At 43.2% G+C, this 48,841-nt stretch carries 38 protein-coding genes; 22 read left to right on the top strand and 16 right to left on the bottom strand.

Going from position 1 to position 48,841, the window contains the following annotated elements; genetic code table 11:
- Nucleotides 1–210: 210 nt before the first annotated feature.
- The gene (locus AB6D58_RS18790; protein ID WP_372158043.1) at nucleotides 211–1,116 is read left to right on the top strand and encodes a LysR family transcriptional regulator; all 906 of its coding nucleotides are present in this window, start codon (nucleotides 211–213) and stop codon (nucleotides 1,114–1,116) included.
- Between the two features lie 261 nt (nucleotides 1,117–1,377).
- Nucleotides 1,378–2,529 carry a BamA/TamA family outer membrane protein gene (locus tag AB6D58_RS18785; protein WP_017069662.1) on the top strand — a complete coding sequence of 384 codons (1,152 nt, stop codon included), beginning with the start codon at nucleotides 1,378–1,380 and terminating at the stop codon, nucleotides 2,527–2,529.
- 83 nt (nucleotides 2,530–2,612) lie between these two features.
- Here the strand turns inward: AB6D58_RS18785 and AB6D58_RS18780 are convergent, their stop codons facing one another.
- The 3 genes from AB6D58_RS18780 to AB6D58_RS18770 form a co-directional block, all read right to left on the bottom strand.
- Nucleotides 2,613–3,170, bottom strand: a complete 558-nt coding sequence (locus tag AB6D58_RS18780) for a PhnA domain-containing protein (protein ID WP_017060062.1) — start codon at nucleotides 3,168–3,170, stop codon at nucleotides 2,613–2,615.
- Between the two features lie 228 nt (nucleotides 3,171–3,398).
- On the bottom strand, nucleotides 3,399–5,903 hold the full coding sequence (locus AB6D58_RS18775; protein ID WP_372158041.1) for a VolA/Pla-1 family phospholipase: 2,505 nt from the start codon (nucleotides 5,901–5,903) through the stop codon (nucleotides 3,399–3,401).
- 18 nt (nucleotides 5,904–5,921) lie between these two features.
- On the bottom strand, nucleotides 5,922–7,175 hold the full coding sequence (locus AB6D58_RS18770; RefSeq protein ID WP_102394482.1) for an outer membrane protein transport protein: 1,254 nt from the start codon (nucleotides 7,173–7,175) through the stop codon (nucleotides 5,922–5,924).
- A gap of 358 nt (nucleotides 7,176–7,533) precedes the next feature.
- On the opposite strand from AB6D58_RS18770, the gene AB6D58_RS18765 reads away from it, so the two are divergent.
- On the top strand, nucleotides 7,534–8,616 hold the full coding sequence (locus AB6D58_RS18765; protein WP_017060065.1) for a site-2 protease family protein: 1,083 nt from the start codon (nucleotides 7,534–7,536) through the stop codon (nucleotides 8,614–8,616).
- 137 nt (nucleotides 8,617–8,753) lie between these two features.
- Here AB6D58_RS18765 and AB6D58_RS18760 read toward each other — a convergent pair whose 3' ends face one another.
- Nucleotides 8,754–9,542 carry a M48 family metallopeptidase gene (locus AB6D58_RS18760; protein WP_102320824.1) on the bottom strand — a complete coding sequence of 263 codons (789 nt, stop codon included), beginning with the start codon at nucleotides 9,540–9,542 and terminating at the stop codon, nucleotides 8,754–8,756.
- Between the two features lie 139 nt (nucleotides 9,543–9,681).
- Here AB6D58_RS18760 and AB6D58_RS18755 point away from each other — a divergent pair, with 139 nt between their 5' ends.
- The 5 genes from AB6D58_RS18755 (at nucleotide 9,682) to AB6D58_RS18735 (ending at nucleotide 13,508) form a co-directional block, all read left to right on the top strand.
- Nucleotides 9,682–10,107, top strand: a complete 426-nt coding sequence (locus tag AB6D58_RS18755) for a hotdog fold thioesterase (protein ID WP_017060067.1) — start codon at nucleotides 9,682–9,684, stop codon at nucleotides 10,105–10,107.
- Nucleotides 10,108–10,202: 95 nt separating this feature from the next.
- Nucleotides 10,203–10,436 (top strand): DUF3389 domain-containing protein, encoded by a 234-nt coding sequence (locus tag AB6D58_RS18750; protein WP_017064605.1) that lies wholly within the window; start codon nucleotides 10,203–10,205, stop codon nucleotides 10,434–10,436.
- Nucleotides 10,437–10,589: 153 nt separating this feature from the next.
- A complete protein-coding gene (locus tag AB6D58_RS18745; RefSeq protein ID WP_136981855.1) occupies nucleotides 10,590–12,281 on the top strand; it encodes an SgrR family transcriptional regulator in 1,692 nt (563 codons plus the stop codon).
- Between the two features lie 48 nt (nucleotides 12,282–12,329).
- Nucleotides 12,330–13,235, top strand: a complete 906-nt coding sequence (locus tag AB6D58_RS18740; RefSeq protein WP_372158038.1) for a DMT family transporter — start codon at nucleotides 12,330–12,332, stop codon at nucleotides 13,233–13,235.
- Nucleotides 13,236–13,256: 21 nt separating this feature from the next.
- Nucleotides 13,257–13,508: a hypothetical protein gene (locus AB6D58_RS18735; protein WP_372158035.1), complete on the top strand. Its 252-nt coding sequence runs from the start codon at nucleotides 13,257–13,259 to the stop codon at nucleotides 13,506–13,508.
- 124 nt (nucleotides 13,509–13,632) lie between these two features.
- On the opposite strand, the gene AB6D58_RS18730 is transcribed toward AB6D58_RS18735, so the two are convergent.
- Nucleotides 13,633–14,241: a DUF2238 domain-containing protein gene (locus tag AB6D58_RS18730; protein ID WP_017069655.1), complete on the bottom strand. Its 609-nt coding sequence runs from the start codon at nucleotides 14,239–14,241 to the stop codon at nucleotides 13,633–13,635.
- Between the two features lie 199 nt (nucleotides 14,242–14,440).
- Between AB6D58_RS18730 and AB6D58_RS18725 the strand changes: the two genes are divergently transcribed.
- Nucleotides 14,441–15,280 (top strand): isopenicillin N synthase family oxygenase, encoded by an 840-nt coding sequence (locus AB6D58_RS18725; RefSeq protein WP_017060073.1) that lies wholly within the window; start codon nucleotides 14,441–14,443, stop codon nucleotides 15,278–15,280.
- A gap of 575 nt (nucleotides 15,281–15,855) precedes the next feature.
- A complete protein-coding gene (locus AB6D58_RS18720) occupies nucleotides 15,856–16,476 on the top strand; it encodes a DNA-J related domain-containing protein (RefSeq protein ID WP_372158033.1) in 621 nt (206 codons plus the stop codon).
- A gap of 145 nt (nucleotides 16,477–16,621) precedes the next feature.
- On the opposite strand, the gene mrdA is transcribed toward AB6D58_RS18720, so the two are convergent.
- From mrdA to AB6D58_RS18695, 5 genes are all read right to left on the bottom strand, one after another.
- Complete coding sequence (gene mrdA, locus AB6D58_RS18715) at nucleotides 16,622–18,520, bottom strand: penicillin-binding protein 2 (protein ID WP_102478747.1); 1,899 nt, start codon at nucleotides 18,518–18,520, stop codon at nucleotides 16,622–16,624.
- Between the two features lie 376 nt (nucleotides 18,521–18,896).
- Nucleotides 18,897–20,552, bottom strand: a complete 1,656-nt coding sequence (locus AB6D58_RS18710; RefSeq protein WP_017060076.1) for an ABC-ATPase domain-containing protein — start codon at nucleotides 20,550–20,552, stop codon at nucleotides 18,897–18,899.
- Nucleotides 20,553–20,672: 120 nt separating this feature from the next.
- Nucleotides 20,673–22,580 carry a GGDEF and EAL domain-containing protein gene (locus AB6D58_RS18705; RefSeq protein ID WP_017060077.1) on the bottom strand — a complete coding sequence of 636 codons (1,908 nt, stop codon included), beginning with the start codon at nucleotides 22,578–22,580 and terminating at the stop codon, nucleotides 20,673–20,675.
- A 179-nt stretch (nucleotides 22,581–22,759) separates the two neighbouring features.
- Nucleotides 22,760–23,959 carry an enoyl-ACP reductase FabV gene (gene fabV / locus AB6D58_RS18700; RefSeq protein WP_372158031.1) on the bottom strand — a complete coding sequence of 400 codons (1,200 nt, stop codon included), beginning with the start codon at nucleotides 23,957–23,959 and terminating at the stop codon, nucleotides 22,760–22,762.
- Nucleotides 23,960–24,040: 81 nt separating this feature from the next.
- Nucleotides 24,041–24,658, bottom strand: coding sequence for an arylesterase (locus AB6D58_RS18695; RefSeq protein ID WP_017060079.1), 618 nt, complete (start codon nucleotides 24,656–24,658; stop codon nucleotides 24,041–24,043).
- On the opposite strand from AB6D58_RS18695, the gene AB6D58_RS18690 reads away from it, so the two are divergent.
- The 3 genes from AB6D58_RS18690 to AB6D58_RS18680 all read left to right on the top strand — a co-directional run bounded on the left by AB6D58_RS18690 (nucleotide 24,657) and on the right by AB6D58_RS18680 (nucleotide 29,758).
- The gene (locus tag AB6D58_RS18690) at nucleotides 24,657–25,331 is read left to right on the top strand and encodes an ABC transporter ATP-binding protein (protein ID WP_017067780.1); all 675 of its coding nucleotides are present in this window, start codon (nucleotides 24,657–24,659) and stop codon (nucleotides 25,329–25,331) included. The two genes, AB6D58_RS18695 and AB6D58_RS18690, sit on opposite strands and share 2 nt — an antisense overlap.
- A 1-nt stretch (nucleotide 25,332) precedes the next feature.
- Nucleotides 25,333–27,771, top strand: a complete 2,439-nt coding sequence (locus AB6D58_RS18685; RefSeq protein ID WP_136978589.1) for an ABC transporter permease — start codon at nucleotides 25,333–25,335, stop codon at nucleotides 27,769–27,771.
- Between the two features lie 532 nt (nucleotides 27,772–28,303).
- Nucleotides 28,304–29,758: an FAD-dependent oxidoreductase gene (locus tag AB6D58_RS18680; RefSeq protein WP_372126397.1), complete on the top strand. Its 1,455-nt coding sequence runs from the start codon at nucleotides 28,304–28,306 to the stop codon at nucleotides 29,756–29,758.
- A 147-nt stretch (nucleotides 29,759–29,905) separates the two neighbouring features.
- Here AB6D58_RS18680 and AB6D58_RS18675 read toward each other — a convergent pair whose 3' ends face one another.
- From AB6D58_RS18675 to AB6D58_RS18665, 3 genes are all read right to left on the bottom strand, one after another.
- On the bottom strand, nucleotides 29,906–30,856 hold the full coding sequence (locus AB6D58_RS18675) for a biotin-dependent carboxyltransferase family protein (RefSeq protein WP_372158028.1): 951 nt from the start codon (nucleotides 30,854–30,856) through the stop codon (nucleotides 29,906–29,908).
- Nucleotides 30,849–31,601 (bottom strand): allophanate hydrolase subunit 1, encoded by a 753-nt coding sequence (locus AB6D58_RS18670; RefSeq protein WP_017060083.1) that lies wholly within the window; start codon nucleotides 31,599–31,601, stop codon nucleotides 30,849–30,851. The genes AB6D58_RS18675 and AB6D58_RS18670 overlap by 8 nt, the downstream gene beginning before the upstream one ends.
- A 134-nt stretch (nucleotides 31,602–31,735) precedes the next feature.
- Nucleotides 31,736–32,479, bottom strand: coding sequence for a 5-oxoprolinase subunit PxpA (locus tag AB6D58_RS18665; RefSeq protein WP_017060084.1), 744 nt, complete (start codon nucleotides 32,477–32,479; stop codon nucleotides 31,736–31,738).
- A 170-nt stretch (nucleotides 32,480–32,649) separates the two neighbouring features.
- On the opposite strand from AB6D58_RS18665, the gene AB6D58_RS18660 reads away from it, so the two are divergent.
- From AB6D58_RS18660 to galE, 4 genes are all read left to right on the top strand, one after another.
- A complete protein-coding gene (locus tag AB6D58_RS18660) occupies nucleotides 32,650–34,713 on the top strand; it encodes a TonB-dependent receptor plug domain-containing protein (RefSeq protein WP_372158026.1) in 2,064 nt (687 codons plus the stop codon).
- Nucleotides 34,703–35,239: a YfiR family protein gene (locus AB6D58_RS18655; protein WP_372158025.1), complete on the top strand. Its 537-nt coding sequence runs from the start codon at nucleotides 34,703–34,705 to the stop codon at nucleotides 35,237–35,239. Before AB6D58_RS18660 ends, AB6D58_RS18655 begins: the two co-directional genes overlap by 11 nt.
- Nucleotides 35,239–37,215 (top strand): diguanylate cyclase domain-containing protein, encoded by a 1,977-nt coding sequence (locus tag AB6D58_RS18650; RefSeq protein ID WP_372158022.1) that lies wholly within the window; start codon nucleotides 35,239–35,241, stop codon nucleotides 37,213–37,215. Before AB6D58_RS18655 ends, AB6D58_RS18650 begins: the two co-directional genes overlap by 1 nt.
- 82 nt (nucleotides 37,216–37,297) lie before the next feature.
- Entirely contained in the window at nucleotides 37,298–38,311 is a 1,014-nt protein-coding gene (gene galE / locus AB6D58_RS18645) for a UDP-glucose 4-epimerase GalE (protein WP_017060088.1), read from the top strand.
- Between the two features lie 358 nt (nucleotides 38,312–38,669).
- Here the strand turns inward: galE and AB6D58_RS18640 are convergent, their stop codons facing one another.
- The gene (locus AB6D58_RS18640) at nucleotides 38,670–40,817 is read right to left on the bottom strand and encodes a TonB-dependent hemoglobin/transferrin/lactoferrin family receptor (RefSeq protein ID WP_010429656.1); all 2,148 of its coding nucleotides are present in this window, start codon (nucleotides 40,815–40,817) and stop codon (nucleotides 38,670–38,672) included.
- A 222-nt stretch (nucleotides 40,818–41,039) separates the two neighbouring features.
- Here AB6D58_RS18640 and AB6D58_RS18635 point away from each other — a divergent pair, with 222 nt between their 5' ends.
- Nucleotides 41,040–41,927 (top strand): LysR family transcriptional regulator, encoded by an 888-nt coding sequence (locus AB6D58_RS18635; RefSeq protein ID WP_372158020.1) that lies wholly within the window; start codon nucleotides 41,040–41,042, stop codon nucleotides 41,925–41,927.
- Here AB6D58_RS18635 and AB6D58_RS18630 read toward each other — a convergent pair.
- On the bottom strand, nucleotides 41,919–44,600 hold the full coding sequence (locus tag AB6D58_RS18630; protein WP_372158017.1) for a GNAT family N-acetyltransferase: 2,682 nt from the start codon (nucleotides 44,598–44,600) through the stop codon (nucleotides 41,919–41,921). The genes AB6D58_RS18635 and AB6D58_RS18630 overlap by 9 nt on opposite strands.
- Before the next feature lie 216 nt (nucleotides 44,601–44,816).
- On the opposite strand from AB6D58_RS18630, the gene AB6D58_RS18625 reads away from it, so the two are divergent.
- On the top strand, nucleotides 44,817–45,380 hold the full coding sequence (locus tag AB6D58_RS18625; RefSeq protein ID WP_017064585.1) for an SPOR domain-containing protein: 564 nt from the start codon (nucleotides 44,817–44,819) through the stop codon (nucleotides 45,378–45,380).
- 179 nt (nucleotides 45,381–45,559) lie between these two features.
- Entirely contained in the window at nucleotides 45,560–46,555 is a 996-nt protein-coding gene (locus tag AB6D58_RS18620; RefSeq protein ID WP_372131564.1) for a D-alanine--D-alanine ligase, read from the top strand.
- Between the two features lie 143 nt (nucleotides 46,556–46,698).
- Here the strand turns inward: AB6D58_RS18620 and AB6D58_RS18615 are convergent, their stop codons facing one another.
- Nucleotides 46,699–47,667, bottom strand: coding sequence for a tyrosine-type recombinase/integrase (locus AB6D58_RS18615; RefSeq protein ID WP_102320805.1), 969 nt, complete (start codon nucleotides 47,665–47,667; stop codon nucleotides 46,699–46,701).
- A 100-nt stretch (nucleotides 47,668–47,767) separates the two neighbouring features.
- On the opposite strand from AB6D58_RS18615, the gene AB6D58_RS18610 reads away from it, so the two are divergent.
- Complete coding sequence (locus AB6D58_RS18610) at nucleotides 47,768–48,136, top strand: DUF3319 domain-containing protein (protein ID WP_017060095.1); 369 nt, start codon at nucleotides 47,768–47,770, stop codon at nucleotides 48,134–48,136.
- Nucleotides 48,137–48,139: 3 nt separating this feature from the next.
- Nucleotides 48,140–48,451, top strand: a complete 312-nt coding sequence (gene yciH / locus AB6D58_RS18605) for a stress response translation initiation inhibitor YciH (RefSeq protein ID WP_008221404.1) — start codon at nucleotides 48,140–48,142, stop codon at nucleotides 48,449–48,451.
- The last annotated feature ends 390 nt before the right edge of the window (nucleotides 48,452–48,841 follow it).

Here is a 48,841-nt window from a genome sequence, read left to right as displayed (position 1 = left end):
ACGGTGATTCTGGGGACTTTAACTATCTAGCTCGAGTTATCGAATACATTTAAGTCATTCGTTTGACATCAACGATAAAACCTACTATCTTAAGTGGTTTTTTTGTTTCAAATTGACGAGTTATTTTCACTAATATTATTCTGACAAAGTAGATATTTCGCCAACCTGTGATAATTTAAATACATAACGATTAAAAGTAAGCACAACAAAATGAATTTCAGCATTGAACAACTTCTCGCGTTCGTTACCGTTTATGACCAACTCTCTTTCAGCAAAGCCGCCGTTAAACTCAATAAACACAGAACGACAATCGGGCAGGTTATTACTAACCTTGAAGACCAACTCGCGGTAAGCCTATTTGAAAGGGTTGGGCGCTCTGTAAAGCCGACAGAAGACGGGCATCTTCTTTACCATTACGCTAAACAAACCATTGAACAAGCTCGTACCTTCGATAAGGTAGCATTGAGCCTCTCTTATGGCGGGTTGGAAAACATCACCTTTGCTTATTCTGGTGTGATACCTCATCAAATGCTTTTGGATATTCGAAAGAAACTGCGTCGTGATTTCCCGATGATGCGAGTGAACTTTTTAATCCGAAACAAAAAGGATATTAAGAAGGGCCTTCAAAGTGGCGAGTACCACTTTGGATTAGTCAATGTGCATGACAGCCGGGGTATACACAGCTTTGATGCGACTTTTCTAGGTCACATTGAGTTTTCCCCATTCGTTCAAAAAAATGGTGAGTTCTCATCTTTGGCGCAAGAGGGTGTACTTTTAGCGTTAAGAAATTCAAAGCAGTTTATCTTGAGATCGTTTATTGAAGAGGGAATGTCAGAAAAAGTAACCATCAGCTCCGATAACGAAGAAGTCGATCAATTGGCGTTAGTTATTAAAATGGTTGAAGCCGGTTTAGGGTGGGCACTGTTACCAAAAACGTTTGCTCATTCTGAATTTTCCCATTACGACATTGAACCTATACAGTCGTCTGAAATGCACCAAGGATTCAAATTCGGTTTTGCGCTTTGGTGCAATCATTCTAAGCAAGTGAAGGATGTAAAATTATCGGTTTTATCTGTTATACAAGAACATGTTGATCGAGTATTGAGTCAATATTAGCAAAGGAAGAATGTAGGTAACTTATTAATAGAGGCTCATTTATATGAGCCTTTTGCGTTTCTGTCATCTCGAAAGCTCTTTAATTTTGTAGGGCGACATCCTCTATATAGGAGTAGGGCAACACCATTATTTGGCCTATTCTATGCCCGTCGATTAAGGACCCCCTTTATTGGCAATAAGTGTTTAATTTCTATGTTTATTGCAAGGAAGCAAACTTTCGGCCGGGTTTCGTCACCCGGTCTTTTTTATGAGGCAAATTTTATGACTCGCTGCGGCGGCATTGTTCTTCTTTCCTGCTTTTTATTTACAACATCTTCTTTCGCATCGTTTTATGATCCTGTTGATGGTCAATTTGATATGGGGCATCACCTTGCGGAAAACGCATATGGCTTTTTGCCTATCCCAATTTTGATTACCGAGCCTGCGGTGGGGTACGGCGGCGGTGTGGCTGGTTTGTTTTTACATGAGACGGATGAGGAAAAGCGACAAAGAAAGCAAGCTGCTCTTTCTGCCATAGATGGTGGTGCGCAGTTAGTACCCTCAGCAATGTCAGTAGTGGGCGCAGTAGGGACAGAGAACGAAACTTGGTTTGTATTTGGTGGCCATAGACGATCTTGGATGAATGATTCCATTCGTTACACAGGAGGCGGCGGCTTTGGTGTTGCGAATTTGGATTTGTACACATCAATCAACTGGGGCCCCATAGATCATGACCTTAGAATAGGCACGTCAACTTCGGTAGCCGTACTTTCACAAAAGGTGCAGTTCCGGATTGGGCATACGCCTTGGATGTTGGGAATAAAGCAGTTATTAGCTAAGTCTGAGATTGAATTTGATAACATGGTTTTAGACCGAATTTTGGGTAACGAATCGGTTACTTCTGGTTTAGGGTTGGAGGCTGAATATGACACAAGAGATAATTTATTTTATCCAACCAAAGGTTACAAATTGTCTGCAGATTACATGGTGTACGACGATGCGATTGGCAGTGATTACAATTACCGAAATTTGAACATAGATGGCGAAGCCTATATCCCAATTGCCAATAAATGGACGTTAGGCTTGGCTGCAAATTATCAAAGCTTCGAACAGCAAGACCTGTTTGTATCACCCACAGCGAAACCGTACGTGTCGTTACGCGGGGTGTCATCTTATCGGTACCAAGGAGATGAGATTGAAACAATTCAAGGCCAATTGACGTATAGCATCACTCATCGTTGGAAGGTGTCTGGGTTTTACGGTTCAGGGGTTGCAAAGCAAGATAACGGCATAAGCCACGACAGTACCGTCAATGCCGGAGGTGTCGGCTTTCGATACCAAATCGCGAGACGTTACGGTTTGCACCTTGGGATGGATTATGCGCAAAGCCATGAAGAACGCGCTATCTACTTTAACGTAGGCAGTGGTTTCTAGAACAACGGAATAGGTTAAATTTTTCCAAGAAAAAAGGCGCTAATTAGCGCCTTTTCGTTTTCTATCACTTTCTTACAGTAAGATTACTTCTTACGGCAGAACTCAGCGATTACGTACATTGATTGACCGCCGTTTGTTTTACCAGAAACAAGCTTAGGATCGTCACCAACGCTGATACCACGAATAACAGTACCTTGCTTAATCACTTGGTTAGTACCTTTGATTGGCAGGTCTTTGATTACTGTTACGTCGTCACCTTTCTTAAGTTCAACGCCATTCACATCAAGAGGCTTGTCATCAGCAGACATGCCGATTTGTGCCCAAACTGATGTTTCTTCTTCAAGGTACATCATGTCTAGCGCGTCCTGAGCCCAGCTTTCTGTGTTCAGACGAGTAAGTTGACGCCATGCCGTTACTTGAACTGGCGCTTCCTGGCTCCACATGCTGTCAGTCAGACAACGCCAGTGGTTGATATCTTTAGGATCGTCAATCTCACCAAGACATTTGTCACATACCATGATGCCGTGATCCACTGTTACGTGGCTGTGTGGCGGCACTGCGTATGCAGTAAGAGAAGAATCAGAACCACATAGTTCACATTTAGATTGGCAGCGTTCTAGCATAGTAGCTTCAGAAGACATAATGGACTCACATTTATTAGGTATTAAATTACGGGGCTATTATCCACTTTATTTACAATAAAGAAAGAGGTCGTACGGTATTCTGTCTTGATTAATTTTAGCTGAGATCAACCATTTGTGTTTTAAAGTTTTATGCAAACGGTTAACTAGGGAAATTGTTCGAACGGCAGATACAAAAATGCCAGCGGTTAGGCTGGCATTTGGTTAAATTAAATTTTGCTCATGCGCTTACTTACTCGCATCTAACAAGCCATCGGTTACGCTTGCAATGCCAGTACCTTGCGACAAGGTAAATTGTACAATTTGTGAGGTCATTTCTGCGTTGGCTGCTGCATCACCAGCATTTTGCTGAGAAATTACAGTGGAGTGGTCTGCTTCTGAAGATGCTTTGTCAAAATACGAAGCCAGCTTGTCTCCCGAAGAGTCCAGTGCAGTATTAACCAAGGATAACTTTTTAAACAGGGGTTCGGTACCTGCTGTTGGAAACTCAGCGACCGAGTTTGGTATCGTTTCGTCACCATTCGCTTGAATACCAAGCACAGGTCCCGTAGTTGTAGATGCAATATTATATGGGTCAACGTTATCTAGAACTGTTTGCGCAGCATAAGTGAATGAAGTAAGGATCGAGTCGATTGTCGCTTTGACTGCTTTGTCTGAGGCTGAAGCACTATCATTACTTAGGGCTGTGTAGTATTCATTAAAGCAATCACCACCTGACTTACTGACTGGCACACAGTTACTTACATAATGTGCTTGGTACTCGGTTACACTTGATAGGCTCACGGTGTGCTTAATCTCAGGAGAAAACGAGCCTGACTTAAGCAAGAAAGGGGCAATGCCACCACCTGGGTTAGCAAGTGTTGCACTTGTATAACTAAACATAGAATCAATAGCAGGGTTCAACGAACTGTTACCAACGGTATAAGAGCTGATACCTGTAATCGCCCCGATAGAATGCCCAAATAGAGACACATTCGTTTTGTCGAGGCGACTAAATGCTGCATCAGTAGCAGAATTTAACGCAAAACGAACTCCAAGACCATCAATGGCGCTCTGACGGATGTTATCTCGTGCAACAGGTAAATACTCAAGATTCATGTATACAGTAGGTGTTGTTGGTGTCGTAACAATATCTGCACTTAGTGCGCGTTGACCGTGAAGTGGTTGGTCGATAGCAATAATTGCATAGGGTTTGTATGGTGCAGATCCAGTAAGTGCGCCGCCAATATGCTGCATCGCAAAAGCATAAGCACTCTCTTTGATGCTAGTGATACCGTGTTGGTACTGTAAAATTGGTAAACTGCTGTCGATAGCTGCTCCTTCAGGTACAAACATAACGAACGGCACTGACTTTGCTGCTCGAATTTGCGGTACAGCGCTGTATTTCGTCATAACTCTAGCGCTATCCAATTGCTCTCCGCTTGCAAGAGTTAACTTTTCTCCAATGAGTAATTGTTGGTACTCTGCTTGATAGAGTTGAGCAGCAGGCTCTGTGATCCCTAAACCTGCCAGCTGTGTAGCAATAGCTGTTTTGTCCGAGTCACTTCCTGAGCTGAGTACATTCAAGATAGTTAAAACACTAGGCATCGCACTGCGCCAAGGCGTTGTTTTCCACGCATTGTTAGTTAACGAATCTGACAGGAAGTACGGTAATTTAACTGTTCCTCGATACACTTGAATAGAAGCTGCTGCTGGTGTTGAAAAGTTAGTGTTATAACCCGCAGCTAATTGTGTTGCAGCATCGTCACCAAATGCACTCTTAAACATCGCGTCAGCTTGTACAGCTGTAGCAAAATCCTGTTTCTTTCCATCAACTGTAAATGTATACAGATTATCAAGATCAGCTTCCGAAATACTATTTGGATTCGCTAGGTTCTTCCATATATCAGACGGGGTAACTGCGGGGCTAACTGTTTGTGCAATTGCAGCTTTGGTCCCGTTCATAACGTTACCTGCCGACGCAGTAGTAAACCAAGATGAGTATATGATTTCATCTGAGCTTGATACAGAACCATAGCCAGCGAACAACGCTTCAACTTGATGGATGATTTTCTGTGGTAAATCGAGCGAGCCTGCTTGGTCAATATCTGTCGTTTTTAAAGATGCGTAAGAGCTTGATGTTCCAAGTGGTTCATCTGCGCTATCAACAATTGAGTCAGTTAATGCATAGATGTAGTCAGAGCTAGGATCTAAACCTTTAAGAGGCAACACTTGTATGGTCTTAAAATCACTAGATGCCACTAAGTAGTCAACGCCAGCAGTTAGCGCAGTAAAGTTAGACATTACACCAGTGCTCAGGTCAACATCCACTTTAGCAACTTTTACACCGGCATTTAGGTGCGCGCTAAACGGTGTCGTACCCATTATCACGACATCATTCTTCAGCGTCCTATCACTTGGAAGATTCACATTGATAGTGAACGGCATGATAGTACTCCAACCATCAGCTTCCCCCATGGCTACTTTTGGATCATTCAAGAGCCCCGTTGAATTTGCATCTAACGGAATATTTAGAGTGTGATCGTTGGTATCGAACAAGAAAAACGAAGGAAGAGGAACATCCGCTTCATTACCTAGAAGAGTGAAGCTAATTTTTGAACTTCTAGCTAATGATTGGTTGATTGCATCTGAATAAGGTGCCGCTGTTGAATCACCAGAGCTTTCACTATTGTCGCCACAGCCCGCAAGTAGTAATGCTGAGCATACGAGAGATAAAGAAAATTTGTTGTTCATGTAATTATTCCCGTACGGTTAGTTGAAGATGTAGTTAAGTTGTATCGCTGAAAGGTAAGCAACGCCTTCAGCATCAAATGTAAGCTTTTGTCCTGCCGCATCAGTTTCGGTAAACGAACCGCTTTCACTTTGTACGAGTGCAAATGCAGCATCGACAGTCATATTCTCTGAAATAGCGTAGGTGAGACCTGCTGAATACCACATACGATCGCTGTCTGGGATGCTTAATGTCGCTTCACCAGCTTGCTCGTCATACGCTAGGCCCGCTCGTACCGTCCAATTTTGATTAACCATGTAAGTTCCACCTACAGACCATCTCTGATTGTCTTCGTAATGTTCGGTTTTCAAGAAACATTCATTGTTTTTACAATCTGAACTAGTGGCTTTTAACTCTTTGAACTTACTCCACTTAGTTAACTGCCAACCATAGTGTATTGCCCAAGCATCGTTAAGTTGATGAAAAGCAGATAATTCGAAGATATCGGGCAGTTCAATTTCTAGACGCCCTGTGGTTTTACCAGGAGCGCCGTTTTCCATTTTTAGACCTGTGTAATCAGTGAACTCACCGTCATCAAAGTCGAGTTCAACGGATGAGCGGTAACCAAACCCAAAACGGTTGTACTCGTTCAGTTCATATAACGCACCTACATTCCAACTAAAAGCAAAAGTCTCACCAGTCATCGAGATTAGTTTGTCACTTGGTGAGCCACCAACAGGAAGGCTGCCTTTGTGTCTGTTGAGCTCGGCCTCTGCATAAACAAAGTTAACTCCAGCTCCAACACTAAAACTATCGTTAACTCTGTACGCGATATTTGGATTTAAGTTGACTGAAATTAGTGATGTGTCACCGGCCAAATCACCAGCATAAATATCATCTGGGTAATCAGTGGCTACTCCGTAAGTCGTGAACATGCCAATTCCCCAAGCCCATTTGTCGTTGATAGGACTAATGTAATAAGCAGCAGGGACAATTTGTAAAGGAGCTACATCTGATGATTTTTGGTTGAAGTCGTTGTCATTGATTTTGGTTTGAGTAACGTCTACCTCGGGATCAACGATAGAAACCGCGCCTGAAAATTGGGCTGTATCAAATAGGGTCATTGCGGCGGGGTTTCTCGCTAGTACACTCGCGTTATCAGCTACTGCACCTTCACCTGAAAAGGCACGACCAAGACCTGAGGCAGAATGCTCAGCAACTTGGAAGCCAGCCGCAAGTGAATTGCATGCAAATAGCACAGAAAGCGAAACGAGAGAGCGTTGTATTGTTTTCATCCTTGACCCTCCTAGGGCATCGAATTTCGTTATTATGGTTTGAAAACACACTGAGCATTTTTGGTGTTGAAGCTCTAATGTAAATGGCATGTTAAATTCATGTTTTATATAAAGTCAAAGAAAGAGTTGTTATTTTGTGAGGTTATGTTTTAAAGGGGCGGCACTTTAACATCAATAATATAAGTATAATCAATAATTTATTCGTGGTTGGAGGTGTGACCAGAGTGTTTATGCATCGTTGCGGTATAAATAGTGTTCAATAGCTCAATATGTAACAACTTTGTTTCTGTTTACCACCATTCGCTAAATCGGCATAATATCGACACTCGTTAGAAGTCATTAAATTGGAATTTTAAGTTTGGAATTACTCGCGATAGAGTTTCTTGGAAAACCGCTTCGTTTAGAAGGATCAATGGCAGGGTGGCAACAGTTGTATTGGGATAACACTTTGGTATCTCAATTAGATGCGACCACAGACCAAGAAGACGCCCGAAAACACGAATTTACACTACGCGCTGGCGAAGAAACGTTGCAGTGTCACGTTGAATCGACCGTTCAGTGGCAACCGTTTGAGATGACGTATAAAGCGTCGGTGAATGGGCAAACCATTACCGAAGGCAATCGAAACACCAAAGATATTGAACAACAAACTCCTGTTGTCGCTCCTAAACCAGAGAAGCGTTTTAGCTTAATTGGGTTGGTGTCGCTTGGTATGAAAGCGCTTAAAAGCGCCAAGCTAATCAAGGTCGTACTTGCCTCTGCGAGTTTAGCGGCCTATTCATGGTTGTTTTCAATTCAGTTCGCTTTGGCCTTAATCGCCTGTTTAATGTTCCATGAGTACGGTCATATTAGAGCGATGAAATACTTCGGCATGAAAACCAAAGGGATCTATTTGATACCATTTCTTGGTGGCTTGGCGTTATCCGATGAAAAGATTAATACGCGTTGGCAAGATGTGGTTATCTCAATCATGGGGCCATTGTTCGGCCTGATATTGTCGTTAGTATTTATGGTGCTGTATTGGGCGACTGGCGAAATGTTCTTTGCCGGCCTTGCAGTATTTAATGCTCTATTAAACCTGTTCAATCTATTGCCGATTTTGCCTCTCGATGGCGGACATGTTCTTAAAAGTATCAGTTTCTCGATGAACAGTGTGCTTGGCATTGTACTTTGTGTCGCGGCTGCCGTTGCTGGTGTGGTATTGAGTTATCAGTTGAATTTAACCCTGTTTGGTTTCTTATTGATCATGGGCAGTGTTGAAATACTGTTTGAATGGAAAGGACGTCATCACAGTCACTTGTTACCGTTAGACAAATACGGGCAAGTCGTGTCGTTCGTTTGGTATGTAGGTTTAGTGAGCAGTTTGATTGGTGTTATCTGGTATTTTGCATCTACTGGTGATCAGCTATTAAGCCTACCATTACAAATTCTTGGTACTTAACGAGTGAGTTTCTGTTGTTGGAATTATCCAGCTGCTTAGTACACTTGAACTGTTAGCAAGCAAGAAACTGAAAATGCCCTAACCAATATGGATAGGGCATTTTTGTATTTACACCAGCTAGGCGATTCTTACTTAGATTACGCTTTGCAATTTGGTCTTGGTGAACCTGATTGAGGAAGCGTTTTTATCGTTGCTTGTAGATCTTTAATACGCGTACTGTGGGAAGGGTGCGTAGAAAGCAACTCTGGCGGTTGATTACCCCCTGATGCTTTCGCCATGTTTTGCCACAAGTTGACACTTTGGTTTGGATCGAAACCTGCTTGAGCCATATACTCTAAACCAACAACATCGGCTTCAGACTCTTGAGTTCGCCCATACGGTAGAATAACGCCATATTGAACGCCTAATCCTAACGCGGCCATCGTCATACCTTGATATTGTTTGTACTCTGATGCACCTAACGCGACATTAGTAATAGACAAGCCAGTATTAGCGATTTGAGACTGAGACAGGCGCTCATTACTGTGGTCTGCAAGAACGTGTGCCACTTCGTGACCGATAACCGTCGCGAGTTGGTCTTGGTTTACTGCAACATTGAGTAAACCCGTGTAGACGCCAATTTTTCCGCCTGGCAGAGCGAACGCGTTCACTTGGTCACTATCAAACACAACAACTTCCCATTCACTAAAACCTTGTTTAGGAATATATTGAGTGATGCTGTTCGCTACGCACTGTACATAAGCGTTAGTTTTGGCATCTTTACTGATGGGTTGTTCTTTCTTCATTTGTTCAAAAGATTGTGCTCCGAGCTGAGACATGTCTTTATCTGAAAAAAGCAGCAATTGGTTTCTGCCTGTCGGAGAAGCGCTACACGCGGTTAGGCCTGCAAGTGTGAGAAGCGAGGCAAACTTCATCCATGACGTCATACAATATCCTCTGTGTATTCAGTTTTTATGCATGTTAACATCAACTTGCGTAATAACTAAGAGCTGTAAGATAACTAACAGCGGTAATATAGAAAAAAGCTATGTACGCGATAACAAGATCAATAATTAAGGAACCCACATGAGTATTTGGAAAAAGCCCGTTGACCTAGATACCTTCAACGCGACCTCAAAAAACACCTTAATTGAACACCTCAACATTGTTTACACCGAAGTAAATGACAACTCTTTGGTGGCAACCATGCCGGTTTGTCATTTTACGCACCAACCACTGGGTATGCTTCATGGCGGCGCATCGGTTGTGCTAGCAGAAACGCTTGGCTCATTGGCTGCAAACTTCTGCGTACCAGAAGGCTATTATTGCGTTGGGCTCGATATCAATGCGAACCACGTAAGGTCAATGCGTGAAGGACACGTCATCGGTACTGCTGAGCCTATTCACTTGGGCGTCTCTACTCAAGTATGGCAGATCAATATCACTGATGATCGTCAACGCTTAGTTTGTACCAGCCGCTTAACTATTGCCGTGAAGAAACATAAAAGATAACAGACTAGGTAGTCGTACGCTGGTTTTGTCTTTAGAAGAAGTAATCAGTACTTAGAACAAGCAATTCGTATTTAAAGAAGTAACCCGAGAAGCCCATGGTCATAACGTTTAAAAGTGGAAAAGTCATCGCAACCGCACATGAATTGGTTGTTCGTTTAGATGGGGAGCATAGAGTCACGCTGCAAGCCCAAGTTGATGCAATTCAATTGATCGGAAAAGGGGCAAATGTTATTTCAGCTAACGGTTCTGAGTGTAAATGGTCGATAAAATTAGACGATGAACAGCAGCTCCGTGAAATCGCTAATGAAATTGGCTGCGATGTAATGTAATCCTTTACGGTAAAGGCACTTAACCCTTAAGATTGAATAACATCTTAGGATGTCGTACTCATAATTCACAATAAAATTGTGTCAGTAATATTGATTTTACGCCATAAAATAGGGAAACTGAATTCAATGTCCTTTGAATAAGTTTTCCTCTTTATGAGCAGCCCAAGACTTCGCGTTCAATTTGAAACCCTGTTTGAATACTTCGATGGTAAAGATTCTGATGTTCAACTCGACGACATCACGGATGTGCTTTGTTGTACCCGTCGTAATGCCCGAATGGTACTCAACAAGCTTGAAGAAGAAGGGTGGGTAGAATGGTTACCTGCAGCAGGTCGAGGAAAGTTATCTCAACTTATCTTTAAACAGAATCGTTGTGATGTCAGCGAGAACTTAGCAAGACGCTACTTGCAGGAAGGAAAAATTGGACAGGCGCTGTCAGTGCTTGATCACAATGCTGCCAAACTCACGCAAGTTATTCAAAACTACTTGGGCGTACAGTATCAAGAAGGCGAACAAGTTATTCGTTTGCCTTATTACCGGCCGCTTTCAATGCTTAACCCAACCAAATCGATGCGTCGTTCAGAGCAACATATCGCTTGTCAGGTATTCAGTGGGTTGACTCGTCTAGATGAGAATGACCAACTTCAACCCGATCTTGCTCATTCATGGCAAAAAATCAGCGATTACCAATGGCGATTCTTCTTGAGACCCGGTGTTCGTTTCCATAACGGGGAACCTCTGTTAACCAATCATGTTGTGGATACACTGCTTGCACTCGAACCTCTCAACATGTTTTCGCATATCAAAGATGTCTCTTCACCAGCAAATTGTGTAGTAGATGTTTTTCTCACACGTCCAGACAAGTATTTTCCCCTCGCACTAACGGAATCGGTCGCTAAAGTCACATTACCGATCACTTTACGTGGTGAAGACTACGATATTCGACCGATTGGAACGGGACCTTATCGCATTGAAAAGAACGACGAGAAACAACTCGTGTTAACCGCTTTCAATGGGTACTTTGGTTTCAGACCGTTAATTGATCGCGTTGAAGTTTGGGTGGTGGATGAGGCTTATTCTTCAATGGTTTACCCAAGCCTATCTAAGCCTGTTATGGCCGACCGTGGCGATAGCGATGAAGTAGAACTCGATCCTGGTTGCACGTATTTACTGCTCAATAGAAAGAAGGGTATTGCACAAGATCCCGCATGGGCACAGTTTTTATCTAACGCGTTGAATGCGGCGGATCTGTTTGTTCATATTCCAAAAGAGACCGTTATCGATTTGGGCGTGTTACACGCTTATGGGATAAAACCCGGTTGGTATGACATAAAGTTAAAAGTGCCCGTTTGTCCACCAGCAGATTCGAAGCCTACCATAAGATTAGCGTATCAATGCCAACACCCAATGTTCCCAACGCTTGCAAAGGCGATTGTCACGGTGCTGAAGCAATACAACGTCGATGTTGATCTTTACGGTTACGAAACCGATCCTCCACACGCTGATGATGTCGATATTTGGATTAACCCTATGGGTATCGCTAATAACAGAGACGACGCTTTAGCCGGTTGGCTAATGGACTACAGTTTTCTTGATGAATCTAGCCCGGCAGAAGACTTCGACCAATGGTGTCACATGATTGACCGTTGGCGTTCTGGTGAATTCGAGCAATTCCCAGCACGACAGTTAGGTAAACAACTGGTCCAAAGCAATCAATTGATCCCGATGTTCCATTGCTGGTTAGGCGTTAATAAAGATCAATGTGGTACGTTGCAAAACGCGAAATGTAATGCATTAGGTTGGTTCGACTTTAGCCAAGTTTGGGTGAAACCTGACGTTGATTGAAATCCAAGAAAACTCAATTAGGACCAAATAACTCATTTAGGAAAAACGATGCAAACTCTGATGGTTACATTTATTACGCTGGTGGCATTTGCTGCGAATTCAGTTTTGTGTCGCTGGGCCTTAATGGATCAAACGATCGATCCTTTGAGCTTTTCGATCGTTCGCATCTTATCTGGTGCGCTTACGCTTCTGATTTTATTAACTTTGTCTTCCCAATCTAAAGCTAGACGTGTGTTAACAAACAACACATCGCTATACACAAGGCTAAAATCACAGTTTCAATTCACGTCAATACTGTCACTGCTCGTGTATATGTTTGGTTTCTCGTTTGCTTACTTAGAGCTTGGCGCAGGTCTTGGTGCGCTGGTGTTGTTTGTCGCAGTGCAATTTACGATGATTGCCGCGCACTTGCTTTCTGGCAACAGAATGTCACTTATTGAGTGGTGCGGGTGTTTGTTGTCTGTGGCAGGGCTTGTTTACTTGTTAATGCCAACGGAATCGGCACAGGCACCCGACTTAGTTTCTATCATCTTGATGTCTCTGGCCGGAATTGGGTGGGGCATTTACACATTGGCAGGAAAGAAATCGTCAAACGCACTGCAATCGACCACCGCTAACTTTGGATTCAGTTCGCTAGTTATCCTTGTGGCATTGAGCTTATTAGTTTTGATACCTAATGCGTTAACGCAAGTGTCTATCACTGAGAAAGGTTTGATTTACGCGGTTATATCGGGCTCTGTGGCTTCTAGTATCGGTTATAGTTTGTGGTATTACGTAGTGAAAAAACTGAATACCGTGGTTGCGTCTATTGCACAGCTTTCTGTTCCAGTTATCGCGACACTTGGTGGCGTATTACTGTTATCTGAACCTGTCACTATGCAATTTATAGTCTCATCAACCGTTATACTTCTTGGGATAAGCTTGGTTCTTGTCGCACCTAAACTTAAGAAATAAAGAGTTCAATCATTAACTTCTATGGCTAAACCAAACAAGAAACAACCGACCAAGACGGTTCAGATTTTCTGTGCCAAATGCAAAACGCAGCTTTTTAAGTATCGGAAAGGTGGCAAAGGTGCACTCGTGAAATGTTTTAAGGAGCGTATCGTTGAAGATTTCACGACAAAACCATGTGTGTGCCCTGAATGCGGGATTGAATTTGCGCGAGACACTTTGGTTCGAGGTACGCCATCCTACAAGTTTGTTGGTGGCAAGGTAACGATGAAATAACCCGTCACGATGAAACGACCAATCATTATAAACGAGAAAATAATGTTGAAACTAAAAATGCCACAGCACAGTTTGTGTGTGGCATTTCAACATTGCTTTTGATACTCAGAGTAAAGAATTGAGCTCAGTAAGCTCTGACACGCCCTTGAAGCTTAAGAAGTAATAGCGAGACAATTGCGCCCGTGGTGTCACACAGCATATCTTTCTGTGCATCCCAAATATCACCTTGTGAGCCAAGGAACGCGATACCTTCATCACCACCTGCAATCTCCGCGTACCACCACTCGATAATTTCATAACCTGCAGCCACACTCATGATCGCAAATAGCGCAAAGAAACATGCCAGCACCGGTTGAGCCAGTTTTTTACGAATCAAGTACTCAGCGAGTGGGTAAGCATAAAGGCCAATTGAGAAATGCGCGACACGATCAAAGTTATTACGCTCAGAACCTATCATGTTGTTGAACCAATCAAATGGCACTTCTGCGAAGGTATATTTCGCGCCTATCGTATGCAAAATTAGCCAGATAAACATTAAAACGTAAGCTGTCTTAGTGAAGGTGAGCTTTGTTGATAACCACCAGATTCCCACCAATATCGCAAGCGCTGGGACAATTTCGGCAATCCATACCGCTCTTGAAGAGGGAGCAAACGCTGAAAATAGAAACACAATCAGATACAGCGTCGTCAATGACAGTAATGGTCTATTTTGAGCAAGTGGCGTAATTGTCATCATCAGATCCTGTATTAGTTTCATGTATAGTTACACAATAATGAACAGTGTTCAATTGTGCTCTAATCACCATATTTGTTGAAAACCGGCGTTATCGCCCAGTATCTAGACAAACGGTTGCTAGAGTTTCACAAAAGTTTGATTTACAACAAAGCGATCCTTAAAATCGCTCTATTACTACATAACAAGAAAGAAAGTCATGAAACTGGAAACTGTCGATTACCTTGCTGACGACGCAGCAGAACAATTTGTTCGCTCTCTACGTGAAACTGGTTTTGGTGTTCTTAAGAACCACCCAATCCCGAAAGAGCTTGTTGAGTCAATTTACGAAAACTGGTACCAATTCTTCATCTCTGAAGAAAAAGAGAACTTCCACTTTAATGTTGAAACACAAGATGGATATTTTCCACCTTCAGTGTCTGAAGTTGCTAAAGGCCACACTGTAAAAGACATCAAAGAGTACTTTCACGTATACCCTTGGGGCCAAATCCCTGAACAGCTGAAAGAACAGATTCTAGATTACTACCAACGTGCGAATGCTTTTGCTCAAGAGCTGCTAGGTTGGGTTGAAGCTCATGCTCCTAAAGAAGTACAAGAGAAATTCTCTATTGCGTTATCAGAAATGATCAACGGCAGTGAACAGACTCTGCTTCGTGTTCTTCACTACCCACCAATGCAAGGTGATGAAGAGCCAGGTGCAATCCGCGCTGCGGCACACGAAGACATCAACTTACTGACGGTTCTTCCTGCTGCAAGCGAGCCGGGCCTTCAAGTTAAAGCTCAAAATGACGAGTGGCTAGATGTTCCATGTGACTTCGGTAACATGATCATCAACATCGGTGACATGCTTCAAGAAGCATCTGGTGGTTACTTCCCATCGACAACTCACCGTGTAATCAACCCATCAGGTGAACGCCAAGAGAAGTCTCGTATCTCTTTGCCTCTATTCCTTCACCCGAAACCAGAAGTAGTGCTATCTGAAAAGTACACAGCAAACGAATACCTAATGGAACGTCTAAGAGAGCTTGGCGTTATCTAGTCAGTTCAATGCTTCGTCCCTAAAATTGGGATAGATGTGAAAGGTCAGCTAAGTCGCTGACCTTTTTTGTATCCGTACCAAAGAATTGCGGCTTTATTACTAGGGCGTGTTGATCTTTCGAGCTGATTTTTGCAGCGAGTTGCTGGGTATTTATACAAGGCAGAGGCATCGATGTGTAGCTAGCCTACATGAGATGCCGATAACGTAGTAGAAATGACCAGCAAACGCTGCCCGAAGGGTTCGGCTAAAAGCGTTTTACTCTTTGTTGAGGGAGATTTGCTTAGAATGACTAGGCTACTTCTCCCTCGCCGCGATTAAAACGCTTTTATCTCGAACAAAATTTAACCGCGAAAGGTCAACACGCCCTAATGGTTGCATTCAACGAAATGGTACTCAGTTTTTACGATAAAAGGTGCCTTTAAGCCAAACGTTAGAAAGTTGTTTGTCCTTAAGCTCGACAAATCTTAGAAAATCGCTTTCAATTAAAGAAGATACGCAACGGATGCGAAACAGGTTACTTATAGTATCCACAGTTCTAGAAATCCATTAATTCAGAGAAGCTAACTGAGTCAACTATGTCGAATTATCAAGATGTGAGAGCAAACTTTCATTGCCATATGGAAAACCCATTGCTTTGGCCGATAATGGAAGTGCTTAAGCAAAAGCCAAGCGGATGGAAAGTACACACATTGGCAGCTCATCTGAACGATCTTGGGTTTGTGCCAGTGTTGGATGCTGTGCCTGAGAAAGAGTTGTTTAAAAATAACTTCCTTATCATGAATGCGCTTTATCAGCTTCAAGAAACCTTACACCCAGATGGTTGGCTCCAAGTCCAAGCGATGGACATCGAATTGATGAATGGTCGTTATCACGGAAGCAGTCACAGCATCGATCATCAAGACCCACTTCGAGAATACTACATTAATTGGGTTAACTATGAAGCGGATGAAGGTGAAGTCAAAAGGCTGTTGAACGAATTTTGGACTCGGTATAGAAAGTATGTGGGTGGTGATGAACTCGATATGGATCGAAGTCGAGCATTGAACCTGTTTGAGTTACCTTTAGGCGCGACACACCATGAAATTAGAAAACGTTGGCGACAACTGGCATTGAGATGGCATCCGGACAGAGACGAAGGCAACACCGCAAAATTTCAGACGCTCTGTGAAGCATGGCATGTATTAAGAAGCTCATAATCGAGAGGCATTTCTAGCTGTCTAATTGCTCAGAACCCTAAAACGGAAAGCCCCACATTGTGAGTGATACAAGTGGGGCTTTGTCGTCATTACGTTATGTTTTGGGTAACTACGTTATGTGCTGTAGCGACTTAAGTTATTGGTGTTAGGAGTGATCTTTGCTCTCGCCACTTTTATGTTCAAAGGCATAGTCGAGTACTTTACGGATATAAGGCGCACCGACTTTTGAACCGCCGTTACCGTGTTCAATGACCACAGTTGCGACATATTCAGGGTGTTCATACGGTGCGAAAGCCGTGTAAAGCGCGTGGTCAAGTAAATGCCTAGCGAGTTTCTTCGAGTTGTAGACCTGATCTTTCGCAAGATCAAAGACTTGTGCAGTTCCTGATTTTCCGCCGCTCGTATAGTCAGTTCCCTTAAATGCACGTCTGCCGCTGCCTCTACTTCCGTGGTTCACGAGTCGCATCGCGTTGATTGGTACATCCCAAATTCTATCCGGCACTTCGGTGATTGAGGGCATTGGCTCCGGTTCGACAAGTTGTTGTGTACTGAAATCTTCACCATGATCTAAGGTGGCTCTTAAGATATGAGGTGGCATCACCTTACCATGATTAACCAATACTGACGTTGCTTTAGCAAGTTGCATAGGTGTCGATGTCCAATAACCTTGGCCAATACCAATCGGAACTGTGTCACCCTGATACCAAGGGGTGCGATAACGCATCATCTTCCATTCTCGAGTCGGCATGTTGGCGGTACTTTCTTCATAGATATCAATGCCTGTCGGTTCACCAAATCCAAATCGGTTCATCCAACTTGAAATTCGGTCAATACCCAAATCGAAAGCGGTTTGATAGAAGAATGAATCTACCGACTCTTCAATGGCTTGAGTGACATCGACAGGTCCGTGACCCCAACGTTTCCAGTCACGCCACGATTTAGAGTTTCGTTTAGAGCCAGGAATTCTCCAAACGCCATGGTCGTTACGGATGGTATCTTCAGAGATGACATGTTCTTGCAGTCCTGCCACAGCCATAAATGGTTTAACGGTTGAGGCAGGAGGATAAACGCCTAGAGTGGTGCGGTTAACCAACGGGTGAGCCGGATCATTCAATAAACGTTGGTAGTTCTTACTCGAAATGCCGTCGACAAATAGGTTAGGGTCGTAACTCGGGCTTGATGCCATCGCCAACACGCTGTTGTCTTTCGGATCGAGAATAACCGCGCTTCCAGTTCGGTGATCAAGTTGCTCAAAGACGTATTTTTGCAGCTCAAGGTCAATATTTAACACGATATCTTTACCAGCTACTGGCGGCACGTACTCAATGGTTCGGACTATTCGCCCACGGCTGTTTACTTCGACTTCTTGATAACCTTTGGTGCCGTGCAGAATATCTTCGTAATAACGTTCAACACCCAGTTTTCCTATGATTGTTGTAGCTTGATAATTCGCTTCTATCCCTTGTTCTTCAAGCTTTCTGAGATCGCTATCATTGATGTGCGCCACGTAACCAAGAACATGGGTAAGCACCTCACCATTCGGGTAAAAACGCTTTAAGCTGGTATCGATAGATAAGCCGGGGAACTGGTACTGGTGCACGGAGAACTTGGCGATCTCTTCCTCCGTTAAGTTCTCTAGAATAGTCACAGATTTAAAACGGCGGGTGTTATGATAGCGTTTTTTGAAACGAGCGATCTGCTCTGCATCACGGGGGACATATTTGTCTAGCTTGGTGAGCATTGCATCGACATCATCGGTTTGCTCAGGAATCATGGTTAGATCAAAGACAAGCTTGTTCTCTGCAAGCAACACGCCGTTACGGTCGTAAATAAGTCCACGAGTAGGGGCGATAGGTAATACTTTGATTCTGTTGCCATCGGCACGAGTTTGATAGCTTTTAAAATTTTCAACTTGAAGTCGGTATAGATTGCCGACTAAGACAAGAGTGAACATCAAGATCCCACAAAACGCGACGATTACGCGGTTTTTGAATAGGTTCACTTCGATTTTATGGTCACGCATCTTAACGCGTTTATGATTCATTGAAGCCTCAAGGGTCTGTTACATTTGGTTACACTTGTCGAATCGGGACTTTATCTGAATATCACTAGGGTTTTGTAAAAGCTGTGTCATGTTTTGAGGGATCGACAGCATTAGATGGCGGTAAACAGTGCCTTTAATTTTCTCATTACAAAAGATGATAAGTAATTGATGTAAAGATTGGTTTTATGAATTTATAAAGTTCAAGAGTTTTGACGACACTAGAGGTTAGGTCAAAAGAGGTTAGATAAATTTACGGCCCTCAGAATGAGAGCCGTAGAAGGTTAATTTGCTTATTTAGTGGCTTAGAAGCTTTAGTAAATTAGAAGATTAAAACTTCAAAAACCTAGAAGCACAATAAATCCGATATTTAACGAAATCAGTTCGAAGGCTTGAACTGAGATTTACGCATACGGTTCAGAGCAGCCATCACATCTAACGTTCTTGGTTTCGCTAGGTCACCGTAGTTAGGCATGTTAGCGTGCCATTCGTTTTCTAAAATAGCGTTAAACTCTTTAGCAGGGTTGTTTGACCAACCTGGAGTTTGTGCGAATTGGAACCAAGCCCAACCGATCGCATTCACTTCAGACGGTGATTCTAATTGCTCAAGCGCAGAAAGGTCTGCAAACTCTTTACCAAAACGCAGTGACTCTTTGCCTTTAGCATTAACACGGAATTTACCGTCAGTCAGAATGTTCATCAGTGAAGCACGGTTCAATGAACGCGGTACAAACGTTTCTAAAGCAGTTTCACATTCGTTAGTACGCTGAGTAGGGTGCTGAGCAATCACGTCTTTTGCTTTTTCAGTCACATCTACCGCTTGGTAGTCGTGCATTTGAATCACAGTGTTCGCGACATCTAGGTAATCACCAGAGCCACCCATTACAACAATGGTAGAGATATCCATCTCTTCACGAAGCTGACCAATGCGGTCGACAAGTGGTGTGATTGGCTCATCACCTTTTGACACTAGCGCTTGCATACGCTCGTCACGAATCATGAAGTTAGTCGCTGACGTATCTTCATCGATAAGTAGAGTTTGAACGCCGGCTTCAATCGATTCTTGTAACCAAGCCGCTTGAGACGTAGAACCTGACGCATCTTGTGTGCTGAAGTCAGATGTGTCTTTCTGCATTGGTAAATGGTTGATGTAGTTTGACAGGTTCAAGCTGTGCACACATCGACCATCTTCAGCGCGGATCTTCATCGTATCAATCGCAGTTACAATGCCTTCGCGACCGTCACCAGGAATATGGTTGTAGATAGAACGTTCAACGGCGTTCAACAGTGTCGATTTACCATGGAAACCACCACCAACGATCAGCGTAATGCCTTTTGGAATGCCTAGGCCGGTCACGTCACCTTGGTTTGGAGTATTTAACGTAACACTCAATGATTCTGGAGCCGCGAAAGGTACCGCGTCTTTCATTGGAAGGTCGCAGTTACCCGCGATACGAGGTAACACACTGCCGTTTGCAACGAAAGCGGCTAGGTTGTTTTCATCCAATTGAGCACGCAGCGCTTCTTGGTCTTCAATCGTTTCACAATGTTTGATCATTGCATCGATGTTTAACTCACGCTCAAGCGTCGCGCGACGAATAAACTTCGGTAAGTAGAAAGTGATGATGTTGTTCGCTTTCTTAGCAAGAATGCTACGACCATCAGCTGGTAAATTAATACGGAAACGAATTTCGATGCCGTGGTCTGTGAATACAACAGCTGTGTTGTCTAATACGGTTTGACCCGTCAGCGCGATAGAAACGGTCGACTCTTGTTTCGCGAACTCAGAGAAGCTACGTGCGATAAAGTCACGAGCGGCTACTTGGTATTCGTAAGATTTTTCTTTCAGCCAATCTAACCCTGTTAACGACCAGGCGCGTGTTGCGCGAAAACGAGAAGCTGACGCGTATGGGTCACCTTGGATGTGGTCGATGTGTAATTCAAAATCAGCAAAGTCGTATTGACCTTTAATTTGTTGATATGCACGGTAGTTTTGTTTTTCGAGCTTTTTAAGCTTTGCAGTCAACTGATCCATAACGAGGAATGCCTATATAAGGGGAAAGATAAAAACAGAAAGGCGGCGATTATAAAAATCACCACCTTTAGAGTAAAGAGAAAGTAGGCCTAAATCCAAAACTAACTGCTCTTTTTCGCTTTAAGCGTAACGAGTTGTCCCCAAATAGTTTTGATTGATTAAGCTGTGTTCGAATTCTTGGCTCGGCATTGGTCTTCCGTAAAGGTAACCTTGGCCCACATCGCAGCCTTCGTTAATAATAAATTGCTCCTGAACCTCCGTTTCTATGCCTTCAATCGTCACTTTTAAGTCGAGCTTTTTGGCAATTTGGACAATAGAACGAACAATTTCCGAGTCTTCGTGTGAGTTGAGCATTTGGTCGATAAAGCTCTTATCAATCTTAATGGTGTCGAATGGGAACTTCTTCAGATAACTGAAGGAGGCGTAGCCCGTACCGAAGTCATCTAGTGACAATGTAACGCCAATATCGTGCAAAGATCCCAAGGTATTCTTGGCAACCACTTCATCTGCTATCAGTCCACTCTCCGTAACTTCAAGTTCTAAGAAACGAGGCTCTAAATGATAGGTTTCGAGTAGGTGAACCACTTGTTCCGCAAAGTGTACGTTCTTGAGTTGAATTGCAGACACATTCACAGCCATCTTGAAATCTTCAACGTATTCGGACCACTCTTTGGCTTTTTCAATCGCATTGCGTAAAACAAAGCTGCCCACTTCGAAAATCAAACCGTTTTGTTCAGCCATGTGGATCAGGGTTTCGTTAGAGATATCACCCAAAACAGGATGTCGCCAACGAAGCAAAGCTTCAGCACCGACCCAGCGATGCGTCAACGGGCTAACTTTGGGTTGAAAGTAGAGCATAAGGTCATCATTACGAACGGCTTGAAGCAAATAGCCTTCGATCTTATTAATGTGAGTTTGTTCTTCGGTATGGGATTGAGAGTAGTAAGCGAACTTTTGTCCTGAATCTTTGCAGGCTAACATCGCTTCAGAAGATTTCTGCAGAATGCTTTCCGCGTCATCTTCGTCGTTCGTAATTGCAATCCCAATAAACGCGTGCAAATGCACTTTGTCACTTTCGATGTCGAATTCTGAATGACCAACTTTAACGAGCGTCTGGCAAAGTTCTTCAAGGCGATGGTGTAAATCTTTAACGCTAAACGCCAATACGAGGTCAACCGAAGTAGGGCGTGCAGTTAATACATCGATATCAGAAATACAGTCGATGCGTTTTCGGTATTCAACAAGCACTTGGTCTAACGCGTTATAGCCGTAGCGTGCTTGTATGCGTCTACCGTTGGTAAAACCAATATGAACGACTGCAAATGAGCTGTCTGTCAGCCTTCTCTGTGACAGTAGCTTGTGGTTTAAGCGAGATTCAAATGCGTTTCGGTTTAAAAAGCCGGTGCCGAGGTCGTGATTCTTTTGGAAGTTAATCTTCTGTTCAGCCGCTTTTCGTTTATCAATTTCTTGATTCAACGAGTAATTAAGGCTCGCGAGATCTTTAGTGCGATTGTAAACGCGGTTTTTTAGGTCGCGATTCATTTGGGTAAGCTTGGCGTGTTGGAATAGGGTTTTAAGCTGAGATTCAATCGAAGTCCGAAAGCTCTCTAACAGTTTGATATAAGTAGGGGTGTAGTGATTCTCTTTCGAGTCCAAGATACAAATGGTGCCAAACAGTTCACCGTTAGGCCAAAGTAATGGAATACCACAATAGGAGACTAAGCCGAGTTTGATGTCTGGGTTGTTGTCCCACTTAGGATCGGCAAGCGCGTTAGGCACAAGAAGCTGTCGTTGAGTTTCCATCACTGTTTCGCAGTACAGCCCATTCCCCAGCGTTTCAGAATCACCTTTGTTGTATGGGTTGTTCTCGCTACGACTGGTTGAAAAAACTTCAATGTAATTGGCGTGAACACGCATGATTAGTGCTGCGGGCACTTGAGTAATTTGAGCTAAGAGGTCGACAATATTCTGCCAACCGTGCTCCATATCGTCTGGGATATCTAAATCGAGAGTTTTTATTTTCTTCATATGACTCCGAGTCAATTATGCTAAATGCATCAACACATCCTGTGTTAATTATGATGAACCAAAGAAAACTGTGAATCTTACGTTAACTAAGTATAAGAAATGTTGCACGAAAAAACCTCCGCAATTATGCAGAGGTTTTCAAATGTGAATCCGGGTCTCAGTAATGAGATAATTTTAGATTAAGGCTTTAACTTTATAAAATCTTCTGTATTAAGTTTCTGGCTATAATCTACCGATGGTTGAGCAAACCCATTTAATTGTAGAAATTCTTCTTTAAACCCTTGGTAATCCCCTAAGGTTTGGAAGTTATTTTCGTCCATCTTTTCTAGCAGTTCAGTTACGTGCGCTTGGGTTTCTGGGTCTAATTCCCAATCATCCATACGGATCAATCGCTCACCATCAAGTGGTACTTTGGATTGACCATAAAGTTTACTGCCAAACAGACGCTGCATTTGTTGGATACAACCTTCGTGGGTCTCTTTCTCTTTCATCACCTTATACAAAGCAAGTAAGTAAGGGCTTAATCCAGGGATGAAAACGCTCGCTTTAGTGACTAGGGCTTTACATACTGCCGCGTAAGCGTTGCCGTCGAAGTTAGCTAGTTCGAGGTTTAATGCATGACTGATTTGATGAAGGTCGATCTTAGCGCGACCTAAAGTACCGTCTAAGTAGATAGGGTGCGTCACTTCAGGGCCAACATAGGAGAAGGCGATCGTCTTACAACCCGGAGCAATAGACTCAGCGTTGATCAGTTCGTCTATCCAGTTTTCCCAATCTTCACCACCCATCACTTTGAGTGTACTTTCAGCTTCTTCTTCTGTTGCAGCGTCGAGCGTGTTGGTCACCCAGTCGTCGTGCTCAAGGGAAATCGTCGCGCCAGTAACGCTTTCGCCAATCGGTTTAATAGCTGAGCGCCAAAATTCATCGGAGTCTGGTTTTGGTCTCACACCTGCGGCTAAGCTGTAAATGATGAGATCGACTTCACCTTCGAAGTAGGTTTCAATGGCTTCGACAACTTGTGAGCGTGTTTCTTGCGAAAATGCGTCGCCAACGATGTTGATAGCAGTGCGTTGCTCTCGTTCGGCTTCTTTTTTGAAGTAGATGTTGTTGTACCAACCAGCACTACCTAGGGATTTTTCGTTTGGACCGCGCTCGAATGAGACGCCGATAGTGTCAGCTTTTGCGCCGCCAAAGGTAAGGGCAATACGAGCGGCAAGGCCAAAGCCTGAGGAAGCGCCGATAATCAGTACTCGTTTAGGGCCATCTTTGATTTGCGGCGCACTCTTAACAAACTTGATTTGTTGCTTTACGGCTTCTTGACAGCCAAGAGGGTGAGCGCTTTTGGCTACCACACCCTTGATAACAGGTTCGATCAGCATAAATAACCTTACAGTTAACGGTGATATGCACTCAGGCTAACGTAAAGCTGTGTAAAATTTATTGAGCTAGACCATTAAAACTTAAAGATACTGATATAATTCTTCGGCGACGAATTCAGCAATCCAAGGTTGAGCTTCTGGTTTTGGATGCAGTCCATCGTTCATCATCCACTCAGGTTTGAGGATGATATGCTCTAGGAAAAACGGCAAAAGTGGCACGTTTTGTTGATCAGCAAGCGCTGCAAAAACGTATTCAAACTGCTGGTTGTAACGCTTTCCGTAATTTGGTGGGATTTTAATCTGCATCATTATAGGTTTGGCGCCCGCAGCTTTTATCTGCTCAATGATCTGCTCAAGATTTGCAGACATCAGCTTAGGTGGGAAACCACGAAGTCCATCATTCGCACCAAGTTCGATAAGAACGGTGTCTGGAGCATGTTCTTCAAGCAATTGTGGTAGGCGGGCTAAACCATTGCCCGTTGTATCACCAGAAATACTCCCGTTAACCACGGTTACCGTTTTGTCATGCTTTGCTAACGCGTCTGGTAACAGGCTTGGCCAACTCTGTTTGATGTCCATGTTGTAACCAGCACTCAGGCTATCACCAAGGACCAGTAACTTAGAATCTAAGCGGGTATCTTGAGCCAAAGAAGCGGTTGAAAATAAAATAAAGAATAAAAAGGAAATTAGTCGAGTCATGCATACATCCATCATTAAAGCAGAAGCTGTTTCGAAGACAGTGTCTACTAATCAAGAACATTTAACAATCCTAGAGCACGTCGATATCGATATTCGTGAAGGCGAAACGGTCGCGATCGTAGGCACGTCTGGTGCAGGTAAATCGACCCTAATGACGCTGTTAGCTGGTCTTGATGTACCAACGAAAGGCGAAATCAGTTTATTAGGACAGCCACTTTCACAGCTTGATGATGAGGCAAGGGCTAAGATCCGCAGTGAATCGGTAGGGTTTGTATTTCAAAGCTTCTTGTTAATTCCAAGCCTTTCTGCGCTGCAAAATGTCACGTTACCTTGTTTGTTGAAGGGAGCAGACGAAGACATCGAACGCGCGACTGCTCTGCTTGAATCAGTAGGCTTGAAAGACAGGCTTGATCACTTACCGTCTCAACTATCGGGTGGTGAGCAACAAAGGGTCGCGTTGGCGCGCGCATTTATGATTAAGCCAAAAATTCTTTTTGCCGATGAACCCACAGGCAACCTAGACCAACAAACTGCTGCCAAAATTGTCGAGTTGTTGTTTGAATTGAACTCATCCCATGGCACAACGTTAGTTTTGGTGACACACGATCCTAAGCTTGCACAACGTTGCCAAAGAACACTTAAGATGCATGTCGGTCAGATAGAGGAAGTCTAAATTGAATTCATCAAACGGACTGAATAAACGCCTGTTTTCATGGAGTATCGAAGAGATTCGACACGGTCAGTTGTGGCCAGTTTCAATCGCTTTAACGCTTATTATTGCTTGTGTATTTGCATTGTCGGCGTTGGCCGAACGTATGGAGCAGGTAATTGTTAAACAGGGCAAAGATGCGCTTACTGCTGATAGCGTGTTTATCTCAGCAAACCCAATTCCGCAATCCTTGTTAGACCTCACTCAAGTTGAACAATTAGAAAGATCTCAGTTGACTCGTTTTTCAACCATGGCATTCAGTGATAACTCAATGCAGTTAGTGACGGTAAAAGCAGTTGAAAGTAATTACCCATTACGCGGTGAAATGATCTTAGAGGGCGCTGATAAAGCATCAAGTAACCATGTTGAGCCGGGTGAACTTTGGCTAGACGAGCGTATATTTGCACAGTTAGAGGTTGAAATTGGTGACAATGTCACTATTGGTGATGCCGATTTAGCGATAACTGGACGAATCACTCAAGAACCAGGCTTAAGCTTTAACCCATTCCAACAAATGCCAGCTGTGCTGATTCATACAAGTGATATCGATGCCACGGGAGCGATTCAACCGGGCAGTCGCGTTAGCTTTAGATTGTTTTTAAATGGTGATGAATCGAAACTCAAAGCCGCACAAGACAGTATCGAACTGACACCAAGTGACCGCTGGCGTACACAAGACTCAGCCAGTCGTACCAACGACATGTTCGAAAGCACCACTCAATACTTATCACTAACGGTAGCTATCGTAGTGATCATGGCTGCGACCACTTTGGTACTCACTTGCCAACATTATGTTGCGAGTCGTCGTAAAACCATCGCGATGCTTAAGAGTTTAGGTGCAAGCAAGCAGTGGATCGTTAAATGGTTGTCTGTACAGGTATCTTTGTTAGTGGTTATCGGTGCAGTACTGGGAATAACCATCGGTATCGGCTTGGAGTTTTTGCTTCGTATACCTCTGGGCGACTTATTACCAACGCCACTTCCTAGCTATGGTATTGAACCTGCAATCTTGGCGATTTTATCAAGCATCCTAATTGGTGTTCCTGCTCTTGGTATCCCGTTAATTGGCTTGGTCAACACCTCGGCAATCAGCGTTATCCAATCAAGTCACCAGTCCAATGAAAGCTACAAGAAATATTTGTTGTTACTGGTACCGATTATTCCAATGATGCTGATGTATGGCGACAATCTATTGGTATGGATAGTTTTAGCGGGTATCGCTTGCCTGTTCTTAGTGCTTGCGGTCGTCAGTACGCTTGTTCTGCGTTTAGTTAGTAAGTTGCCGACATCGACATCGATGCGTTTGGCATTGAGTCGAATTAATCGCACACCTTTAGCAACTGGGATTCAATTTGGCTCTTTAGCGCTTTCACTGATGTTGCTGTCTATCATCTGGTTGGTAAGAAGTGATTTACTGTCAGATTGGCAACAAACCTTACCCGAGAACGCACCGAATGCGTTTGCACTTAACATTGCAAGCTATGAAAAAGACAGTTATCTCGAGACGATTGATGCAAACGAAGTAGAGCGTACTCAAGCGTTTCCAATTATCCGAGGACGACTGACGACGATAAACGGTGTCGAAGCATCGGAATACAGTGATACCTCTGGAGAAACAGACGCACTAAGCCGTGAGATCAACTTCACTTGGGGAGATAGCTTACCTAAGTACAATGAAGTATTAGAAGGCAGCTGGACACAAGAGCATGGCGTATCTGTGGAATCGGATGTCGCGGAGCAACTGGATCTAAAGATTGGCGATGAGCTGTCATTCACAATCAACAGCCAGAATGTTTCTGCCAAGGTGAATAGCATCCGCAAAGTCGAGTGGCGAGAAATGAAGCCGAACTTCTACTTCATTTTTACTCCAGATGTCTTGAGTTCAATCCCTTCTACTTGGCTAGTGAGCTTCAGATTAGAAGAACAACACAATCAGATGCTCAACGAACTCTCTCGAAATCATCCAACCGTGAGTTTGATGGATATTCGTAAGATGGGTAGCAAGATCCAAGAGTTGCTTAAGCAGATTGTTTGGTCGATTACCGTACTTGCGGCGTTAGGTGTGGTGGCGGGGCTGTTGCTTATCTTCACTCTATTGCGATTGAGCTTATCTCAAAGACAACAAGAGATACGCTTGTATCGAACATTAGGCGCGAGTAAGAAGCGAATTCTCAATACTATTTGGTGTGAGTACGGTTTAATGGCGTTAGTCGCAGGCTCAATTGCAGCCCTTGGTTCTGAGCTCAGCGTGGCAGGAGTGATGAACTTTGGTTTTGAGTTACAACCTTCACTTCACCCGATGTTGTGGATAGCGCTACCGGTGCTAACGTTCATCACATTAGCCGCGGTAGTGAATAGCTTAATCAAACGTTTGTTGGCACCAGTAAACAAGGATTTTGGCTAGTCGTTAGCGAGATCTAGCCAAGCGCTTAAAACGGTCTAAAAGTGAGATTATTTATACTTAGTCATGCACTATTTATAATACGTCGCTTTAGACCGTTTTTTATTTAACCAACCGGTAGCATAAGTAAAAAATATCGCACCTTAGATTCCACTGTTTTTAGCATTTTTTAAAACTAATTACCCAATAATGCCGATTTAATGAACAGCGGTTAGTCCCTGTAAACAAAGGGTTTGCGCAACTTAGCAAGAACGTTATCAACAGTTATCCACAAAAACGGTGGATAACTTTAGGGATAAGTTAACCGCTATGTTTTAAGAGTACTGAGGCAGCCTTTATGTGGCGTCACTTAGGACAAATTTGACTGTTAGAATAACCTTTAAAACCCTATCTGGAGTTATTGAGTCAAGAGATTATTTATGTTTTTTACATAGATATTAAATCCCGCCTATCTAAGACCTTGATAAAAATGTGTTTTAATTCATCGCAGAACAAAAGTAGAATAGAGGCAGTTAATCTTATTCTACAGAACACGATGAACCACAACAAAACGGATACAAATCAACCTTCTATTGCCATTGTTGGTGGTGGTATTGCCGGAACAACGAGCGCGATTCACTTTAGTGAGTTGGGTTTTAAGGTCACTATCTTAGAAAAAGGGCCGAGTTTGGTTAATGGTCCACCAATTTGCCACCTGCACGCTGGCGGCAATTTGTATCGAGATATTTCTGTAGAGCAGTGTCTTCAATTGCTCACACAGTCAATTGATACCGTCCGCTTATTCCCTCATACGATCAATATTCGTCCGACAATCATCGCCGTTCCGCACAGTGATGGTGGAGAGCCGTTGGATCTGCTTCCTCGTCTCAAGATAATCAAAAGCGCTTATGCCGATCTTGTTAAACAAGATAAAAGCAACCAAGTGCTCGGTGATCCGGAAGAGTATTATAAGCTGTACAGCAAAGAAGATTTATTAGCACTTTCTGCGAAAACACAGCCTCTGAAACCAACATCGCTTGATGATTGGTGTATTCCTTTCGCCAAGCATACGGATTTAGAGACCCTAAAGTATCCTGTTGCGATGGTCCAAGAGTATGGCTGGAGCGTATTCCGACTTTCTGCGACCGCTCAACTCTCTTTGGGGCAACAAGCTAACTGTACTGTGTTAACCAACAGCCGATTACAATCTGTTGAGTCGACAGGTCAAGGTTGGTCTTTGACTTATACCGATGCCGAAAACCAAAGCTGCCAACTAACGACCGATTACTTGATTAATGCGAGTGGGTTTGAAACGGGTATCGTAGATGACTTTGTTGGCTCTAAGCAGCAAAGACTTGTTGAGTTTAAAGCTGCATACGTTACAGAGTGGCCATATTCGCAAGAATGTAAGGAAGAGTGGCCAGAAGTTATCTTCCATGGCCCGAGAGGCACACCGCAAGGCATGGCGCAATTAACGCCGTATGCTGATGGTGTGTTCCAACTTCACGGCATGACAGAAGGGATTACTCTGTTTGAGGGTGGGCTTGTTTCATCGTCAACAGACTCGTCACAGCCACAGTTGCCTTCGAAGCTGCTTAAGAAAATCGTATCGGGTTGGAGTGAAGATCAGCTTGAATTAAGAACTCGCGCGGCAATAACGCATATGTCTCAGTTCATCCCAAGTTTCAGTTCTGCATTGGTCGGTGGTAAACCTTTGTTTGGTGCACAACAGATTCCGGGAACCGATCCAAGCTTAAGAGCTTCAGACGTTTCATTCTGTGGGGATCGCTATGCTCGACTTGAAGTAGTAAAAGCTTCTTCAACATTAGAAGCGGCACAAAAGGTCGCTGAGCAATGGTTTGATGTATCAGAGGCGGCATCTATTGAAGACACACACTCAGTGACAATGTCACTTAATCTAAATGATATTGAAAACAGAGCGATAGATTTGACACAAGAACGTGGATACCCAGAAGCGCTTGCCAAGGTGTCAGGTCTAGATCACGCTTAATAGCCTATAATTAGTCTATCATCATCGACTGCGTTTAATTTCTTCAATTCGGCTTACTGTAATAGGTAAGCCGAATCTTCATTTCAACATCTGCTTAGATACCGAACCTCAGCTACATAGCATTTAGCACATAACACATCGCAATAACTAATAGCCGAAAAACTGAGCCCATTGGCACCAAACATCTTGTAAGCCCAAGCGATCGCCCTTGCTGAACGATATCGCATGTCCAGGTTTTGCTTGCGCCAAGCGTGGTAAATCGATTCTGGCGACACATCCTATCTTCGGATAACCACCTATGGTCTGTCTATCATTAAGCAGCACGATAGGCTGTCCATCTTGTGGAATTTGAATCGTACCTAAGGCAATGCCTTCTGACAATAGCGAAATGTCAGGCGAGTCGACGGGTTCGCCACTGAGTCGATAACCCATCCGATTTGAGTTTTGGTCAACGTGATACTGCGCGTTATACAAAATCTCTCTTGCTGACTCGGAGAATAGCTCGCTTTGATAGCCTTCAATCACTCGTAGGTTCACGGGTAGATTGTAATCAGGCGTGTATCGGAAGGTAACACTTACCGCTTTAAATGAATGTGATAGTTGGTGCTGGGTAAAAGCTATTTGTTGCCCTTGTTGGCATGGCTCTCCATCTTGCGTTAATCCACCAATCTTTTCACGAGTGACTGTAGAGCAGCTACCAAGAGTTGATGGAACATCGAAACCGCCCTTAATGGCTAAATACGCCCTTAGACCATTTTTAGGCAAACCAAATGAGAGAACTTGCCCCTTAAAAGCTTGAAAAGTGCTCCAGTTAGCCTGTGGTTTACCATCGAGTTTCGCTTGTAAATCACCCCCGCATAGTGCCATCTCGCAATCAAAATCGATTCTCAACGCACATTGCCCAAGCGTGATTTCCAACGCCGCTTGGTTGACTGGGTTGCCCAATAGATGGTTAGCCCAGCTATAAGAGTAGTCATCAACCGGTCCACCTTGCGTTAATCCAAGATGAGCAACACCAAATCGCCCAAAGTCTTGAATCAAACTCAACGGGCCGGGCTTAATCACTGTCAGTGTTGGTTTAGTTTTTGTCTTAGCCATTTACGATGCCTCCACCCAACTCTACAAATTCTTTTTTTGAAATCGCTATGAAACGGACGGTATCACCAACATTAAGCAGAGACAGTGGTCTTTGCGTGATATCGGCGTTCTTCAACTGGCTATGATCGAACAACGGAAGTGGGCAATTGCCAATAATATTCCAACCGCCCGGTGAATCCGAAGGGTACACAGCTGTTTTCGTATCCGCGATGGCGATACTGCCTTTGGGCACAATTAAGCGGGGTGTGGAGTGACGGGGCAAGGCAAGCTCATTAACCACATCCGACATAAAGGCAAAGCCAGGCGTAAACCCAATCGCACTGACGCTGTATGTCTGTGAGGTGTGATGTTGAATTATCTGGTCGAGCGACAGGCCTTTGTTTTGATATCGGTCTAAATCGAGCGCCGTTTCTGGTGAGTAATAGGCAGGAAGCTCAATCGTATCGCGAGTTTTACTAACACTAGAAAAGGACGACAGAGCATGACTCAACAAATTATTGAGCTGTTCAATGAGCTGCTGTTCTGATATTCGATAAGGGAGGTAATCGACCAATATTGTTTGGTAAGCCGGTGTCACATTCATCAACACCGATGCTAAGTTTTGGCGAATGGCATCGGAAAAGTGAGCTATGTATTGCGCATATTCGGCGCTAGATTGATTATTTGAAGGCGATAGCGTCAAGGTCACCAAAACGCTGCATTCCGCGACTGGCGCTATATTGAATTCAATCTGATTCGTCGTCATTTCGTTTCCATACGTTTGTTATCTTGCCTTTTTTAGCTTACTTGGCGTGTCTCACTTCCGTGTCCAAGCCAATACAAATCAATTAGATCTCACGAGCGATTAGACCATGCGTCATACCAATCACACGCTTCATACTAATTAAAAGCGTTGAGGTCTTGTCTGATTTTTCTAATTAATGCGATGGATTGAGGGTTATCACCATGAACACAGATAGTATCAGCTTCAATAGGCAGTCTTTCGCCCTCTAAAGTCGTAACCGAGCCATAGTTAATGATTTGCATAACTTGGTTATAGATATCGTCTTGATTGACGTAAACCGAGCCTTTTTGAGTACGTGGCGCTAATTGTCCGTTATTTAAATAAGCACGGTCGGCAAACGCTTCAAACAAGAGAGGCAAGTCATGGTCGTCAGCAATATCCAAATACTGTTGATTGTCTGATGAAGAGAGAATCATCAACGGGATGTTAAACTCAGCGACGGCTTGGGCTACCGCATTGAACACATCAATGTTTGCCATCATATCGTTATAAAGAGCGCCATGAGGTTTCACATAGCCAACAGTGGTATGGTGATAGCGGCAAAGGGCTTGTAATGCACCGACTTGATAGCAAACCAGCTCACTGATTTCGTCCATGGTGTGTGGAATAGAACGGCGACCAAAACCAACGAGATCTTGATAACCGGGATGAGCACCAATTTGGGTGTGATAGTGCTGCGCCAGTTTTATCGTCTTGGACATAACGTGCGGATCAGACGCGTGGAAGCCACAAGCGATGTTTGCCATATCGACCCATTCCATGACCGACTCGTCATCGCCCATCTTCCAATTGCCGAAACTTTCTCCCATGTCGCAATTAAGCAAAATCTTCGTTGTCACGTGGTGCTAATCCTTTACGTTGAGGTAAGTAATGACGGTCTTATAAATACCATAAATAAACAGTGACCTAACTCAAACTTTCGACACCGTAGATTTACCAGTATGGCATTTCATATATAGTTGAACTATTGATTAAAGGATTAATATCTATCTGTATATTAGGTGAGCACATGATATCCCGCCAGGTTTGCTTAGGACTAGCATTAACGATACCTGTTTTTGTCTCTGCTCAAGAAAACTCTCTAGACCAGCTCATGTCGATGAGCCTTGAAGAGTTGTCTATGTTAGATGTCGAAATGGAAACGGCTTCGAAAGTGACACAAAAACTCACTGACATTCCCTCGTCGGTGTACGTACTTTCTAATGAGCGAATTCAGCGTAGTGGCGCGAAAACCATTGCTGAAGTCCTAACGCTTGTACCCGGACTCAAAGTCACCAAATTCAATGAAACCTCATGGTTTGTTTCGACACGCGGCTTTCATGATGGGCTATATAACAAGATGCTCGTGATGATGGATGGACGAAGCTTGTTTAGCCCAGTCTATGGCGGTACGTATTGGAGCGACGTTGATTATGTGCTTTCCGACATAGAACGCATCGAAGTACTAAAAGGCCCCGGCGGAACAATTTGGGGAGGTAACGCGGTTAATGGTGTTGTCAATATCATTACTAAGTCTGCCAATGATACGCAGGGGACTTATCTCTCCGGTGTTGCGTCTAATACTGATAACTACGAATTTAGTGTTCGTCAGGGATTAAGCCTCAACGACAGTGTGAATGCTCGTGCCTTTTATAAATACCGAGAAGAACCAACATATCGCACAAATGAATCTGAAAAATGGAAAGCACAAACGGCAGGGATGGTGTTTCAGCCAAGTAATGCTGAAGAAAATTGGTCATTACGTATCGGTGGTGAGAAAAGCTTTTATGAGTCGGAATTGTATACGTTTCAATATGATAACTCAGGGTCGTTTGTCGGGGCACAAGCCAATGATTTCGATAACAAGAGCCAATCTGTTTACGTCCAATTCAACGACTCTCGCCATTTTGATGAAAGTTCGACACTCTCATATTCGTTATGGGGTGAATATAATGAGGATAATGCGCCAGACGCTCCGGGAAGCTATTCGACCCTCGATTTTGACTCTACTTATATCAACCAACTATCGGAAAGCCATCAGCTAACACTCGGTGGTGGCCTGCGATATATGTATCTTGATTTCTCCTCAAGCCAAGTTTCGGACGTAGATTGGTACAATCCCGATTACTACGGTCGAGCTTACAACATCCAATCTGCCAACGATTATATTGCGAACGCTTTTATACAGTCTCAAATTCAAATGACGGAAGCGCTGTCTATTACTCTTGGTGCCAAGGTTGAACACTTTACACAGAATGAATCAACTGAGCTTTCACCTCAATTGCGTGGTTTATATAAGTTCACCCAACGTCACTCCGTATGGGCGGGGCTTAGCCGTGCGGTCGTTGCACCATCTTATATGGATTCCAATTCCACCTATTATTTCAATAGTTACAATGCTGACTCAAACAACAGCTACCTAGATGTATATAAATCAAGCTCGAGTCTTGAAACAGAGAGTGTCGTAACGGCGGAAATGGGTTATCGCTACTCAAACAATTCAAATTTCGAACTCGATGCAACGATTTATCTGAGTGAACATGACAACCTTCGCTTTCACAGCTATGACCCGAATGATATCCCTGCGAATCATGTCTATGTCGGTGCGTTGTCTGATGATTATAAAGCAAAAACTTATGGCTTAGAGTTAGGCGCGAGTTACCAACTCACCGCAGATTTAGCCAGTTACCTGAGTTACGCCTATACGACATTGGAAGGTGAGAATAAAGGTGATGACCTGAAATCTAGTCCTCAAATGAGTGTTTATTACGATATTGATAATGAACATTTAGCCACGGCACAGTTGATGTGGAATATCACCGAAAGTTGGCAATTCGATGTGATAGGCCAGTACATTAATGTGAATTACCCAGACTATTGGGTAGCAGGCGATGGCACTCAATATAAATGGCAGTCTTACCCACATGAAATAACCTTTGATGCGCGTCTCGCATGGAAAAAATCGTCCGCAGCACCTTTAATTGAAGTGGTTGTTGAAAATATAGGTAAGAGTGACGGCTATCAAGCTGAATTCACATCTCAGAAAAGCGTCAATCAAGAATCGGTGTATGTGAGGATCTCTCATGAATTCTAAATGGCTTAAGCACCGCATTAAGCTCGGCTTCTCTAAACTAGCCTTAGCGGCTTTAACGATGCTTATTGTGCCGTTGAACACCTCAGCGGCTAGCTTCAAAACTTATGAAGTGAAAGCGGTGTACCTGTTTAGAATTGCAAATTTTATACGTTGGAATGATGAAAGCTCAATGAACGCTGTGAACTTTTGTGTGATTGGCGATGAAAAGGTAAGCCAAGTGCTAACGTCAATTACCGAGGGGAAATCTATTCGTTCGCTCGCTATCCGAGTTCAACAGTCGATTACTTCTAAGTGTGATATTACGTATTTGTCTGACCGTAAAAATGACCAATTTCTTAGTCAAGAGCACTCGCCACATACTGTGACAATCAGTGATATCCCTAACTTTACGGACTTAGGTGGAATCATTGAACTCACGCACATCGATAATAAGCTCAAACCTAAGATCAATCTAGAGAACGCAAGGCGCGGTGACTACGTCATTGGCTCGAACCTGTTACGAATCGCTATAGTGGAGGGCCAATAATGTTGTCTTTCATTAATAACATATCGATTAAAAACAAGCTGATATTACCCATTATCATCTTCATCGCAGTCACTTTTGTAACGATCCAATCGGTAAATTACACTGTCACGTTTGAGAGAGAGAAAGAGAGTCTTATTCAGCGTGTTAAAGTGCTAGCACAAGGTGTTGCTTATAACTTGCAAGCCGCGATTTTATTTGAAGACAAGTCATCGGCTCAGGAAATATTGTCAGCTTTCGTCGCAGATAAAGATATTGTTAGAGTGAAGCTCTATGACATCAACGAACAGCTTTTTGCCAGCTATCAGGTGAGCAACACTCTGTTTCCAAGGCCAAACGCAGAAGAATTAGACGATATCGCCGATCATCAATTTGCCATCTCTGAGCATTTCATCTTCTTGCTCGTTCCAGTGACACTGGATGGCGCAGTGATCGCGAACTTGAGAGTAACAATATCGAAAGAGACGTTTAATTCGATCTTAACGAATATTTTCAAGGTTGCGGTCGTCTACCTGTTGTTTCTGGTGATGTTAGGCGGAGTAGTGGTCAAATTGGTGCAACGCTTGATTATCGAACCGATGTTTGACCTCAATGAGGCGATGCAAGCCTTTGTTGAGCGTCGTTCGAAGCAGCCTAAATTAGTCGTAACGAACCGCGATGAAATCGGCGATCTGGTTCGAGCTTTCAATACCATGTTAGAAAGGCTTCAACATCGCGATAACCAAATCAATTTTACGTTAGACAAGTTACAAGAAGAAAAATCATTCGCAAATGAGGTCATTGAAACCGTTCAGCACTCTTTGTTGGTGGTGGATGAAAAAGGGCTCATTCTTCATGCGAACGCAGCTACTCGGGATATTTTTAAATGCTCGGAAGCCTTTCTTGAGAATTTGTTGATCCAAGAGTTGATCGCGACCAAGCAAACGGGTTACTTACAAGATGTTATTGATGCCAATATTGAACTTAATGACGAATTGCTGGAAACCACCGATCTCTTTCAATCAAAACGCTGGCTCCGTGTGAGCAGTCGTTCTTTGACAAAACATGGTCGTATTCTTTATGCAATCCAAGATGTCACCGACATAGAAACGGCCATGAGTCGCCAACGTATTGCTGCGGGTGTTTTCGAAAACAGTAAAGACGGCTTGATCGTGCTCAACTCATCCAATGTGATAACCATGGTTAACCCGGCGATCACACAACTTCTCGGTTATCACTCTGATCTGCTGGTGGGCAAAACACCATTTGAAGTATTTTCGTGGCAGCAATTTTCATCATTGATGCCGACAATTCGCAGTTCGTTAGACAACTATGGTCAATGGCAAGGCGAAGTGTGGGAGAAAAGCGCGTCCGGCACGTTAGTTCCAATGTTTGTCAAAGTGAATCGAATTGCCTCAGACAACGAGAAAGACGAGTTTGATATGGTATTAACGCTGTCTGATTTATCCAACGTTAAAGAGATGGAAAGACTCGAACACTTGGCTCATCACGATGCATTAACCGGGTTAGCGAATAGAGCGCAGCTGTATAAGGTTATGGATGATGTTGTCACGTCGAGCCACTATTCAAATCAGCATTTTGCGGTTATTTACTTGGATTTGGATGGCTTCAAAGAAGTGAATGACAACTATGGTCACGATGCGGGTGACGAAATCCTTAAAGAAGTGTCAAACCGGTTATTATCTCAGGTAAGAGCGGGGGATTTGGTTGCACGTTTGTCGGGTGATGAATTTGTTCTTATTATTAAACAGACAAACAAAGTCTTATTAGCGAAGTTAGCCGAGCGATTGTTGGATCTGATCGGGCAAGAAGTGAATTATAAACAGCGTTCACTTCATGTTGGGGCGAGCTTAGGTATCAATTTAGTTGATGGCTCAGAGCGTGATATTGACGTGATTCTAAAGGTTGCTGATGAGGCTATGTACCAAGCGAAACGCAAAGGAAAAGGTCAGTTTGTGTTCGCTCGTGAGGGTAAATAGGCACCGGTGTTTGTGAGCTCACCCTAAGTTGTTGTATCATAAGTGATAGGTTGAATATTTTTAATTAAAAGGTCTGCTAAGCATGAATGTTTTAGTTACAGGTGGCATGGGTTACATTGGTAGCCATACAAGTATCCAGATGATCAACGCAGGTATGACACCTGTACTTTTTGATAGCTTGTACAACAGCAAACCAAGCGTTCTAGAGCGCATCGAAAAAGTCTCGGGCGTTCGTCCCAACTTCATTGAAGGTGACGTTCGTGATAAAGCGCTTTTGACTGAAACTATGAAGCAACACAACATCGAAGCGGTTATCCATTTTGCTGGTCTGAAAGCCGTCGGAGAGTCTGTGGAAAAGCCTCTTGAATACTACGACAACAACGTAAACGGCACTTTAGTTCTTGTTGATGCAATGCGTGATGCGGGTGTAAAAACCTTGGTATTTAGCTCTTCAGCAACGGTATACGGTGATCCTGCAAGTGTGCCAATTACTGAAGACTTCCCAACAAGCGCTACCAACCCATATGGTCGTAGTAAACTAATGGTTGAAGAGTGTTTAACCGATTTCCAAAAAGCCAATCCTGATTGGAGCATTACACTGCTGCGTTACTTTAACCCTGTAGGTTCACATCCAAGTGGTGAGCTAGGTGAAGACCCGCAAGGTATCCCAAATAACCTAATGCCATTTGTCTCTCAAGTAGCAGTGGGCCGCCGTGAATTCCTATCTGTATTTGGTAGCGATTATCCAACAAAAGACGGGACTGGCGTTCGCGATTACATCCACGTAATGGATCTGTCTGATGGCCACATCGCAGCGCTTGAGAAAGTAGGGTGCAAAGACGGTCTTCATATCTACAACCTTGGTACGGGTAACGGTTCAAGTGTGTTAGACATGGTTAAAGCATTCGAACAAGCAAGCGGTAAAGAGATCCCTTACAAGCTAGTTGAACGCCGTCCTGGTGACATCGCAGAGTGTTGGGCAGATCCAGCTAAAGCTCAGAAAGAACTGGGCTGGAATGCAAGCCGCACATTGGCTGAAATGACCGAAGATACATGGCGCTGGCAGTCAACAAACCCGAATGGATTCCCTGGTTAACCTAGTGGTTTCGTGAATGATTCAAAAATTAAAAGATGCTTTCGGGCATCTTTTTTGATCTTAATCGAATAAAAAGTAAATTAGTGGTTAAAAAGTATCATTCTGTATCCGCTGTGTTATTATGCTCGCGAATTATATGTTTAATGTTAATTTTCTTTGGAGTTAATCATGGAACTAGGCCTAATCATCACTTTCATCGTTGCTGCTGCAGTAATGGTTAAAAAAGAGATGGCAGAGAAGTAATTTCACTTATTACCTTTTTTATACAATTTTTTAGTGAAATAAATTAAAAGCCAGCAATTAAGCTGGCTTTTTAGTTTCTGCTGTATCAGATTCTGTCGTTAAGTTTTCTAACGAGTTAGAATTCGTATTTAGCTGAAATACCGTAGTTTCTTTCCGCTTGAGTGTTCTCTTTGTAAAGTTCATCATCACCGCGAATATCATTCCAACGGTAGTACTCTTCGTTAGTTAAGTTGAACACACCACCACGAATCGTCAGATCCTTCATTGGTTTGTAGTAAGCTGTTAAATCAACAACTGTTGCGCTTGGAAGCTCTGCCTGGCCTGCGTTACCGCCACTTTCGTCATCGAAGTTGATGTCTGAACCAGATTTGTCAGCTGTGTAGTTTAACTTAACGCTAGTACCCCAATTTTGGTTTGGCGCATCATAGTTAAGACCTAACACCGCATTCCAAGGGTTAACACTATTTAGTGCATTTCCGTTTCCGTCCTCACCCTCTGTGTATGAAGCTACGAAGTGAGTTGAAATACCCTTAGGCGCACCAACCAAGACATCCCATAGTAACGTGTTCGAGAATTCAATCCCCTTTATCGTTGCCGAATCCAAGTTAACGTTAGAATAGTGCGTTGTTCCACCAACCTTTTTCGTAACCACTGTCTCGATAAAGTCATCGTAGTCACTGTAGTAGGCCGCGATTTCAGATGATGAAGCTTGAGTGTTGTGACGATAGCCTAGCTCGTATGAAATACTGGTTTCTGATTTAAGATCTGGATTTGGATCATTTACGTACCCATGTCCAGGGTTATCATATGTATAGTAAAGTTCATCAAAAGAAGGGGCTCTAAAGCCTTGGCTAATTTGGCCAAAAATAGTGCCTGTATCTGTAAGTTTGTATGTTGAACCTAAACGACCAGTTACCGCAGAATCTGAGAAATCACTCAACGTCTCAGTGGTGTTGTTACCAGGATCAGTTGAGAAATAGTCAAAGCGTACACCAGGGGTAACAATAAGTTTGTCATTCACTAAGCTAATTTCGTCTTGAATAAACAAGCCAAATTTTTGCTCCTTAGCATCTGGAGTATATACATAAAGTTGGTTATCAGTAGCAGGATCAGAGTTATACTCCATATTGGTGTTGCTGATGTCACTATGTGTATAAGTTGCACCATACACTAGGTAATGGTTGTTAATTTCTTTATCTAGCTGAGTCTCGATTTCAAGCTTATCTTCAGTGTACTCGTAGTCTTTTGTTTGTAAGTTGTCGTTGTTAGCTGGTACCCAAGGTGGCATACCTGGGCCTGCAGGTTTAAAGCGCTTAGTTACACCATTCTCTTCTTTAGAAATGTACGATACTTTACTCGTTACAGTATCGGCAATTGTGCCATCAGCGAACCAAATGTGCTTAATAGCGAATCGATTTTGCGTTGTGTCATCAGCACCTGTATAGCTATCGTAGCTTGAGTGGTAGATGTCAGAGTCTGAAGTATCTTTGATTAGCTCAGCTAAAAACTCGATACGATGACTTTCGTTTAACTGATATTGCAACTTAACCAAAAGATTATCTGCTGAAGTATCTTGACCTTCTACAGCGTAGTTCTCTAAGTCGTTAGGGTTACGGAAGTTTTGCAACTCTTCACCATCTCGACGAGTGTAGGCTACCAATGTTTCTAGGTCATCGAATCGATTAGCTAATGCAACGTGCTCACTGAAAGAGTTATCTTCTGAAGAGTAAGACAGTTTCGCTTGACCGCCAAAGTCTTCTCCATCTTTTAAGAAATCAGAAGGGTCTTTAGTTTCAAAGGCGACAACACCACCAATAGCGTCGCTTCCGTGTAAACTTGAAGCCGCACCTTTGATAATTTCGACACTTTTCAGCATATCGGGATCGATTGAAATACCGCTAGAGTTAATAAATGCGTAAGGGCCACCATCAAATGAACCTGGTTGCGATGAGCCATCCACTAAAATCTTTACGCGCTTACCTTCCATGCCACGAATGTTGATGGTTTGTGCACCTTGTCGAGAGCTCGAGTTCATCGTTACACCTGGAGTGTATTCGAAGATTTCGTTAACATTTTTTGCCATGTTCTCTTCGATTTGCTCATCGGAGATGACTGCAACAGAAGCCGCTGTATTGATAAGTGTTTGATTCGTGCGCGTCGAGGATACAACAACCTCATCAAATAGGGCATAATCTTCAGCAAAGGCTGACGTTGATGAAAGCGCTAAAACGATTGAAGCAGAGAGTAGGGATTGCTTATACATCTGATAGTTACCTTAGTTCCATAGTATTATCTTGATTTGCGAAGATGATATTGGATCTAAATGATAATTACTATTATTTGCATTTAATTAATTTTCAACTTTATCAACTAATTCATAATTAATGCTCTTAATCACTTGTATTAAAAAGACTTATTCAGTTCCATTCATTCTGTGAATGCTTCTGTTTTTGTGATGTAAATCTCAATTTATAGTAGGAAAGCTATGCATAGCCCAATAACACTTGAAGCATTACACATACTAGATGCTATCGATCGTCGTGGAAGTTTCGCCGCAGCAGCGAATGAAATGGACCGAGCGCCATCATCATTGAGTTACCAAATTCAGAAGTTGGAGCAAGATCTAGACATCATGATTTTTGATCGGTCTGGGCATCGTGCAAATTTCACGGAAGCGGGGCAGTTAATACTAGAACAAGGCAGGATAATTCTTGGTGCGACTGAACAACTCGTTAACGATGCGAGTATTCTTGCTAATGGTTGGGAGCTAGATCTAACTATCGCCTTTGATGGCATTATCCCGATTGCTAACTTTTTCCCACTGGTAGATGAACTAGGAAAAATCAGTAAAACACGCGTTCGTTTGCAAGAGGAAATCTTAGCGGGTTGTTGGGAATCTCTCACAGATGGTCGTGCTGACTTATTGATATGCCCTAAGCTCGATACAATTCCAAACGATATGAAAAGTGACGTAATTGGTAAAATGGAGATGGTGTGGGTCGCGGCATCAAGCCACTATGTTCACAATCGTTCTGGTGAATTCGATCAGAAGGCGAGAGAAAGTTACAGGGTTATTGCCATTGCAGACACCGCACGCGATCAGCCAGCACTAAGCATCAATATTCTAGAGAAACAGCCACGTTTAACCGTGACAAGCTTTCCTGCGAAAGTAGAGGCTTTGACATCAGGACTAGGGATTGGCACCTTACCGAATAGTGTCGCTAAACCTTTGATTGAATCTGGCGTACTACAGCAGATCTCCGGTACAGAACCACAACCGATCGATATTGTTATGGCTTGGCGACGCAACAAAATGGGCGACGCCAAGTCTTGGTGTATCCAACATCTTAAAAAGACATGGGCGTTAAAGTAACGGTAACACCATATCTGCAGTACCATCTTCAAAACTGATATCTAGCTCGAAGCCGAGCTTTTGGGCTAGTGTCAGCATCCCTCTATTCGTTGGCATCGTCATGCCCGACATCTGTTTAGTCTGCTTCGCACGGCAGTAATCGATAACCTTAGTCATAAGAATGCGACCTAGACCAACACCTTTAAGGTCAGAACGAATCAATATTGCGAATTCGGCGTCTGTGTTCTCAGGGTTAATCAGCGCACGGGACACGCCGATGATCGCTGGAACGCCTTGTTCCTCGCGAACGACCACAAAGGCGATTTCTCTATCGAAATCAATCTGAGTGAAATTCGCCAACGCCTCATGATTGAATTCACCGACATCACTAAAGAAACGCTTATAGAGATCTTCCTTAGACACACGGTTAATGAAGTCAGCATGAAGCGGTTCATCTTCGGGAAGAATAGGGCGTAACAACACTTCGGTTCCATCTTTTAGCTGGATACGTTCTTCAAGCTCGACCGGATAAGGGCGAATCGCAAGACGTTCCTGTGGATCGCCTTCGTACGCTTTCAAGATGATATCGGCATCTAATATCGTGAACTTGTCACCATTGGCCAGTACTGGATGGATATCCAAATCATGTATTTCAGGGCAATCCACTACCATTTGCGATATACGTACCAATAACTCAGACAAACCTTCTATATCGATGGGGTTAGGGAGTTTTTGTAGACGAATCTTGCCGCTTTTTATCGCTCGAATAATCAAGTAACGCGCCAGTGTCATGTTGAGCGGTGGAAAAGCAGCTGCGGCATCAATCGACTCATCCCACTCCGAACCACCTTGTCCAAGTAATATGATTGGGCCGAAGGTTTCGTCTGTTGTAACCTTAATACGCAACTCTTGGCCGCCCGCGAGCTTAGCCATACCTTGAATTAACAAGCCGTGGATGTTTGCTGTAGGGAAGGATAATTGAGAACGATCGAGAATTGCCTGAGCCGCATTGGCAACTTCACTGCTGTTTCGCAAATTGAGCATCACGCCTTGTACGTCTGACTTATGTGCAATATCCGGCGAACGTAATTTTACTGCGACGGGATAACCGATCGTTTCAGCGATGTGTACCGCTTCACTTGGGTCAGAAGCGATCCAAGTTGGTAACACATCGAGGTTGAAGCTCTTGAAAAACTGACTGTTTTGGTGAGTATCAAGGCTAACTGTATCTTTATCCAGTAGTTTTCTTTCTATCCAACCTTTCGCATCTGCTAGATCTTCAATGTGTACTTTTTCTGCAGTGGTCGGCGTTTCCATTAACTGACGTTGGTTACGTCTGTACTCGACTAAGTGCATGAATGCGACCACAGAGCTTTCAGGGGTCCGATAAGTTGGGAAACCCGCTTCGGTAAACAGCTTTCGTGCGGGCCTTGCTGTTAGCTCACCAGACCAATTCGTCAGGATGTTAAAGCGCTTGTGGCGAGGGTGCTTCTTAATCGCTTCAATAATTCGTTCTGCCGTTCTAGCGGAATGTGCGACCGCTGAAGGGCTGTGCATGATAAGAATCGCGTCTGCTTCATCGCCATCGAGTAAGATGTTTATAGTGTCGATATAACGTTGATCACCAGCGTCGCCGACAATATCGATAGGATTGCTATGAGACCAACTCGATGGCAAAACCTTGTTCAACTTATCAAGTGTCTCTTCTGAAAACTCTGCGAGCTTACCACCGCGGTCAAATAGGGTGTCCACAGCCATAATCGCAGGGCCGCCACCATTAGTAACAATAGCCAAGCGCTCGCCTCGCAATGGTACTGAATGAGTCAGTGTTTCTACCGCAGCAAACAGTTCATGTAAGTTCTTAACTCGTAGCATGCCGCTGCGTCGGATTGCGGAATCATAAATAATATCTAATGTGTCGGCACCGCCAGTGTGAGCCATTGCTGCGGCTCTGCCTTTCGCCGTTCGACCGCCTTTCAACACCAAAATTCGTCGGTTACGCGAAGCCGCACGCGCTGCAGAAATAAAGCGCCTCGCATCAGTAATGCTGTCTACATAAAGCAATATCGCTTCGGTGTGAGAGTCGGTACTGAGATAATCCAATAACTCCGAGAATTCGATATCGCTACCATTGCCTATAGAGATAAACGCCGAAAAACCGATCTCTTTGTCATTAGCCCAATCGAGAATAGTGGTACACACAGCTGCAGACTGAGAAACAAAGGCGATCTTACCGGGTAATGCTGTCACAGGAGAGAATGAGGCGTTTAAATTTAACCAAGGGACAATTACTCCCAAACTATTGGAACCTAACACTCGAATGTTGTGTTTTTTGGCAATCGCTAGGCATCGTTCATCATACGTCTCACCATTATCGCTTTCTTGCTGCATGTCTGAAGAAAGCACAATGACAGAGGCTATACCTTTCTCAGCCAGTTCTTCAAAAATAGCGACATTACGGGTCGCATTGGTACACAAGATTGCGAGGTCAGGAACAATCGGTAACGACAAAATGTTCTTGTAAGAAAGCACACCGGCCACTGAATCATATTTCGGCGTAACCGGCATCACCGCACCTTTAAAATCCCCATGCAACAAATTGTTCATAACAATATATCCTGCGCGTGTTTCTCGTTGAGAAGCACCAACAACAGCGATTGAACGGGGTTTAAGTAGGGGATCAAGATGATTCATAGACATATCCTAGCAATGCACGTAAGTTCATCGTAACTTACTTTGCACTCACAGGTTGATGGCAAATTCACCGAATTCAGATGAATAAGCAAACACTGCATAAAGTTTGTGAAATAGGTCACCCACTAATGGTGTATAATCCCAAAGTTAACTTGATTCTAAACCGACGTATCGGCATGATTTATAGTAATTATTATTAAGGATATAGAGCTTTCCATGAAAAAATTTGCAATTGTGACTTTGCCACTGCTCTTGGCTGCGTGTGTATCTGACGACTACGTTACCAATGTCACTTCAGATAGTTATCAAGAAGAGTACAAGACGGCCAAAGTTGAAGCTCCAGTTGTATCTCAATCTGAGCAAACAGGCGTTGTTGAAGAAAACGTTGTCAACGTGATCAGAACTGAACCTGTTGAACAGAAAGTCACTCAAACGACTAAAGCTAAGCCAGTTGCAGTAGTGACAGGACCAACGAAGAAACAACAAGACATGAACCAGCGTTTTGGTTACACAGTTCAAGTTGTTGCTGTTGGCAGCCAAAGTAAAGTCGATTCTTTCGTGAAAATGCTACCTACGACTTCTCAGCCAGTTTGGGAAAACTACAAAATGGTTAACGGCACTAAGTGGTTCACGGTACTTTATGGTGACTACGCAACACGCTTAGAAGCTAAAAAGGCAATCTCAACACTGCCGAACACTTTCCAAAACTTGAAGCCGTTCGTTAAAAGCATTGATGACATCAAGAACTCTGAATACCCAACGCTTAACAAGTTGAACTAAGTTTTGATTCATAAAGAAGGGGCAAATGCTCCTTCTTTTGTTTTAAGACTCGCTGTTTTGTTTAATAGTTAATCGCTCGATCTTTCGAACGCAATTTTAACAATCAAAACACTGTACCTATCTCGACTTTTGTTTATCATTGAAGTCAGTACTCCTAGTTTCAAGGACCGAATTTACCCATGAACACCACAAACATCCTTCTACTTTGCGGCGGTGGATCTTCAGAGCATGAAGTATCTTTAGTTTCAGCCAATTACCTTTTTGAACAACTGAATAGCGTTGCAGATTTTAACGTTGTAAGAGTTGAAATTAAGAACGAAGGCTGGTGTCTTGATTCAGGTGAATTGGTTTATCTTGATATTAACGACCAAACCTTACGCGGTGACAATTTAGCATCTAAAGTCGATTTCATTGTGCCTTGCATACACGGTTTCCCAGGTGAAACAGGTGACATTCAATCACTGTTTGAAATGGCTAAAATTCCATACCTAGGTTGTGGTCCAGAAGCAAGCAACAACAGCTTTAACAAAATCACGTCAAAGCTTTGGTACGACGCACTTGGTATTCCAAACACGCCGTACCTGTTCTTATCAGACAACAATGATCAAGCTCACTCACAAGCAACTCAAGTATTTGAAAAGTGGGGTAAAGTGTTTGTGAAAGCGGCTCGTCAAGGTTCTTCTGTAGGTTGTTACCAAGTTAACCAAGTAGAAGATTTAAGCGAGGCTATCAACAAGGCGTTCACTTTCTCGGACCAAGTATTGGTTGAGAAATCAGTGGTGCCTAGAGAGCTAGAAATTGCTGCTTATGAAATCGATGGCGAGCTACACATCAGCAAGCCGGGTGAGGTGATTGCACCGAATGGCGCATTTTACTCTTACGAAGAGAAGTACAGTGCAGACAGCCACTCGATCACTGAAGTTGAAGCAAGTAATTTAACTGACGAACAGCGTGAATTGATTGCAGACAGCGCACGAAAAGTCTTCACCCAGATGAAGCTTCGTCACTTGTCTCGTATCGACTTCTTTTTAACGCAAGACAACGAGATCTACCTGAACGAAGTCAACACCTTCCCAGGTATGACGCCAATCTCCATGTTCCCTAAAATGGTTGAGCATGACGGCCACAAATTCAGCCAGTTCTTAGAAAACTGCGTGAGAACAAGCCTTTCTTAGGTTTCTAACTCGTTTTCGTTCACTTAGAGCTGAACCCAAAAGTGCCTTAAGCTTTCGCCAAGGCACTTTTTGTTTTTAAAGCTAGCCGTTTTTTACGAATCTATCATTTAGCCACAACTTATATCCAAGTAATTACGAACCGTTTATTGCCAAGGTATTAGCGCCTTAAACTTCATCTTCTCACTCTCAGCCGTTCCCGTGAAACCCACATATTGGGCTGGCATGGCAGGGCTAAGCCAGCGACCAAAGTCCTGAATCTCTCTAACCTTAAGACCTTGTTTCGACAACTCTTGTGCAGCACCAACACGAATCGAATTTCCAGAGAAATGGTGATTTTCTGGCAGTTGAAGTAAGTCGCTAGCTCTTCTCAATATCCTATAGATGGACGAATCATCTAAAGGCTGCAAACCAATATTCTCATGCTTGTCTATCGCACGAAATACTGGCAAGTCATCTTGTATACCAGTAAACGAAAGCCAACGTTGAAGTGCAACACTGGCTATTTGTGACAACTGATAAGCCGAATCTTTGACTGTTACTTGGTAATGATCTTCAACGTACTCAACATCACTCATCGATAACAACTTAAGCTCTGAGCGCTTTAAAGCACACTCGAACATCACGTTATAAATAGCAATGTCTCTGATCTCTTTCAGGTTTGCTTTCTCATGGGAGAGTAACGTATTCAAATCAGTGAGATGCACAGATGTCATAGCATTGGTTTGTTTAGCGTCACCGGCCATTTGAGATTGTAAGTGGAGTAGGGTAAAGCGAACTTGCCTGTGCTTGATCGGGTTAGCAAAGCTCAACACAGTATGTAACATGCTAAGCGTTGCAGTGTAACGTTTTAGCGATGCGTATTTTCTATCGTTAGACTCCGTTTCAAGAAAACGACGAACAGCGGTTATAGATGCGGGAAGTGTGTTAATACGATGTTTGGTACAGAACGCATGATAGCGATTCCAATCACTGTAAATGCCCAACAGTGAATTGCGAGAGTATTGAAATCCTGTCAACTCATCTATAATTTCTATTGTCGCGTTGCTGTTTAATTTTTCAACAAATGAATTAATTATCACAGAGTCAGTTAAAATAGGGACTTTTTTTCTCAAATTACCATACCTCGACAGGTGTTTTTACCATATTATGCTTGATATCATTATTAGTATACTTATGATTAATGCGGTGAAAACAGAAAGATGATTAATAGATATGGCTAATTCAATTTACCGAAGCGTCCATCTTCAATCGATAGATGCTAACAACACAGTTTGGCGTGCTAAGTTAAAAAACAACGTTATTCAGGGCAACCTAGCTGCCGTGAAAAAGAGTATTGATTGGTGGATTGATACCGCATCTATTATTGATCCAAAAGAATTCATGTCATTAAATAAGTCGAGAGGAACTGGTGGCTCGACTGAAAACTTCAACGGCTACCAAATCAAGAATGACACCGGTGAGCCTAATGCGTGGTATTGCATGTTTAACGGTCGCTTAATCAAAGGCGGCAAGGTTGCAATCCAACGCCATATAGAAGCTTACTTACTCGCAAAACAAAAAGCAGAGCAACAAAAGAAGTAAATTATGAGCCTAGTATATTCAACAGAAACAGGTCGCATTAAGCCTGAAGAAGAGAAAGTCCAACGTCCTAAAGGCGATGGTATCGTTCGAATCCAAAAAGAAACCAAAGGCCGTAAAGGCAAAGGCGTTTCTGTCGTAACTGGCTTAGACCTAGATGACGCACCATTAAAACTAATGGCAGCAGAACTCAAGAAAGTTTGCGGCTGCGGTGGCTCAGTAAAAGATGGCAACATCGAAATTCAAGGTGACGCGCGCGACAAGATCAAAGCGCACCTTGAAAAGAAAGGCTACAAAGTTAAATTTGCTGGCGGTTAATCTCTAACTAATACCAGGGTTAAAATCGAAGATTATTATCACTGGTTATTAGGTATTTTATGGTAAATAGCCAGTATGGTTAAATACACAGTATAAATTAGAGAATATCGGCACAATACAAAGGCAGGGCATCACACAAAGATACCTGCCTTATAAACATAAAAATCCATTTAACATAACGTACATAATACGCAGTTAATAATACGTGTAGTTAATTCTAAAGGTAGTATTCTCATCTTTTGTCCTTAAAATCCTTGTTCCAACTGACTCTCACGCTTCTTGCGCCGTTCAGAGTTTTCTTATCGCATTTGAAATCTAATAATTATATGTACGGCTGATCTGCTCCAGTTAGACTGGACACCGCATTAAGCGACATATTGTTTTTCAAAG

Source organism: Vibrio sp. 10N.239.312.D08 (assembly GCF_041466145.1).
GTDB classification, from domain to species: domain Bacteria; phylum Pseudomonadota; class Gammaproteobacteria; order Enterobacterales; family Vibrionaceae; genus Vibrio; species Vibrio crassostreae_C.
This window is presented reverse-complemented; position numbering and strand designations above follow the sequence as displayed.

Coding starts and splice junctions, on each gene's coding strand:
- AB6D58_RS18790 (WP_372158043.1), top strand. CDS start 211: ATGAATTTCAGCATTGAACAACTTCTCGCGTTCGTTACCGTTTATGAC.
- AB6D58_RS18785 (WP_017069662.1), top strand. CDS start 1,378: ATGACTCGCTGCGGCGGCATTGTTCTTCTTTCCTGCTTTTTATTTACA.
- AB6D58_RS18780 (WP_017060062.1), bottom strand. CDS start 3,170: ATGTCTTCTGAAGCTACTATGCTAGAACGCTGCCAATCTAAATGTGAA.
- AB6D58_RS18775 (WP_372158041.1), bottom strand. CDS start 5,903: ATGAACAACAAATTTTCTTTATCTCTCGTATGCTCAGCATTACTACTT.
- AB6D58_RS18770 (WP_102394482.1), bottom strand. CDS start 7,175: ATGAAAACAATACAACGCTCTCTCGTTTCGCTTTCTGTGCTATTTGCA.
- AB6D58_RS18760 (WP_102320824.1), bottom strand. CDS start 9,542: ATGACGTCATGGATGAAGTTTGCCTCGCTTCTCACACTTGCAGGCCTA.
- AB6D58_RS18755 (WP_017060067.1), top strand. CDS start 9,682: ATGAGTATTTGGAAAAAGCCCGTTGACCTAGATACCTTCAACGCGACC.
- AB6D58_RS18750 (WP_017064605.1), top strand. CDS start 10,203: ATGGTCATAACGTTTAAAAGTGGAAAAGTCATCGCAACCGCACATGAA.
- AB6D58_RS18745 (WP_136981855.1), top strand. CDS start 10,590: ATGAGCAGCCCAAGACTTCGCGTTCAATTTGAAACCCTGTTTGAATAC.
- AB6D58_RS18740 (WP_372158038.1), top strand. CDS start 12,330: ATGCAAACTCTGATGGTTACATTTATTACGCTGGTGGCATTTGCTGCG.
- AB6D58_RS18735 (WP_372158035.1), top strand. CDS start 13,257: ATGGCTAAACCAAACAAGAAACAACCGACCAAGACGGTTCAGATTTTC.
- AB6D58_RS18730 (WP_017069655.1), bottom strand. CDS start 14,241: ATGACAATTACGCCACTTGCTCAAAATAGACCATTACTGTCATTGACG.
- AB6D58_RS18725 (WP_017060073.1), top strand. CDS start 14,441: ATGAAACTGGAAACTGTCGATTACCTTGCTGACGACGCAGCAGAACAA.
- AB6D58_RS18720 (WP_372158033.1), top strand. CDS start 15,856: ATGTCGAATTATCAAGATGTGAGAGCAAACTTTCATTGCCATATGGAA.
- mrdA (WP_102478747.1), bottom strand. CDS start 18,520: ATGAATCATAAACGCGTTAAGATGCGTGACCATAAAATCGAAGTGAAC.
- AB6D58_RS18710 (WP_017060076.1), bottom strand. CDS start 20,552: ATGGATCAGTTGACTGCAAAGCTTAAAAAGCTCGAAAAACAAAACTAC.
- AB6D58_RS18705 (WP_017060077.1), bottom strand. CDS start 22,580: ATGAAGAAAATAAAAACTCTCGATTTAGATATCCCAGACGATATGGAG.
- fabV (WP_372158031.1), bottom strand. CDS start 23,959: ATGCTGATCGAACCTGTTATCAAGGGTGTGGTAGCCAAAAGCGCTCAC.
- AB6D58_RS18690 (WP_017067780.1), top strand. CDS start 24,657: ATGCATACATCCATCATTAAAGCAGAAGCTGTTTCGAAGACAGTGTCT.
- AB6D58_RS18695 (WP_017060079.1), bottom strand. CDS start 24,658: ATGACTCGACTAATTTCCTTTTTATTCTTTATTTTATTTTCAACCGCT.
- AB6D58_RS18680 (WP_372126397.1), top strand. CDS start 28,304: ATGAACCACAACAAAACGGATACAAATCAACCTTCTATTGCCATTGTT.
- AB6D58_RS18675 (WP_372158028.1), bottom strand. CDS start 30,856: ATGGCTAAGACAAAAACTAAACCAACACTGACAGTGATTAAGCCCGGC.
- AB6D58_RS18670 (WP_017060083.1), bottom strand. CDS start 31,601: ATGACGACGAATCAGATTGAATTCAATATAGCGCCAGTCGCGGAATGC.
- AB6D58_RS18660 (WP_372158026.1), top strand. CDS start 32,650: ATGATATCCCGCCAGGTTTGCTTAGGACTAGCATTAACGATACCTGTT.
- AB6D58_RS18655 (WP_372158025.1), top strand. CDS start 34,703: ATGAATTCTAAATGGCTTAAGCACCGCATTAAGCTCGGCTTCTCTAAA.
- AB6D58_RS18650 (WP_372158022.1), top strand. CDS start 35,239: ATGTTGTCTTTCATTAATAACATATCGATTAAAAACAAGCTGATATTA.
- galE (WP_017060088.1), top strand. CDS start 37,298: ATGAATGTTTTAGTTACAGGTGGCATGGGTTACATTGGTAGCCATACA.
- AB6D58_RS18640 (WP_010429656.1), bottom strand. CDS start 40,817: ATGTATAAGCAATCCCTACTCTCTGCTTCAATCGTTTTAGCGCTTTCA.
- AB6D58_RS18635 (WP_372158020.1), top strand. CDS start 41,040: ATGCATAGCCCAATAACACTTGAAGCATTACACATACTAGATGCTATC.
- AB6D58_RS18630 (WP_372158017.1), bottom strand. CDS start 44,600: ATGAATCATCTTGATCCCCTACTTAAACCCCGTTCAATCGCTGTTGTT.
- AB6D58_RS18625 (WP_017064585.1), top strand. CDS start 44,817: ATGAAAAAATTTGCAATTGTGACTTTGCCACTGCTCTTGGCTGCGTGT.
- AB6D58_RS18620 (WP_372131564.1), top strand. CDS start 45,560: ATGAACACCACAAACATCCTTCTACTTTGCGGCGGTGGATCTTCAGAG.
- AB6D58_RS18610 (WP_017060095.1), top strand. CDS start 47,768: ATGGCTAATTCAATTTACCGAAGCGTCCATCTTCAATCGATAGATGCT.
- yciH (WP_008221404.1), top strand. CDS start 48,140: ATGAGCCTAGTATATTCAACAGAAACAGGTCGCATTAAGCCTGAAGAA.